This window comes from Synechococcus sp. RC10A2 (assembly GCF_047502605.1).
Map to the genome: position 1 here is coordinate 1 of NZ_JANSHP010000076.1, position 49,667 is coordinate 49,667.

The window sequence follows — 49,667 nt, forward strand, 5'->3', positions numbered from 1 at the left end:
CGGGCTTTTCCGCCCCGCACTCAAGTGCGGGGCTACCAAGCTATCCTTTTGTGTGCAAAGTCAGCCAAGGAAGGGCTTGTTCAGGCAAAGATCGCCTGTACTCCCAGGTTGACCGCCTCGGATTTCACAAGCCACGGCTTGCTTTCCCCTCTTCTACTGCCCCAGGGACTGCAGCCAGCCGATGAGAGTAGTGCCAGACAAGGCTTCAAACAGGATCAGGGCAACAAAACCGATCATCGCCAAACGCCCGTTCAAGCGCTCTGCATAGTCGGTGAAGCCCACCCGCGGAACGGTGTCCACGTACATCTCCGGCTCGATGGCGTAGTTGTTGAGGCGGCCACCTTCTTCGACTACGACGGAGCGATATCTGCTCATAGGATTCTCCTTGCTTTTTCTCTACTAGCGTAGCGCGCTCTACATAGGACTGTAAAGTTTTGTTTACAACTTTGTTCACCCCCGCAACAAGCCGACACTGACTAGGCTAGGAAGAGTTTGTAGGCCGGATTGTGGCTTTCGTCCCAGTAGCGATAGTTCAGGGTATCCAGAAAGCGCTGCCAGGCGGGCATTTCCGAGGTGGGCACTTGCATGCCGATGAGGACGCGACCGTAGTCGGCGCCGTTGTTGCGGTAGTGAAAGAGGCTGATGTTCCAGTTGGGGCTCATGCAAGACAAGAACTGCATCAGGGCCCCGGGCCGCTCCGGGAACTCGAAGCGGTAGAGCAGCTCGTTCTCGGCCAGGGGGGAGCGCCCCCCCACCATGTGGCGTAGATGCAGCTTGGCCAGCTCGTCGTCGGTGAGATCCAAGGTCTTAAAGCCAGCCCGCTCCAGATCCAGGGCCGCTGCCTGGGCATCGGCCCGATCCCGCACCTGTAGGCCGACAAAGATGTGAGCTTCGTGGGTATCGGCAATGCGGTAGTTGAACTCGGTGAGGTTGCGCTGGCCGATGTGGGCGCAGAACCGACGCAGGCTGCCCCGCTCTTCGGGGATGGTGACGGCGAAAATGGCCTCCCGCTGTTCGCCGATCTCGGCTCGCTCGGCCACAAAGCGCAGGCGGTCGAAGTTCATATTGGCCCCGCTGGCCACCGCCACCAGGGTCTGTCCCTGGATGCCGGTGCGGCTGACGTAGGCTTTGAGGCCGGCAATGGCCAAGGCGCCGGCGGGCTCCAAAATAGAGCGGGTATCTTCAAAGACATCCTTGATGGCGGCACAGGTGTCGTCGGTGCTCACCAAGAGGATCTCGTCCACGTACTGCTGACAGAGGCGGAAGGTTTCTTCCCCCACCTCTCGCACCGCCACCCCATCAGCAAACAGGCCTACCTGAGAGAGGCGCACCCTTCGGCCAGCTCGTAGGGAGCGGTACATGGCGTCGGCGTCCAGCGGTTCTACCCCAATGATTTTGATCTCCGGGCGCAGGCGCTTGACGTAGGCGGCGATGCCCGAGATCAGGCCGCCCCCGCCGACGGCGACGAAGATGGCGTGGATGGGCTGTTGAGACTGGCGCAGGATCTCCATGCCGATGGTGCCCTGGCCAGCGATCACCAGGGGATCGTCGAACGGATGGATGAAGGTCAAACCTTTCTCGGCTTCCAGTTGCCGCGCGTGAGCATAGGCATCGTCAAAGGTGTCGCCGTGCAAGACCACCTGGGCCCCCCGCGCCCGCACCGCGTCTATCTTCACCTGGGGGGTGGTGACGGGCATCACGATGACCGCGTGGGTGCCCAGCCGCTGCGCTGCCAGGGCTACCCCTTGGGCGTGGTTGCCCGCAGAGGCCGCGATCACCCCTTGCGCCAGTTGCTCCGGAGGCAGGTGGGCCATCTTGTTGTAGGCCCCCCGCAGCTTAAAGGAGAAAACCGGCTGCAGATCTTCCCGCTTGAGCCAGACCTGGTTGTTCAGGCGGCGGGAGAGGTTAAAAGCCGGCTCCAGGGGGGTTTCTTGGGCGACGTCGTAAACGCGAGCCGTGAGGATCTGAACAAGATAGTCACAATACATCGGGATGTATCGACGTCGATAGGGTTGAAAAATGTCGAAAAACGTTGCTCCCGGTGGTGCGGGCTGCTCAAACGGGCAATGGATATTATCCCAGGGATCCAACCCTTCTCAAACGAGGGGGGCTTGGGGATAATAGCAGGGGCAATGGGAGAAAAAGCGATGTCGGCGCAGGAAAAGTTGAAGGCGCTGCTGGAGGGCCAGCCGGTGGCCAGCTTGGCGGTGCTGGATCACGGATCCCCGGCGGTATCGTTGGTGCCCTTCGTGGTGCAGTGGGATCCCTTGCGCTTTGCCATTGTCATCAGCGACCTTTCTTCCCACACCCAGGCTTTGCGGTCGGATCCGCGAGCCAGCCTGCTCATCCACGAGCCGCCCACGCCGGGGGATCCCCGCAGCAACCACGCTTTGCCGCGGGTGATGGTGAGCGGAAAAGCCCAGTTCCTCAGCCGCAAGGAAGCGCAAGCCCAGGGGTTCGAGGCTCTTTATCGCGCCAAGTACGAGATTGCCGAGATGATCCTGGGCCTAGCGGACTTCCACTTCTGCCAGATCACCCCCACCGGCGGCAGCTTCATTCAGGGGTTTGGCCAGGCCTTCCGGCTGAGCGGCCCCAACCTGGATCAACTGGAGCACCTCGGTCGCTCTTAGGCGGGAGAACCCAGACCTTCCTCCTCGCGGGAGTTGCTAGGGGATCCCGAGCTCAGGTTTTCGGGTGGGATCCCGGATCCAAGCCAGCAGCAGCGGGTTGACCAGCTCCGGGGCCTCGTCTTGGGGGCAGTGGCCAACTCCCGGCAGGGGGATGAACCCCACCACGCAGGGGAACTCGGCCAAGGCCCGCCCCAAAGCAATGGGCTCCCAGGGATCCACCTCTCCCCAGAGGATGAGGACGGGGCAGGTGACCTGGGGCAGGAGATCCTCGGCCAAGGGCCCCTGGGAGTAGCGCACAAAGGCCAAGAACACCTCTGCCGCTCCCGGATCGAGGGCCGGTCGCAGCAAAAGCTGCACCAGGTCTTCCGTAACCGCTTCCTTGCGCCCATACGCTTGGAGGAGGATGTTGCGAATGGCCCAGGGCTGGGCTATCTGGGCAAAGAAAAACCGGCCGAAGGGGGGCCACCCCAGCAAGGACTGGATGAGGGGGGTGGTTCGGCGGCGCAGCCAGGAGATCTGGCGACGCTTGCGCTCGTGCAACAGCCGCAGTGAGGGATCCAACATCGCCACCCCCAAGGCCTGGCCTGGCTCGAAAACAGCCGCCTGCAAGGCCACAATGCAACCAATGGAGTTGCCCACCAGATAAGCTGGCTCCCCCACCACCTCCCGCCCAAAATCGGCCACCTGGGCGCCCCAGGTTTCAAAGGTGTAGGGGAAAGGGGATCCCGGCAAGGGCTTGGCGGATCCCCCAAATCCCAGGAGGTCAAGGGCGTACACGCGGCAGTGCCGCCCCAGCTCCGGCAAATTTTTCCGCCAGTGGTCGCTGCTGGCCCCAAAACCGTGGATAAGCACCACCGCCGGGCCGGCGGATCCCGCCTGTTGGTAGCGGATGGACTGGCCCTGCCAGAGCCAGCGCCCCTCGCGGGGGGCCAAGACGCTTGTAGAAGGCTGTTCAGAGAGCATGGAATCCCTATCTCACCCCGAAGGATAGCGCTCTTTTTTGTTGGCACAATCTGGATTGGGAAGCAAGTTCTCTCCCTAGGCCCGTGGCAATGTCGTTGGTAACCTACTCCCTTTTGGGCGTCAACCTGCACCTTACCCTGCCGGAAACCCATCTGCAGAGCTATACCGCCTGGATTGAAGCCCGCATCAGCCAGGGCCTGGGTGCTCAGGTAGTCACCTGCAATCCGGAGATGATCATGCAGGCGCAGCGGGATCCGGCCTTTGCCCAAGTGCTGCAGGAGGCTGAGCTGGTGATCCCAGACGGCATTGGGGTAGTGTGGGCGTTGCGGCGGCAGGGGATCCGCGTCCAGCGGGTGCCAGGGATCGAGCTGGCCGAAGCCCTAATCTCGACGGCAGCTGCGCGGGGGTGGCGCCTGGCTTTGGTGGGGGGGAAGCCGGAGGTCAACCGGGCCGCGATTCAGCATTGGCAAGCCCGCTTTTCTTCCTTGGCCATCTGGGGCCACCACGGCTACTTCTCCCCCGCCGAGGAGGAAAACCTGCTGCTAGCTCTCCAGGCTTTTCAGCCGCAACTGGTGTGGGTAGGGCTGGGATCCCCGCGCCAAGAGCTGTGGATTGCTCGCTGGCGAGCTCTTTTGCCCCAAGCCATCTGGATGGGAGTAGGCGGCAGCTTCGACATTTGGGCCGGCCAAAAACGGCGAGCCCCCCGCTGGTGGCGTGACCATCACCTGGAATGGTTGTATCGTCTCTATCAGGAACCTTGGCGCTGGCGACGCATGTTGGCTTTGCCCAGGTTTGCCTGGCGGGTGCTGTGGGATCGCTCTTCTCCCTCGCGCTCCTAGCCTGGCAGCTCCACTCGTTCCCTTCTCTCTAGGCGCTTTACCACGATGCTTGGTCAGCACATCGGCTACGCTCCCCGCCTTCACCCTTGGGCTGGTACAGCCCCAAACCCCTCCCTCCTCGTCCCAACCGACCCAGAAACCACCTTGGGCCTCTACCGCAAGCCCCAGACCGGATCCCTGCCAGCCCTAGGTAGCGCTGAGAGCATGGTGTCGCTGCGGGGGGTGAGCAAGGTCTTTCCCAACGGCAACTGGGTTTTCCGAGATGTGAACTTGGAGGTGCGCCGCGGCGAGTTTGTGTTCGTAACCGGGGTGTCGGGGGCGGGCAAGTCCACCCTGCTACGGCTGCTCTACGGGGCCGAACAGGCCACCGAGGGCACGGTGATAGTGGATGGGGTGTGTCTGTTTTCTTCGGAAGGTCGGCGGCGGCCCTACCGCATCCCGCCCCGCCCCCTAGCAATGTTGCGGCGGCGCTTGGGGGTGGTTTTTCAAGACTATCGCCTCTTGGCCAATCGCACCCTGGCGGAAAATGTGGCCTTTGTGCTGCGCGCCCAGGGACTTTCCCCAGCAGAGATTCGCCGCCGCCTGGGGCCGACTTTGAAGATGGTGGGGCTGACCGAGAAGCGGGATTGCTTCCCGGACGAGCTTTCGGGAGGGGAGCAACAGCGCCTCAGCTTGGCCCGCGCCATTGTCAACATGCCCGTCTTGTTGCTGGCCGACGAGCCGACGGGAAATCTGGATCGGGAAAACTCCCTATTGGTGCTCCAAATCCTGGAGCGGCTCAATTCTTTTGGCGTGACGATCCTCATGACTAGCCACGACCCCTATCTGGTGGAGCGGGCGGGTCACCGGGTGGTGCGCCTGGAGGGAGGACATCTGTACGATATGCGCTGAGGGGCTCCCGCCAGAGCGGCGCAGCCCCATCTTCCTCTCCACAACTGCGACGCTAAAGCTTAGAGCGGGCAAACTCTTGGACGGTAGGCAGCATGCACTCTCTCTCCCGATTTCTCAATAAAATCCGCTATCTCCTACAGGAGACTTTTTTGGGGTTGCGGCGGGGGGGCTGGCTGAACTGGGCTGCGATCAGCACCCTGTTGGTGTTGCTGTTTTTGGTCGGGATCGGCGTGGAGCTGTCTCGGGGGGTGGATGCAACGGTCCAGTCGCTGGGGGGGCAACTGGAGATCTCCGTCTATCTGGAGCCGGAACGCCGGGGGGTGGATTTGCAGCCCCAAGTGGCCCAACTGCCTCATGTGGCGGAGGTGAGGGTGATCACCAAAGAGCAAGCTTGGCGCGACCTTTTGCTGGAGATGGGGATCCAGGATGAGGCGGCCCTGGAGACCCAGTTGGGGGATAACCCTTTGGTGGATGCCCTGCGAGTCAAGGCCGATTCTGCCGAGATCCTAGGTCAAGTGGCCGAGCAGATCCGCCAACTGGAGGGGGTAGACGAGGTGTACTACGGCGACCGCATTGTGGAGCAACTGGCCCAAATCCAGGAGGTGCTACGTCTGGGATCCCTGAGCATCACCGGGGTGTTGGCCCTGACGGCAGTGGCGGTGATCACTACCACCATTCGCCTGGTTGTCATGGCGCGGCGGCGGGAGATTGAGGTGATGCAACTGGTGGGTGCGACGGCGACCTGGATTTACTTGCCCTTTATTTTGCAGGGCTGCCTGTTCGGGGTAGTCAGTGCGCTGGGGGCTTGGGGCTTGGTTCTGGGATCCCAACAGTTACTGCAGGAGGCGCTGGAGCAGTTGATTGCGCTGCCCTTCCTCAAGGTGATGCAGGCCGATCCCGGCCAGGCGGAGTTTTGGTTTCTGCCGCTGCTGTTGCTGGGGATGGGGGTTTTTCTGGGCACCAGCAGCAGCTTGATTGCAGTGCGCAAGTCGGCGGGGCGTTGGTTTTGATCGGGGATCCCTCGCCCTGGGCCGGGCTGACGCCCTTATGAGCTGCGAGAGGTTTGCTAAGATAAAAGGCTACCTGGTAACAAGACGCCGACCATGACCTTGCGTAACCCTCACTTGGGCATCGACAACGACGAGCTGATGCGTCGGGTAGAGGCGTTAATTAACGCTTCCAAAAACCGCTATCGCATCACAGTGCAGGTGGCCAATCGGGCCAAGCGTCGCCGCTACGATGACCCCAACGATGTGGAAGAGGGCTGGATGAAGCCCATTCGCCGCGCCATCATCGAAATGTCCGATGAGCTGACCGAGCCGGAAATCATCGGCGACGAGTAGCCGCCTGGCCCCCTTGGAGCTGCGATGGCCAGCTAGGGAGGAAGTTGGCCGGCTCGCTCCTCAGAAATGGGATCGGGGTTGCTCAGCCGTGACTCCATTGGGTGCAAAAGGCGGTGGGTTTCTTCCGGGCTGAGGCCCTGGATGCGCATCTCCAGTGGGCTGCGGAACCAGAGGGCTTGTTGCGGAAACGGGATCTGGATCCCGGCTTGGTCGAAGGCATGCTTGAGGCGACGGCGGTATTCCCGCGTCACCCGCCACTGCTGCAGCGGTTGCACCTTGATCCAGATGCGCAATGTAATCCCCCGCTCCCCCAGGTCATCGACGCCGTGCATCTCGGGGGGCTCGCGGATCTTGTCCCGCCAGGCCGGCTCCCGATACATCTGTAGAGCCACCTGCTCGGTAATGCGGATGGCCTGTTCCAGGTCGTTTTCGTAGGCGATCACGATCCCCAGATCCACCCGCGACCAGCCGTTGGAGAGGTTCTCCACCACCCGAATGGCGCTGTTGGGAATGGAGCGGGCCCGCTGCGACACCGGCGGCAGGCTGCCGGGATCCCCCTGTGGCGCGGCGACCAAGAACAGCCGCCGCCCATCCAGTGTCACGGCCTCCGTTTGGATGGAAGCGGTGGGCAGGCTGAGCGCTTGCCGCAGCTCTTCCAGAGCATCCAAGCGGCTGAGCAAAGGCACGTTGGAGGCGGTGCCGTGGTTTTGAGAAGTTTCCTGCCCCCAGGCAGGCTCGATGGCCGGAGATAGGGCGAGGGACGCGCCGAAAAGGAGCGGCCACAGCAGGGATCCCATTTTCCCCGACTTATCTACCGGTCGCAGCTGGCGCAACATGAATCGTTTGCGTCCGCGGTGTGGAGTACTTGAACAACCTCACTCCAAAAAGAAAAAAGCAATGCCGAGAATGGCATAGGTGGCCAAGAGCAACAGCCCCTCCAGCCAGTTGGAGCGACCGTCGCTGCTGACGGAGTTGACCAGCAACACCGAGACGGCAATGGCCACCAGCTCCACTGTGCCGAAGTTAAAGTTCATCGGCTGGCCCAGCACGTTCCCGGCCAGCACCAACAGAGGCGCCACGAACAGGGCAATTTGCATCGTCGAGCCCAGAGATACTGAGAAGGAGAGATCCATCTTGTCTTTCATGGCCACCGTGATTGCCGTCGCATGTTCGGCCGCATTGCCGATGATCGGCAGCAAAATCACCCCCATGAACAGCGAGGTAATGTGCAAGTGCTCCAGAGTATGCTCCAGGGTGCTCACCAACAGTTCCGACTCCAGCGCCACCAACACCGTCAACCCCAAGAGGGCCAACAGCCAAAACCCCAAACCGGCCCGCTCGGGCGGGGCCGTCAACACTTGGGGAATGGATCCCTCTGCCTGCAAAACCGGATTGGGGGCGAGACGGGCAGCGGCTTCATGTTCTGCCGCCTCTGCCTCGTGAATGGTGTAAAGGTAGCTGTGGGTTTTGAGGGAAAACAGCAAGGTAAGGCCATAAACCCCGATCAGCACCAAAGCCACCGCTGTAGAGAGCTCTTGGATGGAGAGCGCGCCCAAGTTGGCGTCGGCATAGGTGACCACGCTGGGCAAGATCAGGGCCACCACCGCCAGGTTCATTACCGAGGCGTTCATACGCGCCACTTCGGGCCGAAAGCTCTGCTCGCGAAACTTAATGCCGCCCAAAAACATGGCCAGCCCGGCCACCAGCAGCAGGTTGCTGATGATCGAGCCGGTGATGGAGGCTTTCACCACCTCCACCAGTCCCGCCTGCAGCGCCACCAGGCCAATGATTAGCTCGGTGGCGTTGCCAAAGGTGGCGTTGATCAGTCCCCCGATCGTCGGCCCGGTCAAGGCAGCGATCTCCTCGGTGGCTTGACCCATAAACTTCGCCAAGGCCACCACCGCCAAGGCCGCACAAAGGAAGACCAGATTGGGATCCCAGCCCTGCAAGTGGCCTGTCCACGAGAGGGGAACCCCCAGCAGCAGCAGGAACATCAAGCCGTTCAGCGCTCTCTGCCAGCCTGCTGCAGGGCGAACTGAGGAAACCAGAGAATTTGCATCGGCCAGAGTCATAGTTCCGGGGAATAGAGGCTGATAGATAGTTTCAGAAGTGTGGCGGCGGCAGCAGCGGCCTTCCAAAGCAGTCTAGCTGCTGCCAGGGAGGCTTGAGTAGGTACTGCCATTAGAGGGAGATGACTCGATGGCGCTGCAGCAGGCGGAGGAGCTCGGCTCCCAGTTGATCCACCAGGTGCTGCGGATCGCCGATTTTCAAAAAGCTGCTGCCTTCCACCTCAAAGGGAAAGGATCCCTCGATGCCGTGGCGGGGCAGTTGCACCAGCAGCAGTTGCTCGGGGCGCTTCGATTGCAGGGCATAGCCCAGCTCCAGACAGACCTGTGGGCTGGGCAGAGGCCGCCCCCGGCCATTGACCTGCACAGGGGTGACATCGGCCACCACCAGCAACGCCTGCTTGAGCTTGCGAATCAGCGCTGCGTCGATGAGGGGTGTCTCTGGGGATCCCTGCAGTTGTAGCGGAAGAACCGGCTGATGATGGCGGTTAATGGCCTCCACCACCGTCTGCAACGCCTGGTGCAGCGTGGCGCTGGAGTCGGGGTAATCTGATTGGCCACAGAAGTAGATGGCCGGCTCCGTGATGCTTAGGGCAGCCCGCTTATTGAAGTAGATCTCGCGGCTGATTAAATCGAGGTTGGAGATGCTGTAGGCGCCGCTGCCCTCGATGTAAAACTCCACCAGCTCCCCTTCCAAGTAGCGCTGCCACCAGACAGAGGCCTTCACCTGCTCCACATCGTCGAGGAAATCGGCTCGCATCGCCGTTTTCAGGAGGCCGGTACGGCTTAGGCGCAAGTCAGGGGCTCGCTGTTGCACTTGGGAGGCAGACAACACCGAATCCAAATACCAGGCTCTCAAGACAATGATCGCCATCGGATCCCTCTGCGCTTAGCCTCAAAGGTACCTGATTTTGGCCGGCTATCCAAGTCAGCCTAGGCGCAGGGCCAGATCCAGCAGCCGGTGAGCCAGGGTCGATTTGGTGGCCAACGGGAGCAGTTCCGGGTTGCCCTGCCGCGGGATCCAGTAGCCTTGGTTGTGGCTGCTGCCAAAGCCGCTCTCCGGCTGGTCGATGGGGTTGGCCACAATGGCGTCCAGCCCTTTCTGCTGCAGCTTCTCCTTGGCCGGGGGGAGAGGATCCCCGCTCTGGGCAGCAAAGCCGATAAGAAGCTGGCCGGGACGTCGGTGACGGGCTAGGGCTGCCACCAAATCGGGGACAGGCTCCAAGGGCAGCAGCAGGGGCAGCTCGGCCTTGGCCAGCTTGCCCGCATAGGTCTGCGTGGGCCGCACATCCCCCACTGCCGCTGCCATCCAGAGCACGTCCACCTGGGGAAACTCCGCCCGCAAAACCTGCTCCAGTTGGGCTGCTGTCTCCACCGGGATGGCCCGAATGGCGAAGGGTGCTGGATCAAAGGGGATCCCCAGCGGCCCATGCACCAGCGTGACTTCGGCCCCCCGACAGGCGGCGGCCACCGCCAGCGCCACCCCCATCCGCCCACTGGCCGGGTTGCCGATAAAGCGCACCGCGTCGATGGGCTCGCGGGTGCCTCCTGCCGTCACCAACACCCGCTTCCCTTGCCAGTCTTTTTGCCCCCCTGTCCAGAGCAGAGCCCGCACATACTCCTGCAGCGCCTCTGGCTCCAGCAGGCGCCCTTCCCCCACCGCATCGCAGGCCAGGCGGCCCCTGGCCGTGGGCAAGGCCCAGAAGCGGGGATCCCGTTGCAGCCGCTGCCAATTCTCGGCCACTGCTTCAGCCTTCCACATGTGGGTATTCATGGCCGGCGCCAAGGCCACCGGACAGTGGGAGGCCAAAACCACGTTGGTGAGCAAATTGTCCGCCAGCCCCTGGGCCAGCTTGCCCAAGGTGTTGGCCGAAAGCGGCGCAATCAGGAGAGCCTCGGCCCATTCCCCCAGCTCGATGTGCAGCGGCCGTCCCCGCGCAGCTTGCCAGAACTCGGCATCTGTAAAAGCCGGCTGACGGGACACAGTGGCAAACGTCAGCGGGGAGATAAACTGTTGTGCAGCTTGCGTCAAAACCACCCTCACCTCTGCCCCCTGCTGGGCCAGAGCAGACACCAAAACCGCAGTTTTGTAGGCAGCAATTCCCCCGCTCACCCCAACCAGCAGACGCCGCCCCGACCAAAAGGGATCCATATCAGCGAATACTCAAACAGCCCTGTTTCCAGTTTCCCTGCCTTTGCCAGCAACACAACAGGAATCCCTCGCCCAAAGTGCTAGGGCTCAGGCCGCCGATCCCGCCGAGAACAGCACTTGCGAGCCTAGGGCTTGCCTGGGGAGAACCCCTCTTTCGCAAGTCCGACCTCGACTCTACAGGTTCTGTCCCGCAGGGGGAATTCGCTACTGCTGTTTTGCGCACTCGCCTCTTCAGATCCCATTCCGCTTGCCGAACTTGTCTCCTCTAATAAGAAAGAGTTGAAGGCAACTTATTGCAATCGCTATTTGTTTTTGGCTACACTAACTGTTGTCCTTGAGCCATCTTGATATGACTACGACCGGTAAACCAAAACCACTCACTGGCCAAGAGCTCCTCGACAAGGTAACTTCGATGGGAAATGCGGATCGCAAGGAAAAAGCTCGCGCCTGTGGCTACGTCACCTATACCAAGAATGGTCAGGAGCGAGTGAATCTGATGCAGTTCAACAATGCCTTGCTGAAGGCAGTCGGTGTGGATCTCGATGCTAGTGATGAGAACGGTTCCCGCGGTCGGGCTCCGACTTACCGGGTTTCGGTTCACAAGAATGGCAACCTCCTCATCGGAGCTGCCTACACCAAGAAGATGGGCCTCAAGCCGGGGGATCAGTTCGAGATCAAGTTGGGCCACCACAACATCAAGCTAGAGCGCATCGACTGATTTCCTGTCGCCTGCCTTGTCGAGGTTCTCTCTGCTGATAACAGCGTTTCAGCTTGGGTAAAGCCCTCGATGGTTAGGGAAGAGCGAGATGCTTCTTTCCCTCCATCGTCACCCTGTTTTTAGGCGGACAAGGGATCCTCGTATTCGTTGAGGATCCCTATCTGTCTGTATCATCTGTATCAATAGGTATCAATTGATGGCTGAAGCGCAGAGGGCTTCGTTATTCTGACAAAAGTTAAAGTTCATGAGGGCGGCGGCAATGTACACTCCAACTGCACAGAACCTGGCCCGTCGGTGGCGACGCTGGCGAATTTGGGTGGGGCTGGTGGTGTTGGCAGTGGTGTTCTGGGCCGTTCAGCCTCATCTGCAGGTTGAGTCGCAATCGAATGCGCCGCTGCAGTGGGTCTCCTCTCAGCCAGCCCCCGAGCAGCAGGATGTTTTTGTGGACGGGGTTCTACGGCTGCAATTCGATCGGCCGCTGGATCCCAATCTACAACGGCTGGCGGTTCAGTTGGAGCCGCCGGCAGCGGTCATTTTCGACGTGCAGGGAGACGAGTTGTTGCTTAAACCTCGGGATCCCTTGCGCTTTAGCACCGACTACACCCTCACGATCGCGCCGCAGGAGGGGCTGCCGCTGGAGCAGACCATCCAACTGCGCTTTCGCACCGAGCCGCAGTTTACCTACGAGCGGGACATCAAGCCGTTGCTGGAGGCCAGTTGTGTCGGCTGCCACCAGCCGGCAGGGCGACAGCGCACCCAGTTGCTGGACAGCTACGAGGCGGTTCTGGCCTACGTCAAGCCAGGGGATCCCAACAGCGAGTTGATCGATCCCCGCTGGACGCGCCGCCACGCCACCATCCTCAACGCCAACAACCCCAACCGCCCTCAGGCCCGCGGCGGATCCCCGGAGATCGCCTACCTCCAGGCCCGCGGGCTGCCCCTCTCTCGTCTGGGCTTTTGGACGCCGGAGGAGGTGGAGATCGTCCGCACTTGGATCGTCCAAGATGGGGCCCCCCGCAGCAGCGCCCGCGCTCAGGCGGGCAACTAGTCTCACCGCCATGACCGCTCCCCAACCGCTAGCCACCGTCATCCAGGGATCCCTGAGTCGGGGCTTGGAAGCTCGCCTCAACCCCGGTGTCTCGGTAGAAGACCTGCGGGTGGGCAAGTTTGTGGTGATCCAGGGGGAGCGCCACCGCTTCTTCGGCCTGCTCACCGACGTTACCTTAGCAACCAGCAACCCGCAGATCTTGGTCAATCCCCCCCGCCCGGAAGAGACCCTGCTGCAGGAGGTGCTGGCGGGTACCGGCACCTACGGGGTTATCGCCCTCACGCCCATGCTGATGCTGGTGCCGCGGCAGACGGAAGCAGAGAGGCTGTATCCCCTCATCGATCCCAAGCGGCCAGACGACTGCGGCTCAGCCCCTCCTGCTGCCGAGGCGATGGAGCTGTTGCCGGTGAAAACGGTGCCGGCCCACTTTTCCCAGGTGTACGAGGCGCGGGAGCTGGACTTTCGCACCGTCTTCGGCTGGGAAGACGACCCCACTCGGCGCAACTTCGCCATCGGCCAACCCTTGGACATGGCGGTGCCCATTTGTCTGGATCTGGATCGCTGGGTGGAGCGCAGCAACGGCATCTTCGGCAAGTCCGGTACCGGCAAATCCTTTTTGGCCCGCCTGATCCTGGCGGGCATCATCCGCAAACGGGCGGCGGTAAACCTGGTTTTTGATATGCACTCTGAGTATGGCTGGGAGGCGGCCAGCGAGGATAGGCAGGCCACCACCGTCAAGGGGCTGCGGCAGCTCTTCCCCGGCCAGGTGCAAATCTATACCTTGGATCCCGATTCCACGCGGCGGCGAGGGGTGCGGGATGCCCGCGAGCTGTTTATTGCCTACAACCAGATCGAGGTGGAGGATCTGGCGCTGTTGGCAGAGGAGCTCAACCTCTCCGAGGCCAGTCTGGAAAACGCCATTATCCTGCGCAACGAGTTTGGCCGCGACTGGATCAGCCGTCTTTTGAGCCTTTCCAACGCCGAGATTCAGGAGTTTTGCGAGCAAAAAATGGGCAACAAGGCCTCGATCCTGGCCCTGCAGCGCAAGCTCACCCGTCTCGACGACCTCAAGTACATCCGCAACAGCCTGCCCCACAACTACATCGGCGAGATCCTGGAGGCCCTCAGCCGCGGCATTCACGTGGTCATCGAGTTCGGATCCCAGTCCAACCTGCTCTCCTACATGTTGGCGGCCAACGTCATCACCCGCCGCATTCACCAGGCCTATGTGCAGCAGACGGAGCGGTACTTGCAGTCCAAAAATCCCCTCGACCGGCCCCGGCAACTGTGCATCACCATCGAGGAAGCGCACCGCTTTCTGGATCCGCGGGCGGCCAAGCAGACCATTTTCGGCACCATCGCCCGCGAGATGCGCAAGTACTTTGTGACGCTGCTGGTGGTGGATCAGCGCCCTTCCAGTCTCGACCGCGAGGTGATGTCGCAGTTGGGCACCCGCATCACGGCCCTTCTCAACGATGACCAAGATATCGAGGCTGTGTTCACGGGTGTAGCCGGCAGCCAGAACTTGAAAACGGTGCTGGCCAAGCTGGATTCCAAACAGCAGGCCCTGGTTCTCGGCCATGCCGTGCCCATGCCGGTGGTGGTGCAAACCCGCTCCTACGACCAGAGGTTCTACGCCGAGATCGCCGATCCCGATTGGTCAGAGGCCGCCGATGCGGAGGTGCTTTGGGCAGCTCAGAAGGCCAAGGAGGAACTGGGGCTGTAGGGAGGGCTGCCCCACAGCCCGGTCATCAGGCGCAGCAAAAAGCGCCGCAGCGGCGGAAAGCGTATCATCCCTATCAAAACCAAGCGCCGCAAGACCACCAGGGGCCAGTAGGAGTTGGAGAAAGTGCGGGTGAGGAGATCCGTAAAGAGCAACACCACCCAGTTTTCCCAGCGGCGACGGCGACCGTAGCGCCGCAGGACTTGGACCTCTCCCAAATCCTCCTGTCGTCTCCAGGCGTCCAGCAACACTTGGGCCAAGGCAGCGGCATCGCGGATGCCGAGGTTCAGCCCTTGGCCAGCTACGGGATGACAGTGGTGAGCGGCGTCCCCCACCAAAGCCAGGCGGTGCTGATAGTAGCGGCGGCTCTGGCGCAGGCGGGCCGGGAAGACTTGGGGCGGGTTCAGCAAGGTAAGGTAGCCGCCCTGGTCGCCGTAGTAGCGCTGCATCTCGGCCAAGAAGTCGGCCTGGGAAAGGGCCAGCGTGGCCTTGGCCTGCTCGTGGGGCAGGATCCAGACCACCTGGCAGCGGTTGCCGGGCAGGGGCAGGATGGCGAAGGGGCCGGCAGGCCAAAAGCGCTCGTAGGCGACGTTTTGGTGGTCTTGGGCAGGGGCCACCAGGGCGGTGATACACGACTGCCAGTAGTCCCAGCCGTCGCTCGGGATCCCTGCCCGCTGGCGCACTTGGGAGCGCAGGCCATCGGCGGCTACCACCAGGGAGGCGGCCAGCCGGCGGCGGCCTTGGGTCGTTTCCAGCTCTACCTCAGCCGCAGCCTCCCCGTAGGTTACGCTCTCCACCCTGGCTTCGTAGTAGCAGGTGATCTGGGGATCGGCAGCCACCCGCTCCTGGAGCACCTGCTGCAGCCGAGCATGTTCGCCGCAGTAGAAAACTGCCGTTTCCCCCACATCCTCCGGCCTAAACGTCACCCGCTGGGGAGCGTCGGCGTCGGTCAGAATCACCTGGGCAAAGGGTGTGATGTGGGGAGCCAGCGCCTCCCACACCCCGATGGCCCGAAAGATGCGGATCGACAACGGCGAAAAGGCATAGGCCAAGGGGCGCTGCCTGACTGCCTCAGCCGACTGGGCCTCAATGAGGGCCAAGCGCAGGCCGGATCCCTGCAGGGCACAAGCTAGGGTCAAGCCCGCAATGCCGCCGCCGACGATGATCACGTCGTAAACGGCTGCCAAGGTAGTCGGAGTGGGAGCAAGGGTTGTCATTTCTAGTGCTGAGTGCTGTGGGCAACTACTTCTGGGCGGGCGGAGTTTGCCGGCGTGGCGGCCCGCACCGCTCGGAACATGCCAAAGCGGCAGAGGCCAGTGCCGAAGGCCAGGCGCATGAGCAAGAAAGTGGGCACCTCCCGCAGCGACTTGATCAAGCCCACCAAGCCAAACTTCAGCAACCCTTCGGGACGGACAACCCCCTGCCAGATGGAATCCAGCCAAGAAGGAAGAGTTTCTTGCGTCCAGTCGGCAGTTTGCACCTGTCCTTCCACCAGGCCCGTGGCTTGCAACTGTTCGGCAAACCCCTCGATGCTGGAAAAGGCGGGGTGCGACCACTGATCCAACAACTGCCGCATCACCAGCCGCTCCCAGAAGTTGAGGGGCTTTTGACGGTCGTCGCGCTGGTTCCAGTCCGCCACCACCAAGATGCCGCCTGGCTTGAGCACCCGCAGCATCTCGCTGGCGTAGCGAGCCTTGTCCGGCATGTGGGGCCCCGCCTCGATGGACCAGACCACATCAAAGCTGGCGTCGGGGAAGGGCAGGTTGAGGGCGTCGGCCACCTGAAACCGGACGGGCAGATCGGGGGGGGTGAGCTCCTGGGCCCGCTGCACCTGCTGCGGGCTGATGGTGATGCCGGTCACCACAAAGCCATAGTCGCGGGCCAAGATGCGACAACTACCGCCAATGCCGCAGCCCACATCCAACACCGTCGTCCCCGGCGGCAGCCGATCCAGCCCGCCCCAGCGCACCATCTCGTGGACAAAGTCGTGCTTGGCCTGGATGAAGTTCTTCCGCCGCGGCGGGGATCCGTAGTGGCCCAGGTGAATATGCTCGCCCCAGTAGAACTCCAGGATCCCGTCTCGCGTCCATTCGTCGTAGGCGCGGGCTACCGATTCAGGAGAGCGGTACTTGCGGGCGGTCAACAGGTAGGCTCCCAATCCTATAGCTAGGAGCAGGACTAGGCCCCAAAAAACCCAGAGTGTTGGATTCATTAGAACTACCTTGAGATGGCTAGAGATGGCAATTGATGATTGTTGCTGCGGTGGCAACAGACACAGCGGGGATCCCTTCTGGCCTCCGTTGATCCAGCGGAGCAAAGCCCCACTCTCATCTTGCCCTATTTGCCAGCCGCAAGGCGGCCTAGGAGTGTCGTAGCCGCACGGTTGCCCGCGGAGGAGACGCTGGCCTGAGCAACCTTGCCGGGGGCTAGGTGGCCTGGAGCTCCTCCCTTAGACGCTGAGTGGCTGCCACCATGTTTTTCAGGGCAGGGATCACTTCCTCCCAGCGGCGGGTTTTTAGGCCGCAGTCGGGGTTGACCCAGGTTTGCTCTAGCGGCAAGTGGGCCACTCCCAGGCGCAGTTGCCGGAGAATCTGCTCGGTGTCGGGCACCGCCGGGCTGTGAACGTCGTAAACGCCGTTGCCTACCTGGTGGCGATAGCCGGCTTGGGCAATCTGCAGCAAGGTTTTGTTGCTGCTGCGGCTGTTTTCGATGGAGAGGACGTCGGCATCCAGACGCTCGATGTGCTCGATGATGTCCCCGAACTCCGAGTAGCACATGTGGGTGTGGATCTGGGTTTCGGGCTTGGCGCCAGCGGTAGTCAGGCGGAAGGCCTCCACCGCCCAACTTAAGTATTCTGGCCAGCGCTCTTTTTTCAAGGGCAGCCCCTCTCGCAGCGCTGGCTCGTCCACCTGCACCATCGCGGCTCCGGCAGCTTCCAAGTCGGCCACCTCTGCCCGCAGGGCCAGGGCAATTTGCAGGGCCTGCTCGCGACGGGAAACGTCAACGCGGGGGAAGGACCAGTTGAGCATGGTTACCGGCCCTGTCAGCATCCCCTTGACCGGCTTTTGAGTCAGAGATTGGGCCACCTTGAACTCCCGCACCGTCATGGGGCGAGGGCGAGACACGTCGCCGTAGAGAATGGGGGGACGCACGCAGCGGCTGCCATAGCTCTGCACCCAGCCGTGCTCGGTAAAGGCAAAGCCCTGCAGTTGTTGGGCGAAGTATTCCACCATGTCGGTGCGCTCGAACTCACCATGCACCAGCACATCCAGGCCAATTTCTTCTTGGATGCGGATGCACTTGGCAATTTCGGCGTCGATGGCAGCTTCGTATTCGGCCTGGGAGATCTCGCCCTTTTTGTACTTGACCCGCCACTGCCGGACTTCGGGGGTTTGGGGAAAAGAGCCGATGGTGGTGGTCGGCAGCGGTGGCAGCTTGACCTGCCGGCCTATACGCTGCTCGTAGGGAAGGGAGCGCTGGAAGTCCTGCGCCGTCAGGTTGGCCAAGGCCTGGCGCACTGTAGAGTTGGGGGGATTGAAGTCCTGGAAGGCCTGCCACTGCTGCTCCAGCTCCTGCTGCTGGGCGGCGGTGTCTTCGCCGTTGAGGGTGCGGGCCAGCAGAACCACCTCGGCCAGCTTCTGCTCGGCAAAGCTGAGAACATTGCGCAAAGGCTCTGGCAGGTGGGTTTCCAGAGCAGCGTCGTGGGGCACAAATTGGAGCGAGCAAGAAGGCTGCACCCGCAGGTTGGGGGCTAGGGCTTGCAGCTCTTGCAGAGTGGCCAGAACGGCTTTGGGCTGGATCTGCCAGACGTTGCGCCCGTCCACTACCCCCGCCCCCAGGATCTTGTCGGCGGGGAAGCCGTGGGCTCTGACCAGTTCCAGGTTGTGGCCGCGGGTGAAGTCGAGGCTGAGGCCAGCTACCGGAAGCTCCACCGCCCAGGGGTAAGTCTCCCCCAAGTCGTCAAAGTAGGTAACCAGGTGGAGAGGGATCCCCACGCTTGCAAGCCAGCGGTAGGTCTGCTCCACCGCTTCCTGAAGACTTTTGCCTTCGCTGGTCACCAAGATGGGCTCATGGACTTGCACTTCCCGGATCCCCAGGCGCTGCAGCTCCTGCAAGAGTTCTCTGTAGAGAGGAAGCAGCTTCTCCAGATCCCCCCGCAACTCGCCAGAGCGCTGGCTTAGAGCAAGAAGGGTAACCGGACTGAGGAGGACGGGGCTGGTGCGGTTTCCTAGGATCCCTTGCGCCCGTCGCACCGTGGCCAGGAAGTCGTCGAAATGGGCCTGAGGGATCGCGTCGGCCTCAATTTCCGGCACCAAGTAGTGGTAGTTGGTGTCAAACCACTTGGTCATTTCCAAGGCCGGCAGCCCCTCCTGCCCCCGCGCCATGGCAAAGTAGCGCTCCAGGCCTGATAAGCTCTGAAACCGGGAGGGAATCAGCCCCAGCCAGGTGGCCCAGTCCAAAACGTGGTCGTAGAGGGTTTGATCTCCTACGGCAATGTGGTCGAGGTTGGCCTGTCGCTGGGTTCGCCAGGCCTGACTCTCCAGATCCTGCAGCGTCGCCAACAAGGCTTCCGCCTCCAGGGTGCCGCCCCAAAAGGCCTCCAGGGCTTTCTTCAGCTCGCGGCGCTTGCCCATGCGGGCATAGCCTAGGGTTTGAGTTTCAATGGCCATAAGGTACCTTGTCCTGAATCGAATTCGGTAATTGAGGTTGCCGCCAGTTGTCATCCAACCTAGGCAGCAAGAGATGGCCGCCGACATGCCTATCGGTGGCATCCCGGCAGAAGGTTTTCCCTAGGCCAGGAAACCTGCCGGAGCTGTCAAGGCGTTCCTTCACCCTGGCGGCTTGCCCACTCTGCACAGGGGGATGCCCAGAGGACTCTTTTGTGCAACCAAAGCGAGCAACCGTCCTCCTAGCTGCCCCTGAGCTAACTGCTCAGCTCTCTTGTCCGCGCTTTTGACTGAGTGCCTACGATCCGAGAGCGTCGAAAATCCGTAAGCAGGCCGATGAAAAAACTTCGAGACGGGAACGGGCTAACGTCAAAATGGGGAGCATATCTGTACCTCGCAGATATGGTGAACTGTGGAAAAACCGCCGGCGGGCATTCTGACTTGCTCAGTTTTGGAGGGGCTGGCTTGCGTCTCAAGGCCTCTTGCAACAACGAACTAGGGATCCCAAGTCCAAAACCGGCTCACAGCTGCGGGACAGCGGCAGATTCTCACTGCACTTTCCCCGTTGCCTCTGACGGCTGATCCCCGTCAGAACCGACAGTAGACTTTATCCTATCACTGGTTTTAGCGGGACTGGGCGGATTTGAACCGCCGACCTAGCGCTTAGGAGGCGCTTGCTCTATCCAGGCTGAGCTACAGCCCCAGGTCAGGTACCTCACTGATACTAGCAGAGAGGCTAGGGGGTATCGCCGCAAGGCTGCCGAGCAATAGCGTTCTTATGGAATTGCTGGAACAAAGGCTTTGCTTTCTGACACAAAACCCAACGCGGCGGCTCACCCCAGTAGTACTCTTTTTTCCAAATGGGCAAGCGCTCCTTGATTGCATCAATGATGTAACGTGCTCCAGCAAAAGCGGCGCCGCGATGTTCAGCTGTAGCACCAACCCAAACCGCAATATCACCAATTGCAAGATGACCCTGGCGGTGACAGGCAACAGCACCGCAGAGGCCAAACTTGGCGTGGGCTTCTCGGAGGATCTTCTCGCCCTCCTTCTGGGCAAGGATCTCGTAGACTTCGTACTCCAAGCTGAGAACAGGTTTGCCCTGGCTGTGGTTGCGTACCCAGCCCTCGAAGGTTACTAAGGCACCCGCTGTGTTATTGACGAGCAAACGACTGAGTTCAGCTGGCTGGATGGTGCTATCCACAATTAGAAAACGCAGCATTTAGCCCCCACAAACTGGTGGAATGAAAACTGCCAAGGCACCTTCATCTATCGGCCTAGTCAAGTCACAGAACTCATGATTGACAGCAACCTTAACGTCCTCCGCTGCTAGCGAAAATCCATACTTTGCTTGCAGCTGCTGATAGAGCTCTAGGTAGTTTGCTGCACTGGTTTGCAGCACTTCGCTGCTCCGCTGAGCCTGTTCCCGCAGCACTGCTACATATTGAATTGTTACGGTCTTACTTAGGACAGATTGAGTTACCATGGCTGCAACTACCCCAAACTGATTGGAAAGTGGCATACTCCTCGGCGGTATTGACGTTCATGAGCTCGACCTCATGGTTGGGGGTAACTAGGGTGCAGGGCTGCCTGCTGAGGATTTCCACAGGGCAGTACACCCCTTCCGCGTAAGCCCTTTCTAGTACCGCTGCAGCTTGAGGAGTATAGATGGCGCAAAGAGCTTCCGGGAAGCCGCGCTCGGGGTTAACATAGCAAGTCGCGATTGTTTCGGCTTGGTAGTGATCCAGCAGCTTTTGGATTGTTTCTGACCGAAGGTTCAGTAGATCACAGGCAACAACCAACCAGTTAGCTTCAGGATGAGTATTCAAGGCAGTCAATAGGCCACTGATCGGGCCAACGCTTTCTACTAGATCTGGTAGTGTGGGCAAGAGCTCTAGAGCTGTGCCCGACCACTGACCGGCACGCGCTGACAAGTAAACCTGCTGGCAGTAGGGCTGCAGCAGTTCATAGAGATAGGCGGCGTGGGGTTTGCCAAAAGGGTTCAGCAGCGCTTTATCGCGACCCATGCGCTTGCTACGTCCCCCTGTGAGCACCAAGCCATAGAGGGGACGTTCCAGGAGGGCGTTTTTGCCGCCGGACTTAGTTACTAGGCGGGTCTCCTGGATGCAGATATGGGGCGACACCGACTTGCACATGTCATAGATTGTCAGCGCTGCTGTTGCCGCACCACAGAGAGCTTCCATTTCAACCCCTGTCTTAGCGCTGGTCTTGACAGTGCAGTGGATGGTTACAAGCAAGTGATCATCAATTGTGATATCAAAGGTGCAGTCTTCAACAGGGATCTGATGACAAAAGGGGATCAGTTGGTCAGTTCTTTTAACAGCCATTGTACCGGCAATGGTTGCTGTCTGAAATACCGGTCCTTTTTTCAGGTGGATATCTTGGCCAACAACATAGGATCTGAGAGCAGGTGGCAGTTGAACTCTTGCCCGTGCTGTGGCCGTTCGCAAAGACACCGATTTGTGGCTAATATCTACCATATGCGGATGGCCTTGAGCATTAAGATGGGCCCATGTACGATCAGCTTTGTCCATAGAGCTAGCCCCCTAAGCCGTACATTGGGTGTGAGACCTGCTCAACCCGGCGCAGTGGTTTCATCCCCAAAAGCTGCTGGTAAATTTGCTGACGTTGGCCTGGTGTTTTGTCTCGAACCGAGAGACCCTCCTCACTAAATAGGCAGGCAAAGAGACGACCATCAGCTGTCAAGCGCCACCGGGAACAGCTGCTGCAGAAGGGCTGAGACTCAGAGGCAATAAATCCAACTTTAACATTCTCGTCGATTGTAAAGTAAAACGCTGTCGAATCAGGTGCCGCTGGAAGGGGGGTTAGAGTATAGCGTTCTTGCAGACGGGCAATGCACTCTTGTGCTGAAACGTAGTGTTCTTCATAGAGAGAGTTGGCATAGCCGACCCGCATCAGCTCCAGAAAGCGAACTGTCACGCCTGTCTTGCGGGCAAACTCAACGAAATCAAATAGCTCGCAATCGTTGATCCCCCGCATTACAACCGTATTGACTTTGAGGCTAAATCCCCGGGCAATACCCTCCTGGATATTACGGAGAATATCCGCCAGGCAGTCGCGACGGGCAATTGCAGCTTGGGTGGAGGGCTGTAGGCTATCGAGGCTGACATTAAGGTTGAGAACATTGGCAGCCTTGAGAACGTCCCAGTAGCGGTGGAGCAGCAGGCCATTGGTTGTTAGGCTGAGGGACGGGATCTTCAGCTTGGCAAGTTCCTGAATGACTTCATCAAAGTCTTGCCGAACCAGAGGCTCACCACCTGTAATGCGAACTTCTTCAATGCCATAGTCCAGCAACTCGCCAATAATTTCTTTGTATTGCTGCGGAGTTAAGTAGCTACTTTTGTCCAGAAATTCTGGATGCAAAGGCATGCAGTAGCGGCAGCGAAGGTTGCATTGATCGGTTAGAGAAACCCTTAGCTTGCGAATGCGACGATTCCATTGATCCACTAGCTGCATCTTAGTACCACGGATAGAATTGGATGCTTTGCTCGGGGCTGAGGATAGTTTGAGCCGGGGGTAACTCTACAAAGCCATCGCTGTCTGTTAGAGCGATGAAGTCTCCGGAGTTGTTAGGCATAATCGGTGTAAAGACTCGGTTGGCGCTCATCTTAACGGGCACAAAAAGAGTGAGATTGGGTTTGAAGGTAATGACTTCACTTAGGTGCCCAGAGTCAGTGTTACGGTTGAGGAGATAACGATGCAAACATACAAGAGCTGAGATGGGGTTGCCTGGGAGGCCCCAAACTATAGTATTGGCCTGATGGTCGATGCCAAACCACATTGGCTTGCCTGGCTTTTGCGCCACGCCGTGGATGTAGGCAGTAACACCACAGCTTTGCCAGATGGCCGGCAAGTAGTCACACTTTCCCCTTGAAACACCCCCAGAGTAAATCAAGAGGTCGTAGTTTGGGGTATTGGCTTGGTAGTGGGTGGCAATGGCAGCAGGATCGTCCGGAAGGTGATCGGTCTCAACCTCGGTATACCCGTAGGCAAGAAGAGCCGCTCGGAGGGCCTCAGCGTTGGAGCGCCGCAGTTGGTAGGGTGCAGGGGTCTGCTCAATGGGAATCAATTCGCTGCCAGTTGCCACAACTTTGATGCGAGGAGTCCTCTCAACTTGGATGCGGCTGTAGCCAAAGGAGGCCAAGATCCCGACGTGGATGCTCTTGAGGGTAATGCCGGGGCGGAGAACCAGCGCTCCTGCAGAACAATCGCTACCTTGGGGATGAACAAAATCACCCCTGTTGCGTTCGACTTCCTGGGTGATGGTGGCAATTCCTCCCTCGATACGAATTTGCTCGTAGGGAATGACGAGATCACTACCCAGCGGCAGGGCACAGCCAGTCATCACTTCCAAGCACTGCTGCGGATCGGGCAGGGTGGCAGGGCTTGTCCCCGCAGGGGCTATGCCTGCAACAGCAAAGCTTCGCTGCCCAGCAGCATAAGCGGCATAGTTGATGGCGATACCGTCCATCAGGACCCGGTTAATTGGCGGGTAGTCCCGATCGGCGTAGATCGGCTCTGCCAAAACCCGGCCCACACAGCTTGCAATCGGGATCGACTCGGTTTTGGCTGGCAGCCAGTGGTCTTTAATAATGGCTTCAGCTTCCTGGACAGTGACCATAGGTGTGGGGTGCGGAAAATTCCTGAAAGGCAGGTAGGAAATTGCGGTTTTCGTGGCCAGGGCGACTGAGCTTAATGAGGGCAAAGCGCTGCAACGGGGTCAGCTTTTGCCATAGCTCAAGAGTCAGCACGACCCCCTTGGCTGCCGCCTGCTCAAGAACGCAGTCAGGGATGGTGGTAGCGTCTTCCCAGGCAGGGTTTGGATCAACAGTTACCTCAGCGGCCTGCTCTTGGCAGACACTTTCGATAAGGTGAATTAGGTAGGCGCGGTAGGCAGCTCGGTTGTCAGCGGTATCCGTTGGCAGGTCAACCAAACTTTGGCGCTGCTGGTAACTAAAACGCAGCCACTGATGTAACTTGAGCTTGATGCCGCACTGATCGAGCTTTAAGCGCACGATCATGGGAATGCAGCGAAGGCTGTCGGCAAAGTCTTGCTCAAACTTAAAGATCATTTTGGTGGCAGCTCGATGCGACTAAGCTTGACGGCACAGGCTTTGAGTTCAGGTTGCTTTGAGCTGGGGCAGGCAACCGGGTGGGTGAGAGCGTTACAGCTTGTATCATTGCCCCACAATGCCCCCCAGTGCATGGGCATGAACACTGTGCCAGGGCTGATGGCGCAGGTAATTTTAACCGGCAGGGTAGCCTTGCCGCGCCGTGATTCAATCCTCACCCAGTCACCCTCAGTTAGCCCTACCTTGCTGGCATCGCGGGGATGGATTTCGAGAAAGGGTTGGGGGTGCATTGCTCGGATTTTGGCGACATGTCCAGTGCGGGTTTGGGTGTGCCAATGGCCATAGAGACGTCCTGTGGTGAGGATGTAGGGATATTCAGGGTCGGGCGGCTCGGCAAGGCCGCGGGAATGGCTGGGGATAAAGCGGGCACGACCTGTGGGCGTTGGGAAACGGTGAAAGGACTCCGTCCCGCTGGCGCGATCGGTATAGAGGTTGTGGGTCTCCACTGAACCTGTGCGCGGATATGGCCATTGCTGAGGCCCCTGGCGCAGGAGCTCATGGCTGAGGCCAGACTGATCGCAGAGACGCCCGGCAGTTAGACCCACATATTCGGCAAAGACCTCAGCGCTATCGGCAAAGTCAAATGCCTTGGCAAAGCCCAGGCGGCGGCCTACTTCCGCCCAAATTTCCCAATCAGCCCGCGCTTCACCAGGAGGGTTACGCCAAGCTGGACAGAGGGTAACGCGGCGCTCCGAATTGGTCATGGTGCCTGTCTTTTCGCCCCACTGGGCAGCAGGGAGTACCAGATGGGCATAGGCAGTGCTTTCGGTGGGGAAGTAGGCGTCTTGGACAATCGTAAAGGGCGACCGCGCCAGAGCTGCTTCTACCCGACGTAGATCAGGCAGGCTCACCAGGGGATTGGTGGCGGCAATCCAGAAAATATCGAGGGCATCGGCTTCGAGGGCACGGATCATCCCCAGCGCATCAAGGCCAGGTTCAGGGTTAATTGGGCCAAGCTGCCAGTGCTGCTCCACTGCTGCCCGATCCTCTGGATTCGTAACCTTGCGGTAGCCGGGCAATAGATGTGCCAAGCCGCCCGCTTCTCGACCGCCCATAGCATTGGGCTGACCTGTTAGCGAAAAGGGCCCTGCCCCTGCAAACCCTATCTGGCCGGTGAGCAAATGGAGATTGATGAGGCTGGTCACCTTGGCCGTGCCTTCGCTGGACTGGTTAAGCCCCATCGACCACATGGAAAGCGTTTTCTGCGACTGCTGCCACAGTCGCGCAACAGCAAGTACCTCCTCAACTTCTAGGCCACAGCGGCTGGCTACTTGCTCAGGGGTGTAGTCGGCAACCAGGGCAGCATAGGCTTCAAAGCCTTCGGTGTGCTGGGCAATGAAGTCATGGTTGATGGCGCCCCACTGAATGAGTAGGTGAGCAATGCCATTGAGCAAGTCAATATCGCTACCTGGAGTAATCCTCAGATACAAATCGGCCTCCTCAGCCGTCTGCGTACGACGGGGATCCACCACAACAATCTTTAGGCTTGGGTCGCTTTTGTGGCGCTTGCGCAAGCGATTGAACAGAATTGGGTGGCATTCAGCGGTATTGGTGCCGATCAAAAAAGCCAGCTCGCAGCTATCGAGATCCGTGTAGCTACAGGGGGGGCCGTCCGAGCCGAGACTCTGGCTGTAGCCCTCTACGGCAGAAGACATGCAGAGGCGGGAATTGCTGTCGAAGTTATTGCTTCCTAGACACCCCTTAAGTAGCTTTTGGGCAATGTAGTAATCTTCGGTTAGCAACTGCCCTGAGCCGTAGATGGCAATCCTTTCGGGAGAGGTCTGGCGAATGCGCTCGACAATTAAATCCAGCGCTTGATCCCAGCTCACCGGCTGGAAATCCTCGCTGAGGCTAGGGCGATAGAGAGGCACCGTAGCCCGATTGCAATCGAGGGTTTCCAGGAGAGTCGCACCCTTAACGCAAACCATGCCCTGGCTGGACGGATGAGCTCGATCGCCGCGAATTTTTGTGCCGTCGGCCAGAATTTCTAGGCCACAACCAACCCCACAGTAGGGACAAAGGCTGCGTACGTTATCCATGTTCCCCCTCTGTTGTTACTTGGCTTGGTGTGGGCAAGGCGGCCGTAGGGAAAGAAGCTAGGGGTGTTGGGCCTAAGGCCTGCTTATCTAGCTGTCCTTGCCGCGGTTCTCACAAGTTCCAACGCCCCAGCCTAGAGACATTGACCTGGAACTTTTGTAGCTTGCGTTACTTTTTGCTCCTCACTATGCGGAAACATCATAGGAGGAATGCTTGAGCAGCATAGCCACCTCCTGCCAACTGCGGTTAGGTCTCTAGGCAAAGCAAGGGAGAAACAGGCAAGGAGTGCTCCTAAAGGCTCCGTCCTGCTAGACGAGGCGAGGAAAGTTTTAGGTCTGTAAAGGGCAACCTGAGATCAAGCTGCATAGAAAGGCCCCCGAGTCGTTTGCACTTGGATACTGACGCTCCAAAGGGGAAGCAGACGCTGCTATGAGCTGACTTTCTCTTCATAAAGCCTATCTAATGCTCTGCCGTCGAGCAACTAAAGCTCCGCACGTCATGACCTTGATCAAGCTGCTGGCGGTAATCGTAATTGTCGGCATTCTCTCTGCTATTAGCATTCCCAATTTTCTTAACCACATTCGCCGTTCCAGAGTTGCAGAAGCCCAGACAGCTCTAGCAGCTATCGGCGGTGCTTCAGAAGTTTTCCGAATGGACTTCATGGTTTATCCTCCTGCCTACGCCGATATTGAATTTGGCGGGATCCACAGGGATCGCTATTTGCAAGATCCTTGGCAAGCCCCCAACTATCGTCTTCCTGAAGTTGTTCCTCCCACTGCTAGCTCAAGCGGCGTTCGTTGGATGACTGAGTCTCACACACATACAACTGTTAGTGGGGATCTCCTGCGCTGCGACCTTGGCTTAGGGGATCGCCAGCAAGAGGTTTTGGCCTCTGGCTACGACCTGCGCAGCTCTTGCAACCTCTATCGCTAGGAAGACAAGACTCGGGCAACTTGAGCTTGAGCTGCCGACTAGCTGTTCCATCGATTGGCCGGTTCTTAACCTGCTCGACAGGTGTTATCTTGAAAGCGCCTGTGAAAGGGGAAGCAGAGCTTTGGCCAGTAGCCTTCTGATCCGCAATGCCGAGCTGGTGGTACCGGAAGGGGATCCCTGGGTGGGAGATGTGCTGGTGCAGGAGGGGCGGATTGCCCAGATTGGCCAACATCTCTCCACAGAAGGGGTGGCTAGGGTCATCGATGCCAAGGGCCATACCCTGATGCCGGGGGTGATCGATCCCCAGGTTCACTTCCGCGAGCCAGGCCGGGAGCACAAAGAAGACCTGCAGACGGGATCCTGGGCTTGCGCTCGCGGCGGGGTAACTAGCTTTTTGGAGATGCCCAATACAGATCCGCCGACAATTGACCAGAGAACGCTGGAGGACAAATTGGCGCGGGCTGCCAGCAAGTGCGTCGTCAACTACGGCTTTTTCATTGGAGCCACTGCCGATAACTTAAAGGAGCTGCAACGGGCGCAAGGAGCCTGCGGCATCAAGATCTTCATGGGATCCATGCATGGCCCCCTATTGGTGGATGATCAGGCTGCCCTAGAGAGGATCTTTGCCGAAACGGATCCCAACCTGGTCATTGCTGTCCACGCTGAGGATCACGCGCGAATTCAGGCCCGCCGAGCTCTTTTTGCCGGACGCACGGACGTAGCCGTTCACTCGCAAATCCAGGACGAGGAAGCGGCGCTCATCGCCTCGCGGCGGGCTTTGGACCTGGCCACCCGCTATCGCCATCGCCTGCACATTTTGCACCTTTCCACCGGCTTGGAAGTGGAGCTGCTGCGCCGGCACAAGCCCGCCTGGGTCAGCGCCGAGGTCACCCCCCAACACCTGTTGCTCAGCACTGCCGACTACGCCCGCCTGGGATCCCTGGCCCAAATGAACCCGCCGCTGCGGGATCCGGCTACCCTCCCCCAGCTTTGGCAGGGGCTGCACGAGGGCATCCTGGATTGCATCGCCACCGACCATGCCCCCCACACCCTGGCCGAAAAAGCCCAGCCCTACCCCCACTCCCCCTCCGGCATGCCGGGGGTGGAGACGGCCCTGCCCCTGATGCTGACTGCCGCCCAGCAGGGCCGCTGTACCCTGCGCCAGGTGGTGCAGTGGATGTGCGAGGCGCCCGCCCGCCTCTACGGGATCCCCAACAAAGGACGGCTGCAGGTGGGCTACGACGCCGACCTGGTGCTGGTGGATCGCCACACGCCCAAGCCGGTGCGGCGGGAAGAGCTGCTCACCAAATGCGGCTGGAGCCCGTTTGAGGGCTGGGAGCTGGTGGGCTGGCCGCTGCTCACCATCGTGGGCGGGCAGATCGCCTTCCAAAATGGCCAGGTGGATCCCTCAGTGCGCGGCAGGGCCCTGACCTTTCGGCGCTAGGGGGATCCCCTTCGAGGTTGCACCTGTTCAAACCTTTCAAGATAGCGGTTGAACACTGGGCTGCTTTGGCTTCTCCCTACTTAAGCAAGAGGAGCAGAGCGCCGGATCCCATCTCAGTTTATACAAATAGCAGTGAAACGGTTCGTTACGTCGTTATTGCCACGCAACACTGTCGCGAACGCGCCGCTCTAACTCCCCTCTCCCTCTGGGAGAGGGGCTGGGGGTGAGGATAGTGACGAGGAACGCTTGGGGAGTGTCTTACGCCCTTTCAGTAAGCCGTGCTACTTTGAAGGCGATAATCGATGATAATCAAGTTGGAAAACACCTAAGGAGCGACTATGAAAGTTGCCTACGTCTTCATCACCCCCCGCGGCGGCACCTACAAGCTGGGCCAGATGATCCTGCCCCAGCTAGAAGCAGGGGTACACGGCGCGGAAGTGGTGGGCATGTTCTTTTTCGACGACAACTGCTTTGTCTTGCGGCAGGGGGATCCCATCGGCGAGCGCCTGGCCAAGATTGCCGAAGCGCAGAACATTTTGCTGATGATGTGCGACATGTGCGCCCTGGAGCGCAACCTGGCGGAAGGGGAACCCAAGTGGTGCGACTCAAAAGGCCAGGGGCGCAAGGAGCCGGGCCATTGTGTTCCCAAAAACGTGGTCAAAGGGGTGCAGGTGGGCTGCTTCCCCGACCTCTACGCGGCCTTGCAAGACAACCCACCTGACCAGGTGATCAGCCTCTAGCCAACTGGCCTAGCTGACGGCTACAGCAGCAGGCGGCTCTTGGCGGGGCTGAGAGCCGATCTTGCGGAAGATCAGCCGCTCGTTGGCCACCTCCACCAGGATGCGGTCGCCGGGCAGGAACTCGTTTTCCAGCAGCTTGGTGGCGAGGGGGTTTTCGATCTCCCGCTGGATTACCCGCTTCAGCGGGCGGGCGCCAAACACGGGGTCGTAGCCCAGCTCGGCCAGGTAGTCCTTGGCCTCTTCGGTGAGGACAATTTCAATTTGCTGATCCGCCAGCAACTGCTCCACCCGCCGCATCTGCAGGCTGACGATCTGGCGGATTTGCTCTTTGGTTAGAGCGTGGAAGATGATCAGTTCATCCACCCGGTTGAGGAACTCCGGCCGGAAGTGGTGCCGCAGCATGGCCAGCACCTGGCTTTTCATCTCCTCGTAGCGGCTCTCGTCGCCGCCAATTTCCAGGATGAGCTCGCTGCCAATGTTGCTGGTCATGATGATGATGGTGTTTTTGAAGTCCACCGTCCTGCCTTGGGAGTCGGTGATGCGGCCGTCGTCCAGCACCTGCAGCAGGATGTTGAAGACATCAGGGTGGGCTTTTTCCACCTCGTCAAAGAGCACCACCGAGTAGGGGCGCCGCCGCACCGCTTCCGAGAGCTGCCCGCCTTCTTCGTAGCCCACATAGCCCGGCGGAGCCCCAATCAAGCGGGAGACGGAGTGCTTCTCCATGTACTCCGACATGTCGATGCGCACCATGGCCTCGGAGGTGTCGAAGAGGAACTCCGCCAGGGCGCGGGCCAGCTCGGTCTTCCCGACGCCGGTGGGCCCCATGAACAGGAACGAGCCGATGGGCCGATTGGGATCCTTGAGGCCGGCCCGGGCCCGCCGGATGGCGGCTGCCACCGCCGCTACCGCCTCGTCCTGGCCCACCACCCGCTGGTGCAAGTGGGCTTCCAGGCGCAGCAGCTTCTGCTTTTCCGACTCCATCAGGCTGGTGACCGGGATCCCGGTCCAGCGGGAGACGATCTCGGCAATGTCTTCGGGCGTCACCTGCTCCCGCAACAAGGGCTCGCCGTTGGCCTGCAGCTTGGCCAGGTGGGCCTCCTGCTCTTGGATCTGGCGCTCCAGCTCCATGAGCTTGCCGTATTTGAGCTCGGCAGCGCGGTTGAGGTCATATTTTTGTTCTGCCTGTTCAATCTGCAGCTTGACGGCATCCCGCTCGGCCTTGAGGTTTTGCAGCCGCTCGATGGCCTCTTTTTCCATCTGCCAACGGGCGCTCAGCTCCCGCTGCCGCTCCATCAAGTTGGCCAGCTCCTGCTCAATTTTGCCCAGGCGCTCTTTGGAGGCGGGGTCGTCTTCTTTCTTGAGGGAGAGCTCCTCCATCTGCAGTTGCATGATGCGCCGGTCGATTTCATCCAATTCGACGGGCTTGGAGGTGATCTCCATCTTCAGCTTGGCCGCCGCTTCGTCCACCAGGTCGATGGCCTTGTCGGGCAGGAAGCGCTCGGAGATGTAGCGGTTGGAGAGGACTGCCGCTGCCACCAGGGCCGAGTCGCTGATTTTGACCCCGTGGTGCAGCTCGTAGCGCTCTTTGAGGCCGCGCAGGATGGAGATGGTGTCTTCCACGGAGGGCTGATCCACATACACCGGCTGGAAGCGGCGCTCCAGGGCGGCGTCTTTTTCGATGTGCTTGCGGTATTCATCCAGGGTGGTGGCGCCAATGCAGCGCAATTCGCCGCGGGCCAGCATGGGCTTGAGCAGGTTGCCGGCATCCATCGCCCCTTCGGCCGCCCCTGCCCCCACCACGGTGTGCAGCTCGTCGATGAAGAGGATGATCTGCCCTTCCGATTCGGTGACCTCCTTGAGCACGGCTTTGAGGCGGTCTTCAAACTCGCCGCGGTACTTGGCGCCGGCAATCAGGGATCCCATATCCAGGGCGATCACCCGCCGGTTTTTCAGCGACTCCGGCACGTCTCCCCGGTTGATGCGCTGGGCCAGGCCCTCGACGATGGCGGTTTTCCCCACACCCGGCTCGCCGATGAGGACGGGGTTGTTTTTGGTGCGGCGGGAGAGCACCTGAATGACGCGGCGGATCTCGTCGTCCCGCCCAATCACCGGATCCAGCTTCCCTTCGCGGGCGGCCTTGGTCAAGTCGCGGCCATAGCGCTCCAGGGCCTCGTAGCGGGACTCGGGATTTTTGTCGGTAACCCGCTGTTTGCCTCGCACCTGTTGGATAACGGGCTTGAGGCGCTCGACCGTCAAGCCCAGGGGTGCTAGAACGCGCTTGCCCACCCGCTCGTCGTCCAGGGATCCCAAAAGCAAGTGCTCTACCGAGATAAAATCATCGCCATACTCTTTGCGAAACTCCTCGGCTCGATCCAGCGTGGTCTCCAGGCCGCGGCCTAGGTAGAGCTGATCCACCCGCGCCAGCTTGGGCTGCTGGTTGATAAAGCTTTCCACTCTATCCCGCACCAGCCTCGGATCGAGGCCGGCCCGCTGCAAAATGGTCTGGGTGAGACCCCCCTCTTGATCCAGAAGGGAGATCAGCAAATGCTCGGTTTCCAACTGTTGCTGCTGGTGCCGCCGGGCTACATCTTGGGATTGGACAATGGCGCTCCAGGCTTTCTCGGTAAATTGGTTGGGATTGGTGGGCTGCATAGGGGTTTGGCAGGAGTTTTTTTACAGTGTATAGGAAGACAATGCAGGGGGCAGCCAAGGGGCTCTCAGCCCTTGCTGCCGACTTGGGGAAGCGCTGCTGGCATCCTACGATCCAGGTATCGCCTATTTTGCCAAAGCCGGAGTTCGCAACAACCGTCCCCTCCTACCGCGATTGATGGACGGATCCCCGCCTTATTCCTCTTCTTCGTAGGGCCGTCCCTCGCCGATCACCGCCAGGTCAATTTGTTGGCGGTAGTAGTCTACGTTTTTAATCTGCACCTCCACCCGATCCCCCAGGCGGAACTGGCGCCGGCTTTTGCGCCCTACCAGGGCCTGCTGGCGGCTGCGGTATTCGTACCAGTCGTTTTTCAGGGTGCTGACCCGCACCAAGCCTTCCGCCAAGATGGGATCCACCTGCACAAAAAAGCCGTAGTTCTGGACGCTGACGATCAGGCCGGGGAACGTCTCCCCCAGGTGTTTTTGCATGAACTCGCACCGCTTCAAGCCCATCAGCTCCCGCTCTGCCTGTTGATGGAGCTGATATCCCGCCTGGATTTTGGGCAGTTGCGCTTGGAGAAAGGCCTGCCACTCCTCATGCACTTTTGGCGGCAGCACCTGCCAATCAATTTGGTCGTAGCTGCCGGGGCCATGCAGATCCACCACGGTTTTGGAGCGCGGGCTGCGGCGATCCCGTCCTTTGCTCAAGGCTAGGTGCAGAGCCCGCAAATTCAGCAAATCGGCATAGCGGCGCAAAGGGGCAGTAAAAGAGGCGTAGGGCTCTTTGAGGCCAAGGCCAAAATGGCCGAGCGGCTCCTGCAGCGGCTGCAGGCAATACTCGACGGGGGGCAGAGTAGCCAACAACTGGGCCACCAAGGCTGGGCTAGTCCCTGCGGCCAAGACATCGGGGGCGGTGATGCGGGCACAGATCCGCTGCCAATCGGCTAACGTCACAGCTTCTGGATCCTGCAAGTTCAGATCCAGCTTCATGGCGTTGGCCAGACGCAAAAAGTTCTGCAGGGCCTCAGCGGTGGGGGGCTTCTGCACGCGGGCCAACGAAGGGATCCCCAATTGGCGCAAATGGTGGCCCAAGGTTTGGTTGGCCAGCAGCAGAATTTCGGTCATCAGGGCGTGGGCGCCGAGGCGATCGCTGACCAGCAGGGGCCCATAGCCGCTTTCATCGGCAGAGTAGGGGGTGAGCAAATCCAACAGGGGCAGATCGAACCCGCCTGCCTGGTGGCGCTTGACTCGCAGGACTTGGCTGAGACGGAGCAGGTTTTGCAGCAGGGCCATCAACTCCGGCACCTCCTCATCGGGGCCCAGATCCGCGGCGGTGGCCAAGAGAGCCTGCACCTGGCCGTAGGAGAGGTGGGCCCGCGACTGCACCAGGCTGGGGTGGATCTCGAAGTTGCGCACCACCCCTTCGGGGTCAATGGTCAGCAGCAGCGAGTAGGCCAGACGCTCCTGCTGCGGCAACAGAGCCAGGCGGCTGTGCACTTCCGGCGGGAAAAGGGGCAGCACCACGCTATCCAGGTAAACCGTGGCGGTGCGCCGCTGCGCCTCCCGCTCCAGGGGGTGATCCGGATCCAGCCAGTGGGCTACATCGGCAATGTGCACCCCCAGCAGCCAGTGGCCCTCTTCTTGCCGCTGCAGGGAGACGGCCACGTTGGGCTCGAGGCCGTGGGGGTGCTGCAAGTCCAGCGGCTCCAGCGTGACGCAAAACCAGTCCCGCAGATCGCGACGGTTCTTTTGGTCGGAGCGGCTCAGCTTTTTGGGCAGAGTTGCCGCAGCCTCCAGCACCGCCGGGGGAAACTCCTGGGGCAGGTCGTACTTGCAGCAGACCAGATCCGCATCGATGGACGCCTCCGGGCCATTGCCCAAGATCTTGCGAATCGTGCCCACGGGGGGCAAGTTGCCCAGCGGGTAGCGCTCCACTTCCACATAGGCCACCCGACCTTCCGCCAGCTCGGCAGGGGATCCCTCGGTCAAGGCCAGCTCGAACAGCAGCCGGTCATCCAGAGGCACCACCCGGAAACCCTCTTCCGTCTGTTTGAGGCGGCCCACGAGAGTGGGATTGGCCCGTTCCACAACAGCTACCACCTCTCCCTCTGGGCTGCGGCGGCGATTGCCTTCTTTGGTAATCCGGGCTATCACTTGGTCGCCGTTCCAAGCGCCGCTAAGGTTGCTGCCGTGGATATACACATCCTCTGCCCCCGGTTCATCCCGCACGGCAAAGCAAAAGCCCTTGCTGGAACAGCGCAAACGCCCCACCACCAAGGATTCATCCGGCTTACGCCGATAGCGGGGCGGATCCCCTGTCCGTTCGAGAAACCCCGCCCGTACCAGACCATCGAGGGCAATCTCGAGCATTTCCGGCGCTTCTGGGTCTGAGGCTGGCAGGAGGGCAAGCAGCGCGTCTTTATCGGTCCATTGCTCGGCAGGTTGAGAGAAAAAGTGATGAAAAATCCGAGAGAAATCCATTGCGGGTATCCAGGGGGAATGAGAGCCGCGATTAAGGGACAGGCGCAGCCACTTGGATTAGTCGCGGTGGCCGGTGACGATAAAGGCTACTCGCTGACCGATGTTGGTGCAGTGGTCGGCCAGACGCTCTAGGTAGCGGATCGCCAGCAACATCAACAGGATAGGCTCGATCGATCCCTTGATGTCAGACTGCTGCGCCAACGTATTGTAAAGGTTGGTGTAGTCTTCATCAACGGCGTCGTCTTCCCCCTTCAGTTGTCGGCCCAGCTCGGCATCCAACTCCGTCAGGGCGGCCAGGCTGTGGCTGAGCATTTTCTGGCAGCGCTGCATCATCAGGCGAATGCGGCTCAGCTCCGGGGGCGGCGGGTACATGACCAAGCGCAGGGCCACTTCGGCCAAATCTTTGGCGTAGTCGCCAATCCGCTCCAGATCGCGTACCAGTTGCATCAGGGTACTGATCCAGCGCAGATCCCGCGCCACCGGGGAGCGCAAGGCAATCAAATTAATACAGTCTTTCTCGATTTGACGATAAAAACGGTCAATTTGCTTGTCTTGGGCGATCACCTGTTCGGCGGCGGCCAAGTTCTGTTCAAACAGGGCCTGCTGGGCCAAGACCACCGACTTTTCCACCAGCGCCCCCATGCGCAGCACGTCCTGCTGTACCCGTTTGATGTGAAGTTGCAGCTCAGCTTGCCCCATGGCTTTCTCCCATGGATGTGGGCAGGGGGGAAATGTCTGCAGTCGTTTTGGATTCAACAGAGCCAGCTGATCTCAATCATGGCAAACTTCGCCTGGAATAGGGGCAGGGAAGATGGCCAACTTGGGGGAAGATGAAAATAGCGGTTGCCCTTTGAGGGGAATTCGTCTGTCTGGAGTTCTCGGGTTGCTTTGTCTATTGAGACGGTCTCATGGCTCTCCCCCCTATCGTTGTGTTGGACGATGATCCCACCGGATCCCAAACCGTTCACAGTTGCTTGCTCCTCACGCGCTGGGATCCGCAAACACTCAAGCTAGGGCTGCAGGATAGCTCGCCGATTCGCTTTATCCTCACCAACACCCGATCCCTGCCAGCGGCGGAGGCTGCCGAGGTGACGCGGTCGGTCTGCCGGGCCCTGAAGCAGGCCATGGGAGAGCTGGGGTGGGAGCGGGCCCTTTTTATCAGCCGCTCCGACTCGACGCTGCGCGGGCACTATCCCTTGGAGACGGATGTGATGGCGGCGGAGCTGGGGCCTTTTGATGCCCACTTTCTGGTGCCGGCCTTTTTTGAAGGAGGACGCATCACCCGCAACAGTGTCCATTATCTACGGGTGGAGGGCCGCTGGGTGCCAGTCCATGAGACGGAGTTTGCCCGCGATGCGGTGTTTGGCTACCACCACAGCTATTTGCCCGAGTATGTGCAGGAAAAGACCCAGGGGCGGATCCGGGCCGAGCAGGTGGTGCGACTGACCCTGGAGCAGATTCGCGCTGGCTGTCTGGAGCAGCTTTTAAGCCTAGGGGGGAATGTCTGCTGTGTGGTGGATGGAGAAACCCAGGCAGATCTGGATCGTTTTGCCCAGGATGTCTGGGCGGCCATAGAGCAGGGGAAGCGCTTTTTGTTTCGCAGCGCCGCCAGCCTCTTGACGGCTTTGGCCCAGTTGCCGCCGCAGCCAGTTCCGCCAGAAGAGATGGGGCAGTTTGTCCGCTCTGACCGGCCAGGGGTGGTGATCGTGGGATCCCATGTCCAAAAGACCAGCCAGCAGTTGGCCCGCCTGCTCCAGGAGCCAGGGATCCAGGGCATCGAGGTGGAGGTAAGGCGGCTCTTGGAGGCGGGGAAGGAAGCCGAGCTGCTGCCGGCAATCCTGGAGCAAGTCCACCGCGCCTACGGGCAGGGCCTGACGCCGGTGGTCTACACCAGCCGGGAAGAAGTGGGGTTTGACGGCGCCAACCCGGAGGCACGCCTGGCCTTTGGGCAGAGAGTTTCCCGCCTGTTGATGGCCATTGTGCAGGGGCTGCCGGAAGGGATCGGCTATCTCATCAGCAAGGGCGGCATTACCTCCAACAACATCCTCAGCGTTGGCCTCAACCTGCCAGCGGTGCGGCTGCTGGGGCAGATCTACCCAGGGATCTCCATGGTGCTCACGCCAGCAGACCATCCCCGCTTTCCCAACTTGCCGGTAGTGCTGTTTCCGGGCAACGTGGGCGAGGCGGATACGCTGGTTTTGATCTACCGTCGCCTCCGCAGCCGCGGCTTGGTCTAGCCTAGTCCTTCCCGCCATGGCTGAACTCGTCTCCCCACCTGAAACTCTGCCTGCCTTGGAGGCCTGGTGGGGATCCCTGCGGCAGGGGCCAACGGTGTTGCCTCCGGCGGTGGTGCACCGCTGTTCTGAGCGCCTGGGCAGCCGGGATGCCGATGTGGTGATTGCCGGCGGCACCCTGGGGATTCTCTTGGGGGCGGCTTTGGCCCGGCGAGGCTGGCGGGTGATCCTGATCGAGCGCGGCATCTTGCGGGGGCGGGAGCAGGAGTGGAACACCTCGCGGCAGGAGCTGCAGGTGTTGTTAGAACTGGAGCTGCTCACCCCGACAGAGTGGGAGGCAATCCAGGTGACCCACTACCCCAGTGGGCGCATTGGCTTTGGGGAGGGTCCCACCTGGTGGGTGGAAGGGGTGCTGAATGTGGGCGTGGATCCGGTCGGCTTGCTGGAGTTCCTCAAGCAGCATTTCCTAGACTGGGGGGGCCAGGTGCGGGAGCAGACCGGGTTTCTCAGCGCCACGGTCCACCCCGATGGGATCCGCATCCAGACCACCGCCGGCCAGCTCAGCGCCCAACTCCTGGTGGATGCCATGGGGCACCGCTCCCCCATCGTGGCCCAGGCCCGCCAAGGGCAGCCGCCGGACAGCGTCTGTCTGGTGGTGGGATCCTGTGCCCAGGGGCTGCCCGACCAACCCACTGGGGATCTGTTCTACAGCTTTACCCCAGCCCAGAACGGCTACCAGCCCTTCTGGGAGGCCTTCCCCGCCCGCGATGGGCGCACCACCTATCTGTTTACCTACTGCGACCGGGATCCCCGCCGACCGAGTCTAGAGAGGCTCTGGGAAGACTACTGCCGGCTGCTCCCTGCCTACCAGGGGGTTGAGCTGGAGCAAATCCGCTGGGTGCGCAAGCTGGGTGGCGTTTTCCCCGCCTACCGGCGCAGCCCGCTGCAACTGCCCTGGGATCGCCTCTTGGCAGTGGGAGACAGCAGCGGCAGCCAGTCGCCCTTGAGCTTTGGCGGCTTTGGGGCGATGTTGCGCCACCTGGATCGCCTGCAACAGGGGATCCACGAGGCCCTGGCGCAGCGGCAGCTCGACCGGGCGGCCCTGGCCCTGCTGCAGCCCTACCAGCCCAATTTGGCGGTGACCTGGCTGTTTCAGAAGGCGATGATCCCCCCTTTGGCGGAGAAAAACTGGGATCCCAACAGCATTAACCGCTTGTTGAGCAGAGTGTTTGAGGCCATGATGGCCGCCGGCCCCCAGGTGGTGCAGCCCTTTTTGCAGGATGTGGTGCAGTTGGGCGGCTTGGCCCAAGCGCTGTGGGGCGTGATGAGGCGGGATCCCTGGCTGGTAGTCGAGCTTTTGCCCCGGCTGGGCTTGCCGGAGCTGGTGGAATGGGCGGGCCACTTCGGCGCCCTCGGCCTCTACGAGCTTTTGCAAAGGCTAGCTGACCGCCCAGAAGCAACCCCGCAAGACTACTTTTGGAAGCGGCGGCGCGAGGCCTGGCGCTACGGCTGCGGCCGGGATCACCTCTCCTAGGTGTTCTGGCCGTACACCACCACCCCATAGGGCGGTATCTCAACGGGCTCCCCTTGGTTTTTTGCCGGCAGGGAGGATCCCTGGTCGCCGCTATCTAGAAGCTTCTGCCAACTGCCGCCGGGCCATTGGGCGTAGGTGACCACCTGGTCGGGGCTGAAGTTCAACAGGGCCAGGACAGCTTGGGATCCCTGGTGGCGGTGCAGGGCCAGGCCAGTTTGGGCAAACAGCTCCACCTCCACCGAGTTCCGCTCCAGGTTTTGCAGCGGCGCCAGGGTCTTGCGCAAGTGAATGAGGGTTTGGTACCACCGCCGCAAGACCTGGTGATGGCCGGCGTGGCCCAGTTCCCAGTTGAGCTTCGAGCGCAAGAAAGTCTCTTCCGCTTGGGGATCCGGCACCTCCCCTTGCCAGGCAAAGGCGCTGAACTCGCGGCGGCGTCCTTGGCGCACCGCTTCCACCAGGTCGGGATCCCCGTGGCTGACAAAATACAGAAACGGCGCCACCTCCCCGTATTCTTCCCCCATAAACAGCAGCGGCAGCATGGGGGCCAGCAGCAAAGCAGCGGCAGCCAACTTGAGACCTTCAAAAGAAGTGAGCTGGCTGAGGCGCTCTCCCAGCCTGCGGTTGCCCACCTGGTCGTGGTTTTGGATGCAGATTACAAACTGGGATCCCGGCCTGCCGATGGCGGAATTGCCGTGGCGCCTGCCGCGGTAGGGGGAGTACTGGCCGGAATAGACGTAGCTTTCGCGGTAGGCCTTGGCTAGGTGCTCCAATTGGCCAAAGTCTTGGTAGTAGCCTGTCTTTTCCCCGGTCAGCAGGGTGTGAACCGAGTGATGGAAGTCGTCGCACCACTGGGCATCTAGCCCGTAGCCCCCCTGCTCGCGGGGGGTGATGAGGCGGACATCGTTGAGGTCGCTTTCCGCTACCAGAACCCTAGGCCAGCCGCTGCGCGCTTCTAGGGCATCTACCCGCTCCGCCAATTCTTGCAAAAAAGGGTGGGCGCTGAAGTCGTAGATGGCGTGCACCGCGTCCAGCCGCAGGCCGTCCAGGTGAAACTCCTCTAGCCAGTACTCGGCATTTTGCAGGAAAAACTCCCGCACGCCGTCGGAGGAGCGGTCGTCGAAGTTGAGGGCCTCTCCCCAAGGAGTGCGGTACTTGTCGGTGAAGTAGGGGCCAAAGTCCCGCAGGTAGTTCCCCTCCGGCCCCAGGTGGTTGTAGACCACATCCAAAACAACCGCCAGGCCCTGCTGATGGCAGGCGTTGACCAGTGCTTTCAGGCCCGCTGCTCCCCCATAGCTGGCCTGCACGGCATAGGGATAGACGCCGTCATAGCCCCAGTTGCGCTCCCCCGGAAACTGGGCCACCGGCATCAGCTCCAGCACGTTGACCCCCAGCTCCACCAGGTGCGGCAGGCGAGGGATCAGGGCGGCAAAGGTGCCCTCTGGGGTAAAGGTGCCTACATGGAGCTCGTAGAGGATCCACTGGGAGAGCGGGATCCCCCGCCAGCCCTGATCCTGCCAGTCGAAGTGGGGATCCACCACCCGCGATGGGCCGTGGACGCCGTAGGGCTGGCAGCGGGAAGCGGGATCTGGCCGCTCCACCACCCCCGCTGCGGTGTGCAGACGGTAGAGGTAGTCCACCGGCCCCGGCGGGATCCCCTCCACCTCCGCCTGCCAATAGCCCTGCTCCTCCTGCTTGAGAGGGATAACCTGTTGGACAGGGCTGATTATCTTCAGCTCCACTTGTTCGACTAAGGGCGCCCATACCGAGAAGCGATAGCGGCCCTGCCCCAAGGGATAGGCGCCCATCCGTCCGAGCGGAGGAGAAGTCTGAAGCACGAAACCTGTCTGCACAACTTGGCTTCTACTATAGCGCCTTGCTCCCCTACACAAAAGGATAGCTTGGTAGCCCCGTACTTTAGTACGGGGCGGAAAAGCCCTTGAGCAACTTTAGTTGCTTCTTTTAGCTAGTACAGAGCTTCTCCAGGAAAACGACCTACTGCGGTGCAAAACCCGCGCGGCAATAACTAACCTGGAGGAACTTAAGTCCGAAGTAAGCAGAACTTTGAGGTTATGCCTCAAAGAACTGTCTAGGGGCGTGTTGAAAGCGCCTTCGCGAGTCCATTTTGAGCTGCGTAAGAATCCCCTGGGTGGGAGTGTCAAAGAACCTAAACTCTCCTGCTTCCCCTGCTGAGAAGGAGCCAGCCAGGCAAGAGGGCACCTGGCTCAAAAGAACCCTAGGGGAAGTTGCACCTGCAAACCCCCTCGGCGGATTCCCTTCTGGATGCAGGCGTGCTCAGCGCTATTCGGCGCTCCGCCCCCTTTCCTCCCTTGCCGAAGAGGTTTGCCGGCGAGAAACTGGTGCTGGAAGTTAAGGTGTTGAGCGGATCCCTGAAGGCTAGCCTCGTTGGGGATCCGAAAAACTAAGCCGAACCCTGGTTTGGCTACCTTGTATAGCCACAAGCCAAGTTCAGACTACTGAGAATTGCCTAGGCCATGGACTTACGGCGGTTGCGCCGCATGGCTACCGCTTTGCGCTTGCGCTTTTCCAGGTTGGTTTCAAAGTGGCGATGGTTGCGCAGATCCCGCAGAATGCCCGCCTTGGAGACCTGGCGCTTGAAGCGGCGCAGCGCCGATTCGATCCCTTCGTTTTCGCCAATCGTCACTTGAGTCATAAAGAAGCTATCTCCTCCGTCGATGAGTAGAACGAAAGCACAATCGGGATCCCTATCCTAAACCATCTCCGCCCTGCTGCTGACGGTTACAGGGCGCGGCTGCCAAAGTTGAGGCCCGAAACCGCCTCACCCTCTCTCAAATTCACGACAAACGAGGCCGTTGTTCCGGTGGAAGGCGGCGGAGAAGGCGTTGGCGCTGGGCTGGGGGCGCTGCCGATTACGGATTGTACAAAACCCACAAAGCTGGACACTCGCGTGTACACCCCGTAGAAATTGGGCTGGGCGCAACCTTGGCCAAAACTGGTGATCCCGGCTAGGGCAAAGCCACTGCTGGTAGGAACAACCAAGGGCCCACCGCTATCACCCTTGCAAGTATCCACACCCCCTTGAGGAAAGCCAGCGCAGAGCATGGTTTCCAAAATGGCGCCGTTGTAAGACTGGGGAGCATTGCACACCTCGTTGCTGACGAGGGGAACTTCGGCCTGCTGTAGAGCCCTGGGAAAGCCGCTGGGCTCCTCCTCGAGAGTGCGGGGGAAGGTGGCTCCCCAGCCGAGGATGGTGGCGAGAGTACCAGGGGCAGTCAGATTGGTTTGGTCGGGTTGCACTAGCGGCAGGATAGGCAGCGCCGCCGGCTGAGAGAGGCGCACCAGGGCAATGTCATTCCCCCCCTCTGGCCCTCGTTGGGGGTCGTAGTTGGGGTGGATAACAATTTGCGCAGCCCGAATTCGCTGGCCGGCACCGATTTGCAAGACGGTGGTACCCAACAGCAGATCCAGACTTTGGACATCCACGTCCGGCTCGCCTTGGTCGTCGAAAAAGCAGTGGGCGGCGGTAAGCACCCACTCCGGGGCAATCAGGGATCCCCCGCAAGACAGCGCCTGAAAAGGATCCGGTTCAGTCGCGTCTAGCAAGGCCACCATCCAGGGAAAGGCTCCCGGCTGAGCCGGCCTACCACCGACAATCCGCCCCGCTCCTGGGCGCGGCGTGGTGAACACTCGCCCTGGAGGCAAGATGGCAGTAACCCGGTAGGTGCCGGGGGACAAGTTGGAGAAACGAAAGTTGCCGTTGGCATCGCTGACAGTGCTGGGTTCCCCTGGATCGAGGCGTCCATTGCTGTTCAAGTCCAGAAAGGTGGTGATGCCCGGCAGCCCCGGCTCCCCCGGATCCCGTAGGCCATTGCCGTTGAGGTCGTCAAAATGGGATCCCTCGATGCGTCCTGCAGGAGGGGCCGGGAGCGGCGGCAGGGGGCGACCGGAATTCCCTCCGCCACAGGCGCTGAGGCCCAGAGCCAGCCACAGCCCCACCACAGGAGACCAGGAGCGAGACTTTGAGGGATGGGCCATGCTCAGCTTCTCCGGGACGAGGAAGGGAGGTAGCGTCCGAGGGCGAGGGGCTGGGAGAGAGCCCGCAGTTCCTCAGCCGGCTTTGCCGACCAAGGATATCGTACCAGCGAAGCCCCTCGCGTGCGGAGAGAGGAAAACGTGATGCGGCGCTCGGATCCCCTCAGTTGCCCAAAACCCCAGGCTCCGGCGCGCGGATGCACAGCTTGCCTCTTTCCGCCTCTGGAAGTGGGCTGTAAAACCAGGTTGGGAGGGTGTGTGGCAGATGAATATCGCGGTCTTGGGGTTCAAAGGAGGTGTGGGCAAAACCACCACGGCGGTCCATCTGGCCCTCTACCTTCAACAACGGTGCGCAGCCCAGGCAGGTACACCCCAGGTGTCGCTGCTGCTCGACGCCGATCCCAATCGCTCTGCTTCTCGCTGGGCAGAACGCGGCTCTCCCTTTCCTGTCTAAAGTGGTGGCCGGGGATCCCACCACGCCCACGCCCACGAGCTTTCAGCATACGCTGATCGACACCCCCGCCCGCCCCACCCCCGAACAGTTGAGCCTGGTGGCGGAGCGGTGTGAAGTATTGCTTTTGCCCTGTTCTCCAGATGCCCTGGCCCTGGATGCTCTGATGCTGACTGTTAACGCCCTGAACCGTTTGGGGGCAAAACACTGCAAAGTTTTGCTGACGCTGGTTCCCCCCTGGCCCAACCGGGATGGGGCCGAGGCCCGCAGCTTTCTCCAACAGGCCGGGATCCCGCTCTGCCACCATTCGATTCGCCGCACGGTGGCCTTTCAGCAGGCTGCCCTGGAGGGAGTCTGTGTCAACGAGATCCCGGATCCCAGAGCCAAGCAAGCCTGGTCAGACTACGTTGCGGTGGGAGAGGAAATCCTGTCATGAGCAAGTTTAAGCGCCTGCTCGACCGACAGCCAGAGGGGATCCCGGCTCGCCCTGCCCCCAAAAAACTGAGCGCCCAAGCCTACAAGATCCCTGAGCCGCCGGAAGCAGGCGCCAAGCCCAACAGCTCTGAGTACGTCAAGCTGACGGCCTACATTTCCAAAGAGACGCACCGAGCTGTGAAGCGCCTCCTGCTGGAATCGGATCAAGACCTCTCGGAGTTGATCGAGGCTCTGCTCGCCCAGTGGCTGCGCTCTCAATCGGCTAAGGCCTGGCCCTCGGAGGATCCCTTGTCATCGAGAGGGCTGGCCTCAGGTGGAGCAGACCAGCCCAGATAGGAATAAGATGAGGGCGGGAGGCAGGCCTACCCCTCTGCGAGGTGGAGCGCTAGGGCACAATGCGCCGTAAGGGCAGCGGTTTTTTTGCGCTCCTTCTCCTCAAGTTGATTAAATTGACTGGTGCAAAAGGGATCCCTTATGCAAGCCATCACTCTGCTCGGCTCCACCGGCTCCATTGGCACCCAAACTCTGGATTTGGTGGCCCAGTATCCAGAGCGTTTTCGGGTTGTCGGCTTGACCAGCTACAGCAATGTTACCCTCCTGGCAGAACAGGTGTGGCGGTTTCGGCCCCAGATTGTGGCCATCGGGCGGGAGGAGCTGCTGCCGGAGCTGCGATCCCTGCTGACCGGGATGCGGCCGCTGCCGGAGCTGGTGGCGGGAACGGAGGGGCTGTGTCAGGTGGCGGCCCACCCGGCGGCCCAGCGGGTGGTGACCGGGATCGTTGGCTGTGCCGGCCTCTTGCCCACCTTGGCCGCTATCCGCGCCGGCAAAGACATTGCCCTGGCCAACAAAGAAACCCTGGTGGCAGGCGGCCCGGTGGTGCTGCCCCTGGTACGAGAGTACGGCGTCAAGCTCATCCCGGTGGACTCGGAGCATTCGGCCATCTTTCAATGCCTACAGGGGGTGCCGCCGGGATCCCTGCGCAGGATCTTGTTGACGGCTTCCGGGGGAGCTTTTCGGGATTGGCCTGCCGAAAAACTAGATCAGGTCACCTTGGCCGACGCCCTCAAACACCCCAACTGGGTGATGGGGCGCAAGATCACCATCGACTCGGCTACCCTGATGAACAAGGGCCTGGAGGTGATCGAGGCCCACTGGCTGTTTGGTTTGGATTATGACCGGATCGAGGTCCTCATCCACCCCCAGAGCATTGTCCACTCCTTGATCGAGCTGGCAGATACTTCTGTTCTGGCCCAGTTGGGCTGGCCGGATATGCACCTGCCCATCCTCTATGGCCTCAGTTGGCCGGAGCGCTTAGCCACCCCTTGGGATCCCCTCGATTTGGTCAAGCTGGGATCCCTCACTTTTAAGGCTCCGGATCACCGCAAGTACCCTTGCCTACAACTGGCTTATGCTGCTGGACAGGCAGGAGGAACCCTGCCGGCAGTGTTGAATGCCGCCAACGAAGCGGCGGTGGCCCTCTTCCTACAGGAGCGCATCCGCTTTTTGGACATCCCTCGCCTTTTGGAGCAGGTGTGCGAGCGGCACCAGGTCATCCCTGCCCCCAGCCTGGAGGACATTCTGGAAGTGGATGCCTGGGCGCGGCAACAGGTGGAGCTGCTGGCGCAGCAGGCCCCGGCCCAAGTTCTGGCCTGATCCCTACCGGGGGGATCCGGCACAGCGCTAGAGTGGGAAAAGGCTTGAGGAGCACCTGAGTGGCGGGATCCCATCTCCGACAACTGGCCCATTATCTGCGCCCCTATCGCCGGCAGGTGGCGCTGGGCATTGGATCCCTGCTGGTGGTAAACGGCCTGGGGGTGTTCCTGCCCTGGTACGTCAAGCTGGCCATCGACGATCTCAGCCAGAACTTGGCCGCCCTGTCGCCGCAGCGCATTGCACTTTACGCCCTGACGGTGTTGATCGTCTCCAGCCTGATGATGGGCATTCGCATTGCCTCGCGGGTGTGGATGTTTGGCGTGGGGCGGCAGGTGGAGTTCCGCCTCAAGCAGGCCATCTTCGAGCATTTGCTGACGCTGCAGCCTTCCTACTTTGCCCAGCAGACGGTTGGGGATATCCTCACCCGCATCACCAGCGATGTGGAAAATGTCCGCCGCCTGTTGGGCTTTGCCCTGCTTAACTTGGCCAACACGATCTTTGCCTACGGCAGTACGCTGCCGGCCATGTTTGGCATTGAGCCGCGTCTGAGCGCCCTGGCCCTATCGGTGTTTCCGGTGATGCTGGTGCTGGTGAAGTTGAGCAGCTCCCGTCTGCAGCAGGAGCAGCTCCAGGTGCAGCAGGAGCTGGCGGATCTAAGCGATCTCATCCAGGAGGACATGAACGGCATTGCCCTGATCAAGGTGTATGCCCAGGAAGAGCACGAGCAGAGGGAGTTTCGCCGCCGCAACGAGCGGCTGCTGCAGGCCAATTTGCGCCTGGCCCTCACCCGCAACCTGCTTTTTCCTTCCCTGGTGGCCTTGGTCAGCCTGAGCCTGCTGCTGCTGCTGGCGGTGGGCGGACCCCAGATTGCCGCCGGGACGCTGACGATTGGGGATTTTTCTGCCCTCACCCTCTACGTGGAACGGCTGGTGTTTCCCACCACTCTGCTGGGCTTTACCATCACTGCCTACCAGCGGGGCCAGGTCAGCCTGGAGCGGATCGACGCCCTGCTGCGGGTAGAGCCCACCATCCGCGATGCTCCCCAGGCTCTACCCCTACCTCTGGAACAGGTGCAGGGGCGTATCGAGGCCAGGGGCCTGACTTTTGCCTATGCCGACACAGGATCCGCAACGCCGGCGCTGCAGGATCTGCACTTTTGCGTCGAGCCGGGCCAATTGGTGGCGGTGGTGGGGCCGATTGGGGCGGGCAAATCCACCCTGGCCAATGCCCTGCCCCGCCTGCTGGAGATCCAGCCGGGGCAACTGTTTTTGGATGGGCAGGACATCACCCAGCTCCAACTGGGATCCCTGCGGCGGGCCATTGCCTACGTGCCCCAGGAGAGCTTTCTGTTCAGCGCCAGTGTTCGGGATAACATCCGCTACGGCAAGCCGGATGCCGAAGACTGGGAGGTGGAATGGGCCGCCAAGGCCGCCCACATCCACGCCGAGATCCTCACCTTTCCCAAGGGCTACGACACGCTGGTGGGGGAGCGGGGCATCACCCTTTCTGGCGGCCAGCGGCAGCGGGTGGCCCTGGCGCGGGCTCTGCTGGTGGATGCGCCGATTTTGATCCTGGATGACTGTCTCTCCAGCGTGGACAACCAGACGGCCCAGGCCATTCTCCGCCACCTGCGCCAGGCCAGGGCCCAGAAAACGGCGATCTTCATTACCCATCGCCTCACGGCGGCGGTGGAGGCGGATCAGATCTGGGTCATGGACAAGGGCCGCATCGTGCAGCAGGGATCCCATGCCCAGTTGCTGGCAGATCCCCAGGGGCTCTACGCCCGTCTCTGGGCCAAGCAGAAGCTGGAAGAGGCCCTGGCCTAGGTTTTCTCGGGGAGAGATCTGGCGGATCTATGGCCAGGAAGCCGGCTGAGCGGATACCGTAGGCGGCAAAGCATTGGGGTGAGAGGTGACATGGAGACTGCCGGGATCGTTGGCGTTAGCGGTGCGGAGCCTTCTCTAGGCCAATTGCTCAACCAAGCCGGGATCCAACCCCAGGTGGTTCAGGGATCCCTAGAGGGCGTGCAGGTCAGGGGTCTGTGTGCCGATTCGCGCCAGGTGCAGGCTGGGGATCTCTTCTTGGGCATGCCGGGATCCCGCGTTGACGGCGGCGAGTTTGTCCGCGAGGCGCTCACCCGAGGAGCCGTGGCGGCCCTTATTGCCCAGGAGGCTTGGGAGAAAGTTAGCGGAGAGGCTGGAGGAGGCAGTCAGCCCATTCTGGTTTTGCCCCGCAGCGGCATCAACAGGGCCCTGGCCCAGGTGGCGGCGGCCTTCTACGGCTTTCCCGCCCGCCAGCTTACCCTGGTGGGAGTTACCGGCACCAACGGCAAGACCACCACCACCCATCTCATCGAGCATCTGCTGCAGGCCGCCGGTCGCCCCACTGCTTTGCTGGGCACCCTCTACAACCGCTGGCCTGGGCACTGTGAAGTAGCCCCCCACACCACCCTGTTTCCGCTGGAGCTGCAGCGCAGCCTGAGACAAGCCAAAGAAGCCGGGGCGGAGGTGGCGGTGATGGAGGTCAGCTCCCATGCCTTGGCCCAGGATCGGGCCTGGGGGTGTAGCTTTGCCGCTGCCGTCTGGACCAACCTCACCCAGGATCACCTGGATTTCCACGGCAGCATGGAAAACTACTGGCAGGCCAAGGCCACCCTCTTCCAGCCGGAGTACTTGCAGGGGCGGGCGGTGGTCAACGCCGACGACGAGGGGGGACGGCGGCTGCTTGAGACCATCCCAGCCTCTCTGGAGCCCTGGGCCTATTCCCTGCAGCCCCTGGAAGGGATCCCTGCCCTCTGGCCCGGCGACGTTCAAGTTCACCCCAACGGCCTGCAGGCCACCCTGCACACCCCTCTGGGCACCTTGGCCGTGGCAGCGCCCCTGGTGGGATCCTTCAACCTGGCCAACCTGCTGGCGGCGGTGGGGGTGGCGCTGCACCTGGGGATCCCCCTTGAGCTCATCCAGGCGGCCCTGCCCCATTTTCCCGGGGTGCCGGGGCGGATGGAGCGGGTAACCTTGCCGGGGCAGGACATCACGGTAATCGTGGACTATGCCCACACCCCCGATGGGCTGGAGAACTTGCTCAAGGCCCTGCGCCCGCAAGTGCAAGGCCGGCTGATCTGCGTCTTTGGCTGTGGCGGGGATCGGGATCGGGGCAAACGCCCACAGATGGGCCGCATTGCCGCCACCTGGGCAGATCAGGTGATCGTTACCTCCGACAACCCCCGCACCGAAGATCCCCAGCAGATCCTACGGGATATTTTGGCCGGGATCCCTGGATCCCCCAGGGCGGTGGAGGTGGATCGGCGGCAGGCCATTCGCCTGGCCATCCTCGCAGCCCAGCCAGGGGATACGGTGGTCATTGCCGGCAAAGGCCATGAGGACTACCAGATCCTGGGCACCGAGAAGATTCACTTCGACGACCGAGAAGAAGCCCGTGCCGCCCTCGCCCTACGCCTCTGCTCCCCTCTCCCTTTGGGAGAGGGGCTGGGGGTGAGGGAATCCCTCAGGGAGAGGGGCTGGGGGTGAGGGGCGGCTAACGCGAGCGGTTTTGCAGCATCAGCTCGACAAACTCCCGAAAGAGGTGGTCGGCATCGTGGGGGCCGGGGCTGGCTTCCGGGTGGTACTGCACCGAAAAGAGGGGCAACTGGCGGTGGCGGATCCCGGCCACGGTGCGGTCATTGAGGTTGAGGTAGCTGATCGCCACCCCATCCCCAGGGAGCGAAGCGGCCTCCACCGCAAAGCCGTGGTTTTGGCTGGTGATCTCCACTTCCTTCTCCAGCCCACAGGGGTGGTTGAGGCCGCGGTGGCCGAACTTGAGCTTGTAGGTGGATCCGCCCAGGGCCAGGCTGAGGATCTGGTGGCCTAGGCAGATGCCGAACATCGGCTTCCCGCTCTGCAGCAGCGCCTGGGTGGTGCGGATGGCCGTCGTCTCTGCCGCCGGATCCCCCGGCCCGTTGGAGAGGAGGATCCCGTCGGGGTTGTAACTCAAAATCTCCTCGGGGCTGGCGTGGGCCGGCAACACCATCACCCGGCAGCCGTAGCGGGCCAGGCGGCGCAAGATGTTGCGCTTGATGCCAAAATCCAGCGCCACCACCCGCAAGGGGGGATCCGGAATCGGGATCCCTTGGCTGCGGCCATAGTCCCAATCGGCAGGCGTAGGCTCCAGCCACTCGTAGGGTTGAGGAGTGGTAACCTCTGCCACCAAGCTCAACCCCTGCATGGAAGGAGCCTGGCGCACCCGCTCCAACAAAACCTGGGGATCCAAAGTCTCTGTGGAAAGGGCCCCGTTCATCACCCCCTGAGAGCGCAGCCGCCGTGCCAAAGCCCGCGTATCTACCCCAGCAATGCCCGGGATCCCATGCTGTTGCAGATAGTGGGGAAGGGTGGATGTAGCCCGCCAGGAGCTGGCCAAGCGCGATACATTGCGGGCAATCACCCCTGCTACTTGGGGCCGAGCCGATTCTTCGTCCAGCTCATTGACTCCGGTGTTTCCCAGCTCAGGGCAGGTAAAGGTCACAATCTGCCCCCGGTAGCTGGGATCGGTCATCACCTCCTGGTAGCCAGTCATGCCCGTGTTGAACACCACCTCGCCCACCGCCGTGCCCGGCGCCCCAAAAGACCAGCCGGCAAAGGAAGTGCCATCCGCCAGCACGAGCAGAGCCGGCTGCCGAGTTTGCCAGGGGAAGGCTTTTTGTGAAGCTTCAAGAGTTGGGGAAGAGGTCAGCATAGCCAATGACCTACGGCAGCTTAGGACAGGAGCCTGGCAACCTTTAAGCCACGGCCTGACCATCCTACCCGCTCCGAAAGACTTATGCAACGCTGAACAAAGCAGAACTTTGCCCAGCATCGC

The 49,667-nt window shown here is 60.9% G+C and carries 44 protein-coding genes, 1 tRNA gene and 1 riboswitch; of the genes, 20 read left to right on the plus strand and 25 right to left on the minus strand.

The genetic code is table 11. From position 1 onward, the window contains the following. Window positions 1–153: 153 nt before the first annotated feature. Window positions 154–375, minus strand: coding sequence for a high light inducible protein (locus tag NW848_RS10795; RefSeq protein WP_011429062.1), 222 nt, complete (start codon window positions 373–375; stop codon window positions 154–156). A 101-nt stretch (window positions 376–476) separates the two neighbouring features. Then, window positions 477–1,988 (minus strand): threonine ammonia-lyase, biosynthetic, encoded by a 1,512-nt coding sequence (ilvA, locus tag NW848_RS10800; RefSeq protein ID WP_011429063.1) that lies wholly within the window; start codon window positions 1,986–1,988, stop codon window positions 477–479. Between the two features lie 159 nt (window positions 1,989–2,147). Here ilvA and NW848_RS10805 point away from each other — a divergent pair, with 159 nt between their 5' ends. Further along, window positions 2,148–2,630, plus strand: a complete 483-nt coding sequence (locus NW848_RS10805; RefSeq protein ID WP_414402480.1) for a pyridoxamine 5'-phosphate oxidase family protein — start codon at window positions 2,148–2,150, stop codon at window positions 2,628–2,630. Window positions 2,631–2,666: 36 nt separating this feature from the next. On the opposite strand, the gene NW848_RS10810 is transcribed toward NW848_RS10805, so the two are convergent. Continuing rightward, window positions 2,667–3,593, minus strand: a complete 927-nt coding sequence (locus tag NW848_RS10810; RefSeq protein ID WP_099812602.1) for an alpha/beta fold hydrolase — start codon at window positions 3,591–3,593, stop codon at window positions 2,667–2,669. An 89-nt stretch (window positions 3,594–3,682) separates the two neighbouring features. Between NW848_RS10810 and NW848_RS10815 the strand changes: the two genes are divergently transcribed. From NW848_RS10815 to NW848_RS10830, 4 genes are all read left to right on the plus strand, one after another. Beyond that, the gene (locus NW848_RS10815; protein WP_414402479.1) at window positions 3,683–4,432 is read left to right on the plus strand and encodes a WecB/TagA/CpsF family glycosyltransferase; all 750 of its coding nucleotides are present in this window, start codon (window positions 3,683–3,685) and stop codon (window positions 4,430–4,432) included. Between the two features lie 45 nt (window positions 4,433–4,477). Continuing rightward, entirely contained in the window at window positions 4,478–5,323 is an 846-nt protein-coding gene (locus NW848_RS10820; protein ID WP_240527761.1) for a cell division ATP-binding protein FtsE, read from the plus strand. 92 nt (window positions 5,324–5,415) lie between these two features. Beyond that, window positions 5,416–6,333: a cell division protein FtsX gene (locus tag NW848_RS10825; RefSeq protein ID WP_011429074.1), complete on the plus strand. Its 918-nt coding sequence runs from the start codon at window positions 5,416–5,418 to the stop codon at window positions 6,331–6,333. Between the two features lie 93 nt (window positions 6,334–6,426). Continuing rightward, window positions 6,427–6,666: a DNA-directed RNA polymerase subunit omega gene (locus tag NW848_RS10830; RefSeq protein ID WP_011429075.1), complete on the plus strand. Its 240-nt coding sequence runs from the start codon at window positions 6,427–6,429 to the stop codon at window positions 6,664–6,666. Between the two features lie 32 nt (window positions 6,667–6,698). Here NW848_RS10830 and NW848_RS10835 read toward each other — a convergent pair whose 3' ends face one another. From NW848_RS10835 to coaBC, 4 genes are all read right to left on the minus strand, one after another. Then, complete coding sequence (locus NW848_RS10835) at window positions 6,699–7,502, minus strand: mechanosensitive ion channel family protein (RefSeq protein WP_099812601.1); 804 nt, start codon at window positions 7,500–7,502, stop codon at window positions 6,699–6,701. A 39-nt stretch (window positions 7,503–7,541) separates the two neighbouring features. Further along, window positions 7,542–8,660, minus strand: coding sequence for a calcium/proton exchanger (cax, locus tag NW848_RS10840; RefSeq protein WP_011429079.1), 1,119 nt, complete (start codon window positions 8,658–8,660; stop codon window positions 7,542–7,544). Window positions 8,661–8,847: 187 nt separating this feature from the next. After that, a complete protein-coding gene (locus NW848_RS10845) occupies window positions 8,848–9,606 on the minus strand; it encodes a hypothetical protein (RefSeq protein WP_011429080.1) in 759 nt (252 codons plus the stop codon). A 54-nt stretch (window positions 9,607–9,660) separates the two neighbouring features. Continuing rightward, window positions 9,661–10,884 (minus strand): bifunctional phosphopantothenoylcysteine decarboxylase/phosphopantothenate--cysteine ligase CoaBC, encoded by a 1,224-nt coding sequence (coaBC, locus tag NW848_RS10850; protein ID WP_099812599.1) that lies wholly within the window; start codon window positions 10,882–10,884, stop codon window positions 9,661–9,663. A gap of 349 nt (window positions 10,885–11,233) precedes the next feature. Here coaBC and NW848_RS10855 point away from each other — a divergent pair, with 349 nt between their 5' ends. The 3 genes from NW848_RS10855 to NW848_RS10865 all read left to right on the plus strand — a co-directional run bounded on the left by NW848_RS10855 (window position 11,234) and on the right by NW848_RS10865 (window position 14,376). Beyond that, window positions 11,234–11,602, plus strand: a complete 369-nt coding sequence (locus NW848_RS10855) for an AbrB family transcriptional regulator (RefSeq protein WP_011429082.1) — start codon at window positions 11,234–11,236, stop codon at window positions 11,600–11,602. A 259-nt stretch (window positions 11,603–11,861) separates the two neighbouring features. Beyond that, on the plus strand, window positions 11,862–12,650 hold the full coding sequence (locus NW848_RS10860) for an Ig-like domain-containing protein (RefSeq protein WP_011429083.1): 789 nt from the start codon (window positions 11,862–11,864) through the stop codon (window positions 12,648–12,650). Between the two features lie 10 nt (window positions 12,651–12,660). Next, window positions 12,661–14,376 (plus strand): helicase HerA domain-containing protein, encoded by a 1,716-nt coding sequence (locus tag NW848_RS10865; protein ID WP_041438042.1) that lies wholly within the window; start codon window positions 12,661–12,663, stop codon window positions 14,374–14,376. Here NW848_RS10865 and NW848_RS10870 read toward each other — a convergent pair. The 11 genes from NW848_RS10870 to NW848_RS10920 form a co-directional block, all read right to left on the minus strand. Beyond that, complete coding sequence (locus NW848_RS10870) at window positions 14,346–15,590, minus strand: FAD-dependent hydroxylase (protein ID WP_414511102.1); 1,245 nt, start codon at window positions 15,588–15,590, stop codon at window positions 14,346–14,348. The genes NW848_RS10865 and NW848_RS10870 overlap by 31 nt on opposite strands. A gap of 2 nt (window positions 15,591–15,592) precedes the next feature. Beyond that, window positions 15,593–16,585 carry a methyltransferase domain-containing protein gene (locus NW848_RS10875; protein ID WP_011429086.1) on the minus strand — a complete coding sequence of 331 codons (993 nt, stop codon included), beginning with the start codon at window positions 16,583–16,585 and terminating at the stop codon, window positions 15,593–15,595. A gap of 214 nt (window positions 16,586–16,799) precedes the next feature. Further along, a complete protein-coding gene (gene metE, locus NW848_RS10880) occupies window positions 16,800–19,043 on the minus strand; it encodes a 5-methyltetrahydropteroyltriglutamate--homocysteine S-methyltransferase (RefSeq protein ID WP_099812596.1) in 2,244 nt (747 codons plus the stop codon). Window positions 19,044–19,448: 405 nt separating this feature from the next. Next, window positions 19,449–19,654, minus strand: a riboswitch (cobalamin riboswitch). Window positions 19,655–19,668: 14 nt separating this feature from the next. After that, window positions 19,669–19,743, minus strand: a tRNA-Arg gene (locus NW848_RS10885). Between the two features lie 33 nt (window positions 19,744–19,776). Then, the gene (locus NW848_RS10890; protein WP_011429088.1) at window positions 19,777–20,262 is read right to left on the minus strand and encodes a molybdopterin synthase catalytic subunit; all 486 of its coding nucleotides are present in this window, start codon (window positions 20,260–20,262) and stop codon (window positions 19,777–19,779) included. Continuing rightward, a complete protein-coding gene (locus NW848_RS10895; RefSeq protein ID WP_414508842.1) occupies window positions 20,263–20,562 on the minus strand; it encodes a MoaD/ThiS family protein in 300 nt (99 codons plus the stop codon). Then, window positions 20,501–21,595, minus strand: coding sequence for a cyclic pyranopterin monophosphate synthase MoaC (moaC, locus tag NW848_RS10900; protein ID WP_011429090.1), 1,095 nt, complete (start codon window positions 21,593–21,595; stop codon window positions 20,501–20,503). Before moaC ends, NW848_RS10895 begins: the two co-directional genes overlap by 62 nt. Window positions 21,596–21,599: 4 nt before the next feature. Next, the gene (moaA, locus tag NW848_RS10905; protein WP_011429091.1) at window positions 21,600–22,538 is read right to left on the minus strand and encodes a GTP 3',8-cyclase MoaA; all 939 of its coding nucleotides are present in this window, start codon (window positions 22,536–22,538) and stop codon (window positions 21,600–21,602) included. A 1-nt stretch (window position 22,539) separates the two neighbouring features. Continuing rightward, window positions 22,540–23,703 carry a molybdopterin molybdotransferase MoeA gene (locus tag NW848_RS10910; protein WP_011429092.1) on the minus strand — a complete coding sequence of 388 codons (1,164 nt, stop codon included), beginning with the start codon at window positions 23,701–23,703 and terminating at the stop codon, window positions 22,540–22,542. Beyond that, window positions 23,681–24,154 carry a nitrate reductase associated protein gene (locus NW848_RS10915; protein WP_011429093.1) on the minus strand — a complete coding sequence of 158 codons (474 nt, stop codon included), beginning with the start codon at window positions 24,152–24,154 and terminating at the stop codon, window positions 23,681–23,683. The genes NW848_RS10910 and NW848_RS10915 overlap by 23 nt, the downstream gene beginning before the upstream one ends. Continuing rightward, on the minus strand, window positions 24,151–26,253 hold the full coding sequence (locus NW848_RS10920; protein ID WP_414402476.1) for a molybdopterin oxidoreductase family protein: 2,103 nt from the start codon (window positions 26,251–26,253) through the stop codon (window positions 24,151–24,153). The genes NW848_RS10915 and NW848_RS10920 overlap by 4 nt, the downstream gene beginning before the upstream one ends. Window positions 26,254–26,749: 496 nt before the next feature. Between NW848_RS10920 and NW848_RS10925 the strand changes: the two genes are divergently transcribed. From NW848_RS10925 to NW848_RS10935, 3 genes are all read left to right on the plus strand, one after another. Next, entirely contained in the window at window positions 26,750–27,184 is a 435-nt protein-coding gene (locus tag NW848_RS10925) for a type IV pilin protein (RefSeq protein ID WP_099812592.1), read from the plus strand. 121 nt (window positions 27,185–27,305) lie between these two features. Then, window positions 27,306–28,628: a dihydroorotase gene (locus NW848_RS10930; protein WP_414402475.1), complete on the plus strand. Its 1,323-nt coding sequence runs from the start codon at window positions 27,306–27,308 to the stop codon at window positions 28,626–28,628. Window positions 28,629–28,966: 338 nt separating this feature from the next. Continuing rightward, on the plus strand, window positions 28,967–29,368 hold the full coding sequence (locus NW848_RS10935; RefSeq protein WP_011429096.1) for a SaoD/DsrE family protein: 402 nt from the start codon (window positions 28,967–28,969) through the stop codon (window positions 29,366–29,368). Between the two features lie 9 nt (window positions 29,369–29,377). Here NW848_RS10935 and clpB read toward each other — a convergent pair whose 3' ends face one another. The 3 genes from clpB to phoU all read right to left on the minus strand — a co-directional run bounded on the left by clpB (window position 29,378) and on the right by phoU (window position 35,197). After that, window positions 29,378–32,020 (minus strand): ATP-dependent chaperone ClpB, encoded by a 2,643-nt coding sequence (gene clpB, locus NW848_RS10940; RefSeq protein WP_011429097.1) that lies wholly within the window; start codon window positions 32,018–32,020, stop codon window positions 29,378–29,380. Window positions 32,021–32,212: 192 nt separating this feature from the next. Beyond that, window positions 32,213–34,498 (minus strand): ribonuclease R family protein, encoded by a 2,286-nt coding sequence (locus tag NW848_RS10945; protein WP_099812589.1) that lies wholly within the window; start codon window positions 34,496–34,498, stop codon window positions 32,213–32,215. 57 nt (window positions 34,499–34,555) lie between these two features. After that, window positions 34,556–35,197, minus strand: coding sequence for a phosphate signaling complex protein PhoU (gene phoU, locus NW848_RS10950; RefSeq protein ID WP_414402474.1), 642 nt, complete (start codon window positions 35,195–35,197; stop codon window positions 34,556–34,558). Between the two features lie 209 nt (window positions 35,198–35,406). On the opposite strand from phoU, the gene NW848_RS10955 reads away from it, so the two are divergent. Further along, the gene (locus NW848_RS10955) at window positions 35,407–36,735 is read left to right on the plus strand and encodes a four-carbon acid sugar kinase family protein (RefSeq protein ID WP_414402473.1); all 1,329 of its coding nucleotides are present in this window, start codon (window positions 35,407–35,409) and stop codon (window positions 36,733–36,735) included. Between the two features lie 16 nt (window positions 36,736–36,751). Continuing rightward, window positions 36,752–38,266, plus strand: coding sequence for an FAD-dependent oxidoreductase (locus NW848_RS10960; protein ID WP_414511103.1), 1,515 nt, complete (start codon window positions 36,752–36,754; stop codon window positions 38,264–38,266). Here the strand turns inward: NW848_RS10960 and treZ are convergent. Beyond that, on the minus strand, window positions 38,263–40,101 hold the full coding sequence (gene treZ, locus NW848_RS10965) for a malto-oligosyltrehalose trehalohydrolase (RefSeq protein WP_240527760.1): 1,839 nt from the start codon (window positions 40,099–40,101) through the stop codon (window positions 38,263–38,265). The two genes, NW848_RS10960 and treZ, sit on opposite strands and share 4 nt — an antisense overlap. A 408-nt stretch (window positions 40,102–40,509) precedes the next feature. Here treZ and NW848_RS10970 point away from each other — a divergent pair, with 408 nt between their 5' ends. Further along, a complete protein-coding gene (locus NW848_RS10970; RefSeq protein ID WP_011429104.1) occupies window positions 40,510–40,689 on the plus strand; it encodes a hypothetical protein in 180 nt (59 codons plus the stop codon). Between the two features lie 62 nt (window positions 40,690–40,751). On the opposite strand, the gene rpsU is transcribed toward NW848_RS10970, so the two are convergent. After that, window positions 40,752–40,937, minus strand: a complete 186-nt coding sequence (rpsU, locus tag NW848_RS10975) for a 30S ribosomal protein S21 (protein ID WP_011429105.1) — start codon at window positions 40,935–40,937, stop codon at window positions 40,752–40,754. An 86-nt stretch (window positions 40,938–41,023) separates the two neighbouring features. Next, on the minus strand, window positions 41,024–42,280 hold the full coding sequence (locus tag NW848_RS10980; protein WP_414402471.1) for a trypsin-like serine protease: 1,257 nt from the start codon (window positions 42,278–42,280) through the stop codon (window positions 41,024–41,026). A gap of 262 nt (window positions 42,281–42,542) precedes the next feature. Between NW848_RS10980 and NW848_RS10985 the strand changes: the two genes are divergently transcribed. The 6 genes from NW848_RS10985 to NW848_RS11010 all read left to right on the plus strand — a co-directional run bounded on the left by NW848_RS10985 (window position 42,543) and on the right by NW848_RS11010 (window position 48,343). Next, a complete protein-coding gene (locus tag NW848_RS10985) occupies window positions 42,543–42,731 on the plus strand; it encodes a ParA family protein (RefSeq protein ID WP_168175280.1) in 189 nt (62 codons plus the stop codon). 4 nt (window positions 42,732–42,735) lie between these two features. Next, entirely contained in the window at window positions 42,736–43,164 is a 429-nt protein-coding gene (locus NW848_RS10990) for a hypothetical protein (protein ID WP_414508843.1), read from the plus strand. After that, a complete protein-coding gene (locus NW848_RS10995; RefSeq protein ID WP_414401455.1) occupies window positions 43,161–43,499 on the plus strand; it encodes a hypothetical protein in 339 nt (112 codons plus the stop codon). Before NW848_RS10990 ends, NW848_RS10995 begins: the two co-directional genes overlap by 4 nt. Window positions 43,500–43,637: 138 nt before the next feature. Further along, a complete protein-coding gene (locus NW848_RS11000) occupies window positions 43,638–44,816 on the plus strand; it encodes a 1-deoxy-D-xylulose-5-phosphate reductoisomerase (protein WP_011429108.1) in 1,179 nt (392 codons plus the stop codon). Between the two features lie 59 nt (window positions 44,817–44,875). Further along, complete coding sequence (locus NW848_RS11005; protein WP_414511104.1) at window positions 44,876–46,642, plus strand: ABC transporter ATP-binding protein; 1,767 nt, start codon at window positions 44,876–44,878, stop codon at window positions 46,640–46,642. Between the two features lie 90 nt (window positions 46,643–46,732). After that, complete coding sequence (locus NW848_RS11010; protein WP_414508845.1) at window positions 46,733–48,343, plus strand: UDP-N-acetylmuramoyl-L-alanyl-D-glutamate--2,6-diaminopimelate ligase; 1,611 nt, start codon at window positions 46,733–46,735, stop codon at window positions 48,341–48,343. Window positions 48,344–48,350: 7 nt separating this feature from the next. Here the strand turns inward: NW848_RS11010 and carA are convergent, their stop codons facing one another. Continuing rightward, window positions 48,351–49,544 (minus strand): glutamine-hydrolyzing carbamoyl-phosphate synthase small subunit, encoded by a 1,194-nt coding sequence (gene carA, locus NW848_RS11015; RefSeq protein ID WP_414508846.1) that lies wholly within the window; start codon window positions 49,542–49,544, stop codon window positions 48,351–48,353. Between the last annotated feature and the right edge of the window lie 123 nt (window positions 49,545–49,667).

Excerpts from the sequence above, each read along its gene's own strand:
- NW848_RS10825 (WP_011429074.1), top strand. The coding sequence starts at position 5,416 with ATGCACTCTCTCTCCCGATTTCTCAATAAAATCCGCTATCTCCTACAG.
- NW848_RS10910 (WP_011429092.1), bottom strand. The coding sequence starts at position 23,703 with ATGGTCACTGTCCAGGAAGCTGAAGCCATTATTAAAGACCACTGGCTG.
- NW848_RS10995 (WP_414401455.1), top strand. The coding sequence starts at position 43,161 with ATGAGCAAGTTTAAGCGCCTGCTCGACCGACAGCCAGAGGGGATCCCG.
- coaBC (WP_099812599.1), bottom strand. The coding sequence starts at position 10,884 with ATGGATCCCTTTTGGTCGGGGCGGCGTCTGCTGGTTGGGGTGAGCGGG.
- NW848_RS10805 (WP_414402480.1), top strand. The coding sequence starts at position 2,148 with ATGTCGGCGCAGGAAAAGTTGAAGGCGCTGCTGGAGGGCCAGCCGGTG.
- NW848_RS10810 (WP_099812602.1), bottom strand. The coding sequence starts at position 3,593 with ATGCTCTCTGAACAGCCTTCTACAAGCGTCTTGGCCCCCCGCGAGGGG.
- moaC (WP_011429090.1), bottom strand. The coding sequence starts at position 21,595 with ATGGACAAAGCTGATCGTACATGGGCCCATCTTAATGCTCAAGGCCAT.
- NW848_RS10935 (WP_011429096.1), top strand. The coding sequence starts at position 28,967 with ATGAAAGTTGCCTACGTCTTCATCACCCCCCGCGGCGGCACCTACAAG.
- rpsU (WP_011429105.1), bottom strand. The coding sequence starts at position 40,937 with ATGACTCAAGTGACGATTGGCGAAAACGAAGGGATCGAATCGGCGCTG.
- NW848_RS10980 (WP_414402471.1), bottom strand. The coding sequence starts at position 42,280 with ATGGCCCATCCCTCAAAGTCTCGCTCCTGGTCTCCTGTGGTGGGGCTG.
- carA (WP_414508846.1), bottom strand. The coding sequence starts at position 49,544 with ATGCTGACCTCTTCCCCAACTCTTGAAGCTTCACAAAAAGCCTTCCCC.
- NW848_RS10875 (WP_011429086.1), bottom strand. The coding sequence starts at position 16,585 with ATGAATCCAACACTCTGGGTTTTTTGGGGCCTAGTCCTGCTCCTAGCT.
- NW848_RS10795 (WP_011429062.1), bottom strand. The coding sequence starts at position 375 with ATGAGCAGATATCGCTCCGTCGTAGTCGAAGAAGGTGGCCGCCTCAAC.
- NW848_RS10925 (WP_099812592.1), top strand. The coding sequence starts at position 26,750 with ATGACCTTGATCAAGCTGCTGGCGGTAATCGTAATTGTCGGCATTCTC.
- moaA (WP_011429091.1), bottom strand. The coding sequence starts at position 22,538 with ATGCAGCTAGTGGATCAATGGAATCGTCGCATTCGCAAGCTAAGGGTT.
- NW848_RS10820 (WP_240527761.1), top strand. The coding sequence starts at position 4,478 with ATGCTTGGTCAGCACATCGGCTACGCTCCCCGCCTTCACCCTTGGGCT.
- phoU (WP_414402474.1), bottom strand. The coding sequence starts at position 35,197 with ATGGGGCAAGCTGAGCTGCAACTTCACATCAAACGGGTACAGCAGGAC.
- NW848_RS10865 (WP_041438042.1), top strand. The coding sequence starts at position 12,661 with ATGACCGCTCCCCAACCGCTAGCCACCGTCATCCAGGGATCCCTGAGT.
- NW848_RS10920 (WP_414402476.1), bottom strand. The coding sequence starts at position 26,253 with ATGGATAACGTACGCAGCCTTTGTCCCTACTGTGGGGTTGGTTGTGGC.
- ilvA (WP_011429063.1), bottom strand. The coding sequence starts at position 1,988 with ATGTATTGTGACTATCTTGTTCAGATCCTCACGGCTCGCGTTTACGAC.
- metE (WP_099812596.1), bottom strand. The coding sequence starts at position 19,043 with ATGGCCATTGAAACTCAAACCCTAGGCTATGCCCGCATGGGCAAGCGC.
- NW848_RS10845 (WP_011429080.1), bottom strand. The coding sequence starts at position 9,606 with ATGGCGATCATTGTCTTGAGAGCCTGGTATTTGGATTCGGTGTTGTCT.
- NW848_RS10835 (WP_099812601.1), bottom strand. The coding sequence starts at position 7,502 with ATGTTGCGCCAGCTGCGACCGGTAGATAAGTCGGGGAAAATGGGATCC.
- NW848_RS10830 (WP_011429075.1), top strand. The coding sequence starts at position 6,427 with ATGACCTTGCGTAACCCTCACTTGGGCATCGACAACGACGAGCTGATG.
- NW848_RS10860 (WP_011429083.1), top strand. The coding sequence starts at position 11,862 with ATGTACACTCCAACTGCACAGAACCTGGCCCGTCGGTGGCGACGCTGG.
- NW848_RS10870 (WP_414511102.1), bottom strand. The coding sequence starts at position 15,590 with ATGACAACCCTTGCTCCCACTCCGACTACCTTGGCAGCCGTTTACGAC.
- NW848_RS10955 (WP_414402473.1), top strand. The coding sequence starts at position 35,407 with ATGGCTCTCCCCCCTATCGTTGTGTTGGACGATGATCCCACCGGATCC.
- NW848_RS10985 (WP_168175280.1), top strand. The coding sequence starts at position 42,543 with ATGAATATCGCGGTCTTGGGGTTCAAAGGAGGTGTGGGCAAAACCACC.
- NW848_RS10895 (WP_414508842.1), bottom strand. The coding sequence starts at position 20,562 with ATGCCACTTTCCAATCAGTTTGGGGTAGTTGCAGCCATGGTAACTCAA.
- NW848_RS11010 (WP_414508845.1), top strand. The coding sequence starts at position 46,733 with ATGGAGACTGCCGGGATCGTTGGCGTTAGCGGTGCGGAGCCTTCTCTA.
- cax (WP_011429079.1), bottom strand. The coding sequence starts at position 8,660 with ATGTTCCTGCTGCTGCTGGGGGTTCCCCTCTCGTGGACAGGCCACTTG.
- NW848_RS10960 (WP_414511103.1), top strand. The coding sequence starts at position 36,752 with ATGGCTGAACTCGTCTCCCCACCTGAAACTCTGCCTGCCTTGGAGGCC.
- clpB (WP_011429097.1), bottom strand. The coding sequence starts at position 32,020 with ATGCAGCCCACCAATCCCAACCAATTTACCGAGAAAGCCTGGAGCGCC.
- NW848_RS11000 (WP_011429108.1), top strand. The coding sequence starts at position 43,638 with ATGCAAGCCATCACTCTGCTCGGCTCCACCGGCTCCATTGGCACCCAA.
- NW848_RS10855 (WP_011429082.1), top strand. The coding sequence starts at position 11,234 with ATGACTACGACCGGTAAACCAAAACCACTCACTGGCCAAGAGCTCCTC.
- NW848_RS10890 (WP_011429088.1), bottom strand. The coding sequence starts at position 20,262 with ATGCTGCGTTTTCTAATTGTGGATAGCACCATCCAGCCAGCTGAACTC.
- NW848_RS10915 (WP_011429093.1), bottom strand. The coding sequence starts at position 24,154 with ATGATCTTTAAGTTTGAGCAAGACTTTGCCGACAGCCTTCGCTGCATT.
- NW848_RS10815 (WP_414402479.1), top strand. The coding sequence starts at position 3,683 with ATGTCGTTGGTAACCTACTCCCTTTTGGGCGTCAACCTGCACCTTACC.
- NW848_RS10945 (WP_099812589.1), bottom strand. The coding sequence starts at position 34,498 with ATGGATTTCTCTCGGATTTTTCATCACTTTTTCTCTCAACCTGCCGAG.